The organism is Kingella bonacorsii, from assembly GCF_016623605.1.
Classification (GTDB): Bacteria; Pseudomonadota; Gammaproteobacteria; order Burkholderiales; family Neisseriaceae; genus Kingella_B; species Kingella_B oralis.
Map to the genome: position 1 here is coordinate 169,884 of NZ_JAEHNZ010000004.1, position 57,671 is coordinate 227,554.

The 57,671-nt window shown below is 54.8% G+C and carries 53 protein-coding genes (2 of these 53 cut by a window edge); 29 read left to right on the forward strand and 24 right to left on the reverse strand.

What is annotated here, in order from left to right; all coding sequences use genetic code 11:
• On the forward strand, positions 1 to 93 hold the 3' portion of the coding sequence (locus JDW22_RS11415; protein WP_200523155.1) for a hypothetical protein. It extends 48 nt beyond the left edge of the window; the window shows 93 of its 141 coding nt (coding positions 49-141); its start codon lies off the left edge, out of view; it ends in the stop codon at positions 91 to 93.
• Between the two features lie 288 nt (positions 94 to 381).
• Here the strand turns inward: JDW22_RS11415 and ribF are convergent, their stop codons facing one another.
• Positions 382 to 1,329, reverse strand: coding sequence for a bifunctional riboflavin kinase/FAD synthetase (gene ribF / locus JDW22_RS11420; protein ID WP_200523156.1), 948 nt, complete (start codon positions 1,327 to 1,329; stop codon positions 382 to 384).
• Positions 1,330 to 1,474: 145 nt separating this feature from the next.
• Here ribF and JDW22_RS11425 point away from each other — a divergent pair, with 145 nt between their 5' ends.
• From JDW22_RS11425 to JDW22_RS11465, 9 genes are all read left to right on the forward strand, one after another.
• Positions 1,475 to 2,224 carry an amino acid ABC transporter permease gene (locus JDW22_RS11425; protein ID WP_200523217.1) on the forward strand — a complete coding sequence of 250 codons (750 nt, stop codon included), beginning with the start codon at positions 1,475 to 1,477 and terminating at the stop codon, positions 2,222 to 2,224.
• Between the two features lie 287 nt (positions 2,225 to 2,511).
• Entirely contained in the window at positions 2,512 to 5,586 is a 3,075-nt protein-coding gene (gene fdnG / locus JDW22_RS11430) for a formate dehydrogenase-N subunit alpha (RefSeq protein WP_200523218.1), read from the forward strand.
• 11 nt (positions 5,587 to 5,597) lie between these two features.
• Entirely contained in the window at positions 5,598 to 6,512 is a 915-nt protein-coding gene (fdxH, locus tag JDW22_RS11435; RefSeq protein ID WP_200523157.1) for a formate dehydrogenase subunit beta, read from the forward strand.
• Complete coding sequence (locus JDW22_RS11440; protein ID WP_200523158.1) at positions 6,512 to 7,261, forward strand: formate dehydrogenase subunit gamma; 750 nt, start codon at positions 6,512 to 6,514, stop codon at positions 7,259 to 7,261. The genes fdxH and JDW22_RS11440 overlap by 1 nt, the downstream gene beginning before the upstream one ends.
• 979 nt (positions 7,262 to 8,240) lie before the next feature.
• The gene (gene fdhD, locus JDW22_RS11445; protein WP_200523159.1) at positions 8,241 to 9,038 is read left to right on the forward strand and encodes a formate dehydrogenase accessory sulfurtransferase FdhD; all 798 of its coding nucleotides are present in this window, start codon (positions 8,241 to 8,243) and stop codon (positions 9,036 to 9,038) included.
• Between the two features lie 44 nt (positions 9,039 to 9,082).
• Positions 9,083 to 9,955: a formate dehydrogenase accessory protein FdhE gene (locus JDW22_RS11450; RefSeq protein WP_200523160.1), complete on the forward strand. Its 873-nt coding sequence runs from the start codon at positions 9,083 to 9,085 to the stop codon at positions 9,953 to 9,955.
• A gap of 241 nt (positions 9,956 to 10,196) precedes the next feature.
• Positions 10,197 to 10,340, forward strand: coding sequence for a hypothetical protein (locus JDW22_RS11455; RefSeq protein ID WP_200523161.1), 144 nt, complete (start codon positions 10,197 to 10,199; stop codon positions 10,338 to 10,340).
• 19 nt (positions 10,341 to 10,359) lie between these two features.
• A complete protein-coding gene (locus JDW22_RS11460; RefSeq protein ID WP_200523162.1) occupies positions 10,360 to 13,101 on the forward strand; it encodes a S8 family serine peptidase in 2,742 nt (913 codons plus the stop codon).
• A 180-nt stretch (positions 13,102 to 13,281) separates the two neighbouring features.
• Positions 13,282 to 13,425: a hypothetical protein gene (locus JDW22_RS11465; RefSeq protein WP_200523163.1), complete on the forward strand. Its 144-nt coding sequence runs from the start codon at positions 13,282 to 13,284 to the stop codon at positions 13,423 to 13,425.
• Positions 13,426 to 13,582: 157 nt separating this feature from the next.
• Here JDW22_RS11465 and JDW22_RS11470 read toward each other — a convergent pair whose 3' ends face one another.
• From JDW22_RS11470 to JDW22_RS11480, 3 genes are all read right to left on the reverse strand, one after another.
• A complete protein-coding gene (locus tag JDW22_RS11470; RefSeq protein ID WP_235965497.1) occupies positions 13,583 to 15,103 on the reverse strand; it encodes a YfcC family protein in 1,521 nt (506 codons plus the stop codon).
• Positions 15,104 to 15,351: 248 nt separating this feature from the next.
• On the reverse strand, positions 15,352 to 16,407 hold the full coding sequence (locus JDW22_RS11475) for a DUF1176 domain-containing protein (RefSeq protein ID WP_200523164.1): 1,056 nt from the start codon (positions 16,405 to 16,407) through the stop codon (positions 15,352 to 15,354).
• A gap of 155 nt (positions 16,408 to 16,562) precedes the next feature.
• The gene (locus JDW22_RS11480) at positions 16,563 to 16,721 is read right to left on the reverse strand and encodes a hypothetical protein (RefSeq protein WP_200523165.1); all 159 of its coding nucleotides are present in this window, start codon (positions 16,719 to 16,721) and stop codon (positions 16,563 to 16,565) included.
• Between the two features lie 47 nt (positions 16,722 to 16,768).
• Here JDW22_RS11480 and nadE point away from each other — a divergent pair, with 47 nt between their 5' ends.
• From nadE to JDW22_RS11510, 6 genes are all read left to right on the forward strand, one after another.
• Complete coding sequence (gene nadE / locus JDW22_RS11485; protein WP_200523166.1) at positions 16,769 to 17,560, forward strand: NAD(+) synthase; 792 nt, start codon at positions 16,769 to 16,771, stop codon at positions 17,558 to 17,560.
• Complete coding sequence (locus JDW22_RS11490; protein ID WP_200523167.1) at positions 17,557 to 18,360, forward strand: Cof-type HAD-IIB family hydrolase; 804 nt, start codon at positions 17,557 to 17,559, stop codon at positions 18,358 to 18,360. Before nadE ends, JDW22_RS11490 begins: the two co-directional genes overlap by 4 nt.
• A 259-nt stretch (positions 18,361 to 18,619) precedes the next feature.
• Entirely contained in the window at positions 18,620 to 20,026 is a 1,407-nt protein-coding gene (locus JDW22_RS11495) for a dihydrolipoyl dehydrogenase (RefSeq protein WP_200523168.1), read from the forward strand.
• Between the two features lie 532 nt (positions 20,027 to 20,558).
• Entirely contained in the window at positions 20,559 to 20,825 is a 267-nt protein-coding gene (locus JDW22_RS11500) for a hypothetical protein (RefSeq protein ID WP_200523169.1), read from the forward strand.
• 73 nt (positions 20,826 to 20,898) lie between these two features.
• Complete coding sequence (locus JDW22_RS11505) at positions 20,899 to 21,966, forward strand: glycosyltransferase family 9 protein (RefSeq protein ID WP_200523170.1); 1,068 nt, start codon at positions 20,899 to 20,901, stop codon at positions 21,964 to 21,966.
• 12 nt (positions 21,967 to 21,978) lie between these two features.
• Positions 21,979 to 22,545, forward strand: coding sequence for a flavin reductase family protein (locus JDW22_RS11510; protein ID WP_200523171.1), 567 nt, complete (start codon positions 21,979 to 21,981; stop codon positions 22,543 to 22,545).
• A gap of 79 nt (positions 22,546 to 22,624) precedes the next feature.
• Here JDW22_RS11510 and JDW22_RS11515 read toward each other — a convergent pair whose 3' ends face one another.
• The 4 genes from JDW22_RS11515 to rimP are packed head-to-tail and all read right to left on the reverse strand — an operon-like array spanning position 22,625 to position 27,773.
• Positions 22,625 to 22,894 (reverse strand): hypothetical protein, encoded by a 270-nt coding sequence (locus JDW22_RS11515; RefSeq protein ID WP_040558084.1) that lies wholly within the window; start codon positions 22,892 to 22,894, stop codon positions 22,625 to 22,627.
• A 37-nt stretch (positions 22,895 to 22,931) separates the two neighbouring features.
• A complete protein-coding gene (gene infB / locus JDW22_RS11520; protein ID WP_200523172.1) occupies positions 22,932 to 25,805 on the reverse strand; it encodes a translation initiation factor IF-2 in 2,874 nt (957 codons plus the stop codon).
• Positions 25,806 to 25,815: 10 nt separating this feature from the next.
• The gene (gene nusA / locus JDW22_RS11525) at positions 25,816 to 27,318 is read right to left on the reverse strand and encodes a transcription termination factor NusA (RefSeq protein WP_200523173.1); all 1,503 of its coding nucleotides are present in this window, start codon (positions 27,316 to 27,318) and stop codon (positions 25,816 to 25,818) included.
• Positions 27,319 to 27,335: 17 nt separating this feature from the next.
• Positions 27,336 to 27,773 (reverse strand): ribosome maturation factor RimP, encoded by a 438-nt coding sequence (gene rimP / locus JDW22_RS11530; protein WP_200523174.1) that lies wholly within the window; start codon positions 27,771 to 27,773, stop codon positions 27,336 to 27,338.
• A gap of 284 nt (positions 27,774 to 28,057) precedes the next feature.
• On the opposite strand from rimP, the gene JDW22_RS11535 reads away from it, so the two are divergent.
• The 7 genes from JDW22_RS11535 to JDW22_RS11560 all read left to right on the forward strand — a co-directional run bounded on the left by JDW22_RS11535 (position 28,058) and on the right by JDW22_RS11560 (position 33,679).
• The gene (locus JDW22_RS11535; RefSeq protein WP_200523175.1) at positions 28,058 to 28,624 is read left to right on the forward strand and encodes a beta-class carbonic anhydrase; all 567 of its coding nucleotides are present in this window, start codon (positions 28,058 to 28,060) and stop codon (positions 28,622 to 28,624) included.
• The gene (nadD, locus tag JDW22_RS11540) at positions 28,617 to 29,237 is read left to right on the forward strand and encodes a nicotinate-nucleotide adenylyltransferase (RefSeq protein WP_200523176.1); all 621 of its coding nucleotides are present in this window, start codon (positions 28,617 to 28,619) and stop codon (positions 29,235 to 29,237) included. The genes JDW22_RS11535 and nadD overlap by 8 nt, the downstream gene beginning before the upstream one ends.
• A gap of 590 nt (positions 29,238 to 29,827) precedes the next feature.
• The gene (locus JDW22_RS11545) at positions 29,828 to 30,562 is read left to right on the forward strand and encodes a metal ABC transporter ATP-binding protein (RefSeq protein ID WP_200523177.1); all 735 of its coding nucleotides are present in this window, start codon (positions 29,828 to 29,830) and stop codon (positions 30,560 to 30,562) included.
• Between the two features lie 6 nt (positions 30,563 to 30,568).
• A complete protein-coding gene (locus JDW22_RS11550; RefSeq protein WP_200523178.1) occupies positions 30,569 to 30,811 on the forward strand; it encodes a hypothetical protein in 243 nt (80 codons plus the stop codon).
• A gap of 210 nt (positions 30,812 to 31,021) precedes the next feature.
• Complete coding sequence (locus JDW22_RS11555) at positions 31,022 to 31,903, forward strand: metal ABC transporter permease (RefSeq protein WP_200523179.1); 882 nt, start codon at positions 31,022 to 31,024, stop codon at positions 31,901 to 31,903.
• Between the two features lie 15 nt (positions 31,904 to 31,918).
• The gene (locus tag JDW22_RS14025; RefSeq protein WP_268884245.1) at positions 31,919 to 32,050 is read left to right on the forward strand and encodes a hypothetical protein; all 132 of its coding nucleotides are present in this window, start codon (positions 31,919 to 31,921) and stop codon (positions 32,048 to 32,050) included.
• 30 nt (positions 32,051 to 32,080) lie between these two features.
• Positions 32,081 to 33,679: a peptide chain release factor 3 gene (locus JDW22_RS11560; protein WP_200523180.1), complete on the forward strand. Its 1,599-nt coding sequence runs from the start codon at positions 32,081 to 32,083 to the stop codon at positions 33,677 to 33,679.
• A 226-nt stretch (positions 33,680 to 33,905) separates the two neighbouring features.
• Here JDW22_RS11560 and JDW22_RS11565 read toward each other — a convergent pair whose 3' ends face one another.
• The gene (locus JDW22_RS11565) at positions 33,906 to 34,775 is read right to left on the reverse strand and encodes an SEL1-like repeat protein (RefSeq protein WP_200523181.1); all 870 of its coding nucleotides are present in this window, start codon (positions 34,773 to 34,775) and stop codon (positions 33,906 to 33,908) included.
• Positions 34,776 to 35,105: 330 nt separating this feature from the next.
• On the opposite strand from JDW22_RS11565, the gene JDW22_RS11570 reads away from it, so the two are divergent.
• Positions 35,106 to 35,477: a helix-turn-helix domain-containing protein gene (locus JDW22_RS11570; protein WP_200523182.1), complete on the forward strand. Its 372-nt coding sequence runs from the start codon at positions 35,106 to 35,108 to the stop codon at positions 35,475 to 35,477.
• An 86-nt stretch (positions 35,478 to 35,563) separates the two neighbouring features.
• Here JDW22_RS11570 and JDW22_RS14030 read toward each other — a convergent pair whose 3' ends face one another.
• On the reverse strand, positions 35,564 to 35,689 hold the full coding sequence (locus JDW22_RS14030) for a hypothetical protein (protein WP_268884246.1): 126 nt from the start codon (positions 35,687 to 35,689) through the stop codon (positions 35,564 to 35,566).
• 121 nt (positions 35,690 to 35,810) lie between these two features.
• Between JDW22_RS14030 and JDW22_RS11575 the strand changes: the two genes are divergently transcribed.
• The gene (locus JDW22_RS11575; RefSeq protein ID WP_200523183.1) at positions 35,811 to 36,515 is read left to right on the forward strand and encodes an MOSC domain-containing protein; all 705 of its coding nucleotides are present in this window, start codon (positions 35,811 to 35,813) and stop codon (positions 36,513 to 36,515) included.
• A gap of 49 nt (positions 36,516 to 36,564) precedes the next feature.
• Here the strand turns inward: JDW22_RS11575 and JDW22_RS11580 are convergent, their stop codons facing one another.
• The 5 genes from JDW22_RS11580 to dnaE form a co-directional block, all read right to left on the reverse strand.
• Positions 36,565 to 36,783, reverse strand: a complete 219-nt coding sequence (locus JDW22_RS11580) for a hypothetical protein (RefSeq protein WP_200523184.1) — start codon at positions 36,781 to 36,783, stop codon at positions 36,565 to 36,567.
• 172 nt (positions 36,784 to 36,955) lie between these two features.
• A complete protein-coding gene (gene metF / locus JDW22_RS11585; RefSeq protein WP_200523185.1) occupies positions 36,956 to 37,807 on the reverse strand; it encodes a methylenetetrahydrofolate reductase [NAD(P)H] in 852 nt (283 codons plus the stop codon).
• Between the two features lie 179 nt (positions 37,808 to 37,986).
• A complete protein-coding gene (gene metE / locus JDW22_RS11590; RefSeq protein ID WP_200523186.1) occupies positions 37,987 to 40,266 on the reverse strand; it encodes a 5-methyltetrahydropteroyltriglutamate--homocysteine S-methyltransferase in 2,280 nt (759 codons plus the stop codon).
• 854 nt (positions 40,267 to 41,120) lie between these two features.
• A complete protein-coding gene (locus tag JDW22_RS11595) occupies positions 41,121 to 41,585 on the reverse strand; it encodes a Fur family transcriptional regulator (protein WP_200523187.1) in 465 nt (154 codons plus the stop codon).
• A gap of 120 nt (positions 41,586 to 41,705) precedes the next feature.
• Entirely contained in the window at positions 41,706 to 45,176 is a 3,471-nt protein-coding gene (dnaE, locus tag JDW22_RS11600) for a DNA polymerase III subunit alpha (protein ID WP_200523188.1), read from the reverse strand.
• Between the two features lie 14 nt (positions 45,177 to 45,190).
• On the opposite strand from dnaE, the gene JDW22_RS11605 reads away from it, so the two are divergent.
• On the forward strand, positions 45,191 to 45,352 hold the full coding sequence (locus JDW22_RS11605) for a hypothetical protein (protein ID WP_200523189.1): 162 nt from the start codon (positions 45,191 to 45,193) through the stop codon (positions 45,350 to 45,352).
• 59 nt (positions 45,353 to 45,411) lie between these two features.
• Here the strand turns inward: JDW22_RS11605 and JDW22_RS11610 are convergent, their stop codons facing one another.
• From JDW22_RS11610 to galU, 9 genes are all read right to left on the reverse strand, one after another.
• Positions 45,412 to 46,935 (reverse strand): surface lipoprotein assembly modifier, encoded by a 1,524-nt coding sequence (locus JDW22_RS11610; protein WP_200523190.1) that lies wholly within the window; start codon positions 46,933 to 46,935, stop codon positions 45,412 to 45,414.
• A gap of 83 nt (positions 46,936 to 47,018) precedes the next feature.
• Positions 47,019 to 47,849 carry a factor H binding protein domain-containing protein gene (locus tag JDW22_RS11615; RefSeq protein ID WP_200523191.1) on the reverse strand — a complete coding sequence of 277 codons (831 nt, stop codon included), beginning with the start codon at positions 47,847 to 47,849 and terminating at the stop codon, positions 47,019 to 47,021.
• Positions 47,850 to 47,872: 23 nt separating this feature from the next.
• The gene (locus JDW22_RS11620) at positions 47,873 to 48,115 is read right to left on the reverse strand and encodes a hypothetical protein (RefSeq protein WP_200523192.1); all 243 of its coding nucleotides are present in this window, start codon (positions 48,113 to 48,115) and stop codon (positions 47,873 to 47,875) included.
• A 510-nt stretch (positions 48,116 to 48,625) separates the two neighbouring features.
• The gene (locus JDW22_RS11625) at positions 48,626 to 49,537 is read right to left on the reverse strand and encodes a 23S rRNA (adenine(2030)-N(6))-methyltransferase RlmJ (protein ID WP_200523193.1); all 912 of its coding nucleotides are present in this window, start codon (positions 49,535 to 49,537) and stop codon (positions 48,626 to 48,628) included.
• A 369-nt stretch (positions 49,538 to 49,906) separates the two neighbouring features.
• Positions 49,907 to 51,847, reverse strand: a complete 1,941-nt coding sequence (locus JDW22_RS11630; RefSeq protein ID WP_200523194.1) for a MacB family efflux pump subunit — start codon at positions 51,845 to 51,847, stop codon at positions 49,907 to 49,909.
• 97 nt (positions 51,848 to 51,944) lie between these two features.
• The gene (locus JDW22_RS11635; protein ID WP_200523195.1) at positions 51,945 to 52,544 is read right to left on the reverse strand and encodes a GNAT family N-acetyltransferase; all 600 of its coding nucleotides are present in this window, start codon (positions 52,542 to 52,544) and stop codon (positions 51,945 to 51,947) included.
• 12 nt (positions 52,545 to 52,556) lie between these two features.
• Positions 52,557 to 52,898: a hypothetical protein gene (locus tag JDW22_RS11640; protein ID WP_200523196.1), complete on the reverse strand. Its 342-nt coding sequence runs from the start codon at positions 52,896 to 52,898 to the stop codon at positions 52,557 to 52,559.
• A 102-nt stretch (positions 52,899 to 53,000) separates the two neighbouring features.
• On the reverse strand, positions 53,001 to 53,708 hold the full coding sequence (ispD, locus tag JDW22_RS11645) for a 2-C-methyl-D-erythritol 4-phosphate cytidylyltransferase (RefSeq protein WP_200523197.1): 708 nt from the start codon (positions 53,706 to 53,708) through the stop codon (positions 53,001 to 53,003).
• Positions 53,709 to 53,857: 149 nt separating this feature from the next.
• A complete protein-coding gene (galU, locus tag JDW22_RS11650; protein WP_200523198.1) occupies positions 53,858 to 54,745 on the reverse strand; it encodes a UTP--glucose-1-phosphate uridylyltransferase GalU in 888 nt (295 codons plus the stop codon).
• Between the two features lie 135 nt (positions 54,746 to 54,880).
• Here galU and recJ point away from each other — a divergent pair, with 135 nt between their 5' ends.
• The 3 genes in view from recJ to JDW22_RS11665 are tightly spaced (at most 38 nt apart) and all read left to right on the forward strand, a layout consistent with a single transcriptional unit that may run on beyond the window.
• Positions 54,881 to 56,593, forward strand: coding sequence for a single-stranded-DNA-specific exonuclease RecJ (recJ, locus tag JDW22_RS11655; RefSeq protein ID WP_200523199.1), 1,713 nt, complete (start codon positions 54,881 to 54,883; stop codon positions 56,591 to 56,593).
• A 27-nt stretch (positions 56,594 to 56,620) separates the two neighbouring features.
• Positions 56,621 to 56,791, forward strand: coding sequence for a hypothetical protein (locus JDW22_RS11660; RefSeq protein ID WP_200523200.1), 171 nt, complete (start codon positions 56,621 to 56,623; stop codon positions 56,789 to 56,791).
• 38 nt (positions 56,792 to 56,829) lie between these two features.
• A protein-coding gene (locus tag JDW22_RS11665) for a LysR family transcriptional regulator (RefSeq protein ID WP_200523201.1) crosses the window boundary here: on the forward strand, positions 56,830 to 57,671 show its 5' portion. 43 nt of this gene lie beyond the right edge of the window; 842 of the gene's 885 nt are visible here — the first part of the coding sequence; the start codon lies at positions 56,830 to 56,832; its stop codon lies off the right edge, out of view.

Consider the following 57,671-nt stretch of genomic DNA (forward strand, 5'->3'; position numbering starts at 1 on the left):
CTTATCCGCGCTTCTTACGGCTTGCTGGCAAGCCGTGCGCTGGCATGGTGGATGGGGGGAATGGGGCGATACGCCATTGTTGCAGCACCGTGACGAACTTTGTTTTCAGGCTGCCTCTGTATTGTAAACAGGGTTAGGCAGCCTGAAACGGTGCAACGCTACACAAACCTATTTTCAGGCTGCCTTTGGCTGTAAATAGGATGAGGCAGCCTGAAACGGCTTACCGCTGCACAAACCCATTTTCAGGCTGCCTTTGCTTGCAAGCTAACCATTTGGCGACGAGCCGTCGCCGTTCCATCGCGTAATCTGTTTTCAGGCTGCCTCTGTATTGTAAGCAGGGTTAGGCAGCCTGAAACCATGTGTAGCCGTGTAACCCCATTTTCAGGCTGCCTCTGCATCCCGATGCGCCTGATGCCACGCCCTCGCCGTTTCAATATCCTGCGCAATTTGCGTTTGCAAGGCGGCAATACTGTCAAACTTGGCTTCATCGCGCAGTTTATGCAAAAAGGTTACTTGGATGCGCTCGCCGTAGAGGCAGCCTGAAAAGTCAAACAGATGCACTTCCAGCTTGGCTTCGGGCGTGTGCGACACGGTGGGGTTGGTGCCAAACGATGCCACGCCTGCGCATTCGCCAAAGCTGCCCTTGGCGCGCACCACAAACACGCCGCTCAATGGATAGCGGTGCAGCGGCAAATGCACGTTGGCGGTGGGGCAGCCGATGGTGCGCCCCAGCTTTTTGCCGTGTTTAACGTGGCCGCTTAATGTGTAAGGATGCCCGAGCATTTGGTTGGCGGCGGCAACATCGCCCAATTGCAAGGCTTGGCGGATGGCGGTGCTGCTGGCGCGTTCGCCCGCAATCAAAATGCTGGGCGTGCGCTCGGTTTCAAAATCGCGTTGCGCGGCAAGCAGGTTGAAATCGCCGCCGCGCCCTTTGCCAAAGCGAAAATCGTCGCCAATCAGCAAATAGCGCGTGTTGAGCTGCGCGCGCAAAATGGTTTGGATAAATTGCTCGGCAGTTTGCGCGGCAAATTGCGGGTTAAAGCGTTGCACCCACACGCTGTTTACGCTGCCCGTTTGCTGCAAAAGCTGGATTTTGTCGCGCAGCGGTGTGATGCGTTGCGGCAGCGGGCGGTTGGCTTGGCGGCTAAAAAATTCGTTGGGCTGGGGTTCAAAAATAATGGCGACGCTATGCAACTGGCGTGCTTGGGCTTCGCGGGCGAGGCGTTGCAAAATGTGGCGATGCCCTGTGTGCACGCCGTCAAAATTGCCAATGGTTACCGCGCTGGGCAGCAGCGGCGCGGGGAGTTGTTGTCCAAACCAAATGTTCATAGTTAATTTAGGTTAAAAAAAGAAAGAATTGTAAGGGAGTTGGTGGGTTTTGTGGATGCTTGCTTACAAGTTTTCAGGTAAAATCATCCGTTTTTACGTTGTTTGTATTGGCTGGTTTTTTATGATTGCAGATATTTGCGCTAACCTGAATTTTCGCTGCGATGTGATTTACGAATATCGCCATATGTTCTTAACGGGGGCGGTGGCCACCGTGGTCATTACGGTGATTGCTACGTTATTTGGCACAATTTTGGGCACGATTGGCGCGCTGATGCGGATTATGCGCTTTGAAAATGGCAATGTGTTTATGCGCGCGTTTGCGTGGCTTTGTCGCACGATTTCTTGGCTTTATATAACGTTTTTCCGCGGCACACCGATGTATGTGCAGATTTTTATTTGGTATTTCGTGTGGTTTGTGGCGTTGGTGCATCCGCAGCATGGCTTGATTGTGAGCGGGGCAGAAGCGGTGGCGTTGCGCCGAGAATATGGCGCATGGATTGCGGGCTGCTTGGCTTTAACGGCTAACACAGGCGCATACATCACCGAAATCTTCCGTGCAGGCATTCAATCCATTGACAAAGGGCAAATGGAAGCCGCCCGCTCATTGGGGCTCACTTATCCGCAAGCCATGCGCTTTATTATTCTGCCGCAAGCGTTGCGCCGTATGCTGCCACCTTTGGCAAACGAATTTATCACGCTGCTGAAAGACAGCTCGCTGCTGGCGATGATTGCCGTGCCCGAGTTGGCGTATGTGCAAAAAACCATTTCGGGGCGGTATTCCATTTACGAAGAACCGCTGTACACCGTGGCATTGGTGTATTTGGCGATGACGATTTGCTTATCCGCATTCTTCTCTTGGCTGGAAAAACGGTTTAGCACGGGGCATCGGAAATAGTTTGATAAACCATGTGAGGCAGCCTGAAAACGTGTTGAGTGCGTTTTCAGGCTGCCTTGCTTATCCACCCAAATAACTAGTTCACCACAATACAAAGAGTTAATAAGCGTAAAAACCGCACATATTCTTTTAACAAAAATCAACAATTCAAGTAAAATAACATCCAATTACACCAATAAGCCGAGTTTCACCAGCGGGGTTTGCTCAACTAAGCCAAAAGAACAACCCCAGTGATAAACCCGCCACAAAGGCAGCCTGAAAAAGCCGCCAACACAAGGAACTACACCATGAACGTAACCAGACGGCAGTTCTTCAAAGTAACTGCTGCGGGCGCAGGCGCAACCACCCTTGCCGCCGTGGGTTTACTGCCCACCAATGCGTTCGCAGAAGTTCGTCAATACAAGCTCACCGCCGCATCTCAGGCGCGCAACAACTGCACCTACTGTTCCGTAGGCTGCGGCACCATCCTATACAGCATGGGCGATGGCGCAAAAAACGCCAAGAGAAAAATCTTTCACATTGAAGGCGACCCCGACCATCCCGTGTCGCGCGGCTCGCTGTGCCCCAAAGGCGCATCGCTGGTAGATTTTGTCAACAGCCCCAACCGCATTCAATATCCCGAAGTGCGCGAGCCATTCAGCAACGAATGGAAACGCATCTCGTGGCAAGAAGCCCTAGACCGCATCGCCCGCCACATCAAAAACGAGCGCGACGCATCGTTCCAAGAAAAAACCGCTGATGGCGTAACCGTAAACCGCTTAGAAACCATCGGCATGCTGGCGGCATCGGCATCATCCAACGAAACAGGCATTCTCACCGTGAAATTTGCCCGCGCGCTCGGGCTGATTGCGCTGGACACCCAAGCGCGTGTGTGCCACGGTCCGACCGTATCTGCCTTGGCATCCACCTTTGGGCGCGGCGCGATGACCAACACCTTTGTGGACATCCAAAACGCCGATTTCATTATGGTGATGGGGGGCAACGCCGCCGAAGCGCATCCCGTGGGCTTCAAATGGGTGATTGAAGCGAAAAAACGCAAAGGCACCAAGCTGTTTGTGGTGGACCCGCGTTTTAACCGCACCGCATCGGTTGCCGATTTTTACGCACCCATCAGAGCAGGTTCAGACATCGCCTTTTTGGGTGCGCTGATTAACTGGCTGATTGAAAACGATAAAATCCAATGGGAATACGTTAAAAACTACACCAATGCTTCGTTTATCGTGGCAGATGGTTTTGATTTTAACGATGGCTTGTTCACAGGCGCAAAAGACCCCAATGGGCAGCCTGAAAACACCCACGGTACGTTCTACGACAAAGAAACATGGTTCTACGCGCTAGACGAAAACGGCTACGCCCAAACCGACCCCACGTTGCAACATCCGCGCTGCGTGTTCCAAATGATGAAAAAACATTATTCCCGCTACACGCTGGATATGATGACCACCATTTGCGGCACCAGCAAAGAAGATTTCCTAAAAGTTGCCCAAGCGTGGGGCGAAATGTCCGCGCCCAATAAAGCAGGCACTATTTTGTATGCCCTAGGCTGGACGCAGCATTCCTACGGCGCGCAAAACATCCGCACCATGGCGATGATTCAGCTTCTGCTGGGCAATATTGGGATGTCGGGCGGCGGCGTGAATGCCCTGCGCGGACACTCCAACATCCAAGGCTTGTCGGATTTGGGCTTGCTGTCCACTTCGCTGCCAGGCTATCTGAACCTGCCAAGCGAAAAACAAGCCACGCTGCAAGATTATCTCAACGCCAACACGCCCAAAGCCTTGCAGCCCAACCAATTGAACTATTGGAAAAACACGCCCGCATTTTTCGTGAGCTTCCTAAAATGGATGTATGGTGATAACGCCACCGCCGAAAACAACTGGGCGTATGACTGGCTGCCCAAATACCAAAAAATGTACGACATCTTGCAGATTACCGAAGATATGTATCAAGGCAAGATGAAAGGCTTGCTGGTGCAAGGCTTTAACGCGCAAGGCTCGTTCCCCGATGCCAGCCGCGTAACCGAAGCCTTCTCCAAGCTCAAATTTATGGTGGTAATGGACCCACTGAAAACCGAAACCGCATCATTCTGGGAAAACCACGGCGATGCCCACACCACCGACCCCAGCAAAATCGGCACAGAAGTTTTCAGGCTGCCTACCCCCTGCTTTGCCGAAGAAGAAGGTTCTATTGTGAACTCGTCTCGCTGGCTGCAATGGCACCACCCCGGCGCCGACCCGCAAGGCGAATCGCTGCCCGATTTGGACATCCTAGGCGAGCTGTATCAACGCATCAAAGCCTTGTATGAAAAAGAAGGCGGCAAATGCCCCGAGCCGATTACCAAGCTATCGTGGAAATACGCCAAAGCACACGCGCCCAGCCCTGTTGAAATGGCAAAAGAATCCAACGGCTATGCCTTGGCAGATTTAAAAGATGCCGATGGCAACATTATCCGCAAAAAAGGCGAATTGCTAGATGGCTTTGCCCAACTGCGCGATGATGGCACTACCGAATGCGCCACATGGATTTTCTCTGGCTCGTGGACGCAAGCGGGCAACCAAATGGATAGACGCGATAACACCGACAGCGGCTTGGGCAACACGCCCAAATGGGCATGGGCTTGGCCAGCCAACCGCCGCATTTTGTATAACCGCGCTTCATGCGACCCCAGCGGCAAGCCGTGGGACGAACATCGCCAGCTTATCCAATGGGATGGCGCAAAATGGACAGGCGCAGACGTTTCCGACTTCAAAGCCGATGCTGCCCCCGATAGCGGCATGAATCCGTTTATCATGAACGAAGAAGGCGTGGGGCGTTTGTTTGCCGCGCGTAAACTGGTGGACGGGCCGTTCCCCGAGCATTACGAGCCATTGGAATCGCCCATCGGCACCAACCCCCTGCACCCCAAAATTGTGCAAACGCCTGCCATGCGCGTGTTTGACAGCATCAAAGACCGCATCGGCAAAGCCGAAGAGTTCCCTTATGTCGCCACCACCTATCGCCTAACCGAGCATTTCCAATTTTGGACGAAATCCGTGAAATTGTTGATGATTGGGCAGCCTGAACAATTCTGCGAAATCAGCGAAGAATTGGCAAAAGAAAAAGGCATTGAAAAAGGCGATTGGGTGAAAATCAGCAGCAAACGCGCGTGGATTAAAGTGCGTGCTGTGGTTACCAAACGTGTGAAACCCTTAACCATCAACGGCAAAACCGTACATCAAATCGGCATTCCGTTGCATGGCGGTTGGGAAAACGTATCTGGGCAAAAACAGTTTATCGTGAACACGCTCTCGCCATTTGTGGGCGACTGCAACACGCAAACGCCTGAATACAAAGCATTCTTGGTAAACATTGAAAAAGCATAAGGAGCGGCACCATGGCACTGCAATCATTAGACATCAAACGCCGTTCCGCCACGGCAGAAATCACGCCGCCCCCAGGGGTGCGCAAACCGATTGAAATCGCCAAGCTGATTGACGTAACCACCTGCATCGGCTGCAAAGCCTGCCAAATGGCGTGCTCCGAGTGGAACGACATCCGCGATGAAATCGGCACCAACCACGGCGTGTACGACAACCCGATTGATTTGACTTCCAAATCGTGGACGGTGATGCGCTTTGCCGAACACGAGGAAAACGGCAAATTGGAATGGCTTATCCGCAAAGACGGCTGTATGCACTGCGCCGACCCTGGTTGCCTGAAAGCCTGCCCATCCCCAGGGGCGATTATTCAATACGAAAACGGCATTGTGGATTTTCATCAAGAAAACTGCATTGGCTGCGGCTATTGCATCGCAGGCTGCCCGTTCAACATCCCGCGCATGGATAAAAAGGAAAACAAGGTTTACAAATGCACCTTGTGTTCCGACCGCGTGGCGGTGGGGCAAGAGCCCGCTTGCGTGAAAACCTGCCCCACAGGCGCGATTCAGTTTGGCAGCAAGGAAGACATGAAACAGCTTGCCGCCGCGCGCATCAAAGATTTGAACCATCGCGGCTACAAAAACGCGGGGTTGTACGACCCGCAAGGTGTGGGCGGCACTCATGTGATGTATGTGTTGCACCATGCCGACCGCCCCAGCTTGTATAAAGGGCTGCCTGAAAATCCACACATCAGCGCAACCGTTAAGCTGTGGAAAGGCTTGCTCAAACCATTGGCAACCTTCGGCATCGCCGCCGCCGTAGCAACGGGCTGGCTGCACTACATCACAGTGGGCCCCAACAAAGCCGAAGAAGAAGCCCCCGAAGTTATCGGCAAAGAGGGCGACATCTTGAAACGTGAGGAGGACGCATAATGAAAAAAGAACGCTTAATCCAACGCTACAAACGCGCCGAACGCTTTAACCACTGGGTGGTGGCGGGCTGTTTCGTGTTGCTCGCCATTTCGGGCTTGGCGTTTTTCTACCCCGCGTTTTTCTGGCTCACGGGCGTTTTCGGCACGCCGCAGCTGGCGCGCATGGTGCATCCGATTATCGGCGTGGTGATGTTTCTCGGCTTTTTCCGCCAGTTTTTGCGCTATTGGAAACACAACTTCATCAACAAGGAAGACATCAAATGGATGATGGCGGTGCCGCAAGTGCTCAACGGGCATGAAGTGGGCGATGTAGGCAAATACAACGGCGGGCAAAAGGGGATGTTTTGGCTGATGACCGGCTGCATGCTGGTGCTCGGCGTTACCGGCATCATCGCTTGGCGGCAGTATTTTTCGGGCTATTTTGCCATCAACACCGTGCGCCTTGCCCTGCTGCTGCACGCATGGGCGGCGACGATTCTGATTGCGGGCATTATTGTGCACGTGTACGCCGCCATTTGGATACGCGGCACGATTCGCGCCATGACCGAGGGCGTGGTTACGCAAACTTGGGCGAAAAAACACCACCCCAAATGGTATCGCGAAGTGATGGCCAGCGCGCATGAAACGCCGAGCGGCAACGGCAACGGCGACAACACAGGCTCAGGCGGCAATGCGACCGACAAGATGCAGCCTGAAAACGCGAACGAGCTGCCTGCCGTGCCTGCGGCAGGCAATCCACCACAGGCGTGATGGAAGTTTATCGCGCAGCATAAAAGGCAGCCTGAAAACTGGTTTACGCGGGTTTCAGGCTGCCTTTGTTTGGTAAAATGGGGGCGGTTGTTTGGGCTGGGGTGGGTGGCGTTTCAGGCTGCCTTTATTGTGCTGCATTTAGTAAACAGTAGGCAGCCTGAAAATCAAATGGAACGGCGGCGGCTCGCCGTCCAAATGGCGCATCAGCGTAGAGTGTGTGGCTTTGCCACGCACCGTCTAGCAAGGTTCAAAAAGCATTGCTGCTGGCAAACATCAGCAAACCTTTAATACGCCATCGCTTGCCTTTTCAGGCTGCCTTTGCGCCTATCCAAGGCAGCCTGAAAATATAAACAATACAGGCTCTGCCACGCACGCCGTATTCCATACAACAACTCTTTTCAGGCTGCCTAATCATCACAACTGTTTAATGCTGCTGCCCCTCCCTTACGTCCAGCCGAACGCAGCATTCTTTTTTCGGAAACAAGCGTACGCTTGTCCGACGACGCGCAAAGCGCGGCTAGTTCGCACGCGCCGAAAAAAAGATGCAGCCTTCGGGAAGCCCTGCACGTCGGGGTCGCCTTTCTTTTGCTTTGAACCTGTATTCATTAGCCGCATGAATAGATTTTGCGTCATAAAAGCATGGATACAAGGCGCAAAGCACAGCAAGGTTGGATACCTTGCGAGCATTTGCAACGCCGTAGCCATGTTTTTAGGGCGCAAAAGCTGTCGCGCGGATGATGAATGCAGGTTCACACTTTGGCGAAGCAAAGAAAAGTAAGTGCCCCGTCGGCACGAGACGCATGGTTAAAGCTAAACGAATACTAACAACCACAAGGCACCAACCATTTTCAGGCTGCCTATCCACAACTATCCTGTAAACCATAGAGGCAGCCTGAAAACCCAAACCCACAAAACAAATCGCCCCAAAGCCCCAACCCCAACCCTCCCCCCATCAACCCCCTTTTCAGACTACCCACCCATGCCCACTCCCCCCATCCAAACCACCCTCATCATCCGCTACCACCAAGCCAGCTTCACCCCCACCCAAGACACCCTCGCGCAAGAAGCCCCCATCGCCCTGGTGTACAACGGCATCTCCCACGCCGTCATCATGGCAACGCCGCAAGACATTTCCCAGCTCGCGCTCGGGTTCAGCATCAGCGAACACATCCTGCAACGCCCCAGCCAGCTCTACGGCAGCGAAATCGTTTACACGCCGCACGGCATCGAAGCCCGCTTGGAAATCGCCAGCGAATGCTTTGCCCAGCTCAAACAACGCCGCCGCACGCTCAACGGGCGCACAGGCTGCGGACTGTGCGGCATAGACAGCCTCGCCGCCGCCCAGCCAAGCATCGCCCCCGTAACACGCAGCCTGAAAACCCAAGCCGCCCATATCAACCAAGCCCTCGCCCAGTTCAACCAACACCAGCCCCTGCGCCAGCAAACCGGCAGTCTGCACGCCGCCGCGTGGGTGGTTGGCGGGCAAATCCAAGCCAGCTACGAAGACATCGGGCGGCACAACGCGCTAGACAAACTCATCGGGCATCTCGTGCAACACCGCGCCGACACCCAGCAAGGCTGGCTGCTGCTGTCCAGCCGCGCCAGCTACGAAATGATAGCCAAAGCCGCCAGCATCGGCATCCACACCATTGTTGCCGTCTCCGCCGCCACCGCGCTCGCCGCCCAAATCGCCGAACAAGCCCACATCACCCTAATCGGCTTTGCCAAACCCGAAAAATTCACCATCTACACCCATCCGCAATACATCACAGCCTAGCTCATCCGTTTTCAGGCTGCCTCACACACCCCAAAGGAACCCCCATGACCCCCGAACAAATCCAAAACAAACCCTTCTTCTACAAACCCTTCTACATCCCCCCAAAAGCCGACCTCTTCGCCCAACGCGCCCTCCGCTTCCAAGAACTCGCCCGGCAAGACAACAGCTCATGGCACGACTATCTCAGCATCATGGCAAGCCTTGCACAAGCGCAACAACACGCCCTAGACCAACACCCAAGGCAGCCTGAAACCGCCTTGCCGCGCGTTCCAACCGTGCCGCCGCACACCATCGGCAGCCTGAAAACCATCATCCGCCACATCGCCCCCACCCTATCCGAGGCCACCCAAGCCACCCTGCAAATCCTGCTCAACACCCCCGAAGCCGAGCTCACCGCCCTTGCCGAACGCATCCTGCAAGGCGACATCCCCGAACACGAAAAACCCTACCAAATCTGGCTGCACGCCGCCCTACAAGTCGCCTACACCGCCCAAGCCCAACAACAAAGCGACGACACCATCCCCCCCCAAGACGACCGCGCCCACTGCCCAAACTGCGGCAACGAAGCCATCGCCTCAATCATCCTCAGCGGCGGCGACTGGGACGGCTTGCGCTACCAACACTGCCCCCTATGCAACAGCCAATGGAACGCCCTACGCGCCAAATGCACCTACTGCGGCGACCAATCCGCCATCTCCCACCAACAAATAGACAACCCCCAAGCCCCCGCCGTTTACCAAGGCGCACGCGCCGAATGCTGCGGAAAATGCCATCACTACCGCAAAGTTTTCCTGCACAGCCAACAACGCCACGCCGACCCCGTCGCCGACGACCTCGCCAGCCTCGCCCTAGACATCCTGCTTGCCGAGCAAAACGAATACACCCGCGGCGGGCACAACCCGTTCTGGCTGGACTAACCCCAAGCCCAAGCCGTTTTCAGGCTGCCCCAAGCAACAAAAGGCAGCCTGAAAACCGCTTCGCCAACAGCCAAACCGCCATTTCACCGCACCAAACAGGCCGACCCCTTTGCCCAAGCCTGGGAGCAGTCTGCGTAGCGAAACAGAGTGGCGACGTTTTTTTGCAAAGGTTTCAGGCTGCCTTCCCCAAAAAGGCAGCCTGAAAATCCATCAGCCCGCCCACCGCCGCCAAGCCCATCCCATGCAAAATAAAAAATTTCGGCGAATCACCCCATTAGCCCCGGCCGCCACCGCCAGCCAAAGCACGCCCCCCAAACGGGAACAAAAAATGCTGGAAAACAGGCTCCACACCCAAGCAGGCATCAGCCCCGCCCGCCCCCGATAACCCAACCCACGGAGTTCCCATGAAAAGCGCACCCTTCAAAACCATCACCCTAGCCGTGCTCGCCGCCCTGCTGTCAGCCTGCGGCGGCGGAGGCGGCGGCAGCGGTTCCGACATCCGCCCCGACTACAACGGCGGCGGCAACGGCAATAACCACACGGGCAACGGCAGCCGCCCCATTTCAGGCACATGGCAAGCCGCAGCCGCCAACGACAAAGCCGAAGCCCTGAGCGGCGACGGCGCCTACATCGGCATCGTGGACACCGGCATCAAAACCGACGGCATCGGCTTGCGCAACCGCAACGCCCGCATCAGCAAAAAAGTTATCGCCGTCTACGACAACGAACTGGTCGATTCCAACGACACCATCGGCCACGGCACCAAAATGACCGAAATCATCTTAGACCACGCCCCCCAAGCCGCCATCAATTCGGGCGTGAACAGCCCGAGCAGCGTGTATTCGTCCACCGGCCTGACCAACCTGCTGCTGGCGATGGAGCAAGGCACCAAAATCAGCATCCTCAACAACTCATACGGCGACGACACCACCTCCAACAACGTCGACATCGAATACGGCAAAAACTACGAAAAACTCAGCAACAGCTATTTGCTGCCGCTGTACCGCGAATTCGTCAACCGCAACGTGCTCGTGCTCAAAGCCGCCGGCAACGAAGACCGCACCATCACCAACGCCGGCGCCGCCCTGCCCCTTGTCGCCCCCGAGCTGGAAAAAGGCTTTCTCGCCATCAGCGCCTACGACCAAGCAAGCGGCGAGAAAACCCAAAACGCCTGCGGCGAGCTGACCAAAAACTGGTGCATCACCGCCCCCGAGCTCTTCTCCACCTACGGCATCGACACGCAAAAAACCGCCTATGTCGGCACGTCCAACGCCACCGCCTATGTTTCCGCTCTGTCTGCCCGCATCAAAAGCCGCTACGACTGGTTCAGCAACGAAGACATCAAAAACGCCCTGATTACCACCGCCACCGACAAAGGCGCGCCGGGCGTGGATGCCGTTTGGGGGCACGGCTTGGTAAACGAATCCGCCAGCCTCAACGGCTACGGACGCTTCGACAAAACCCACACCTTCAACGTGGAAGGCAACAAACGCGCCTATTTCTTCGACAACGACATTTCAGGCGCGGGCGGCATGATTAAAACGGGCGGCGACATCTTGGTGATGAACGGCAACAACACCTACACCGGCAACACCGAAATCCGCGCGGGCGAACTGGTTGCCAACGGCCATTCTGTGTCTAACCATATTGTGGGCAGCGGCGGCAAGCTCACCATCGGCGACAGCGCCGACACCATCCGCTTAGGCTCGGTCAGCAACCAAGGCACACTGGAAGTGAACCAAGCCAATCTGCAAATCAACGGCAGCCTGAATAACCGAAACGGCAACATCAACCAAGCCATCGGCACCCGCATCAACATCAGCGGCAACGCCGACTTAACCAACAGCAGCCTCACGCTCACCGGCGTGAAAAACGGCTATGTAACCCGCCAAGGCAACACCGAAGTGCTGCTCGATGCAGAGCAAGGCATCAGCAGCGCAGCAGGCTTTGCCGTGCGCTACGGCACGCAACTGGGCGAACTGATTAACAACAGCTACAACGTAACCGGCAAGCAAGTGAGCGTAACCACCTCGCGCCAACAAATCGGCGACGTGCTGCGCAACCAAGCCAACTACACGGGGCGCGACAAAACCATCTCCATCCTTGACGGCTTGCTGGACAAGCTGGATGCGAGCAAGCTGGGCAACAGCATCACCTACGGCTACATAATGCCCACCAACGACGAACCCGTGGCGGGCGCAGGCATCGCCCAAGCCCTGCTCACCAGCCGCGCGCTCAACAAAACCGTGTTCGGACTCAGCACCGAAACCGCCCGCCACGCGCAAGAACACGCTGTGAACGAAAAAATCGCCCGCAGCGACAAAACCATGCGGCAAGCCCTGATGTCCAACGCAGGAGGCACGATGTGGGTGGACACGGGCTACGGCACCTCACACGCCCGCAACATGGCAAGCACCCACGGCGAAAGTAAGGATTACAGCCAATCGCTCGGCTTGGCGCGCCACTTAGGCGCAGATGGCAAACACGGGCTTGCCGTGCAACTGAGCAACCTGTCGCACAAATGGACGGAAAGCTACGCCGGCTTGGACAAGAAAATCACCACGCGCGGCGCAGGCTTGGAAGGCGCGTACACCTTTAGCCAAGGCAGCTACTGGCTTTCCGCCATGCTGGGCGTGGATTTCCTGAAAGCCAAAACCGACTTCGGCTCAGACCATGGCAACCAATACCTTTTCGGCATCGCCGCAGGCAAAGCGTTCAACTTTGACCGTTTCAGCATCATGCCCAGCATCAGCCTGCAACACGCCCGCATCAACGGCTTGGACTACGCCCTCAACCGCTACGGCGCGGATTTGGTTTCCGCCGACAACGTGAAAACCCACGAAACCAGCGCCACCCTCGGCGTGGATGGCTTGTGGAAAATCGACGAAAAAGGCAAATGGACGCTCAACGCAGGCTTGAAGCTGCGCGAAATCCTCAACGGCAAAACCCGCTACACCGCCAACTACGGCGGCATCAAAACCAACGTGCGCGAATCGTATTCAGGGCACCGCCCCAACATCGCCTTAACCGTGGGCACGAACTACCACATCACCGACAGCCTGAACGTGTACCTCAACGGCGCGTATGAAAACGGCCGATACCGCAACAAACGCGCGGCAAACGTGGGCTTGGGTTGGAAGTTCTGAACCATCGTTCTCGCAAAGCCGAACGGCAGCCTGAAAACGACTGCTGACAAAAATCCGCATTTTGCTTCCACCCAAGCAAAGTGCGGATGATTGTTTTCAGGCTGCCTTAGCGTTTTCAGGCTGCCTCAACTGTTTACCAAGTCCCCTGAGGCAGCCTGAAACCTTTGCCAAGCCTAATCTATGGCGCGTCGGCGGCTCGCCGACATTTTGCCAATCAGCAAAGCCATGTTGAAGCAACTATTTGGCGACGAGCCGTCGCCGCTCCATTTTAGATTTCAGGCTGCCTCAACCCCTCAACTGTTTGCAAACCATAAGGCAGCCTGAAAACAGCAAAGCCGCTTGGCACAATGCCCAACGGTTTTTACCGGATAGCTTGAGATTGGATTTCAGGCTGCCTCACTTCCCTATCCCAACAAATAAACCAGCCCACCGGAACCCCAAGTTCCAATGGGCTGATTTCTATCTATCCGCTGACAAACAGCTAACTCAACGCCACTTCCGTCAGCAGCATCACCGTGGCAATTGCCAGCAACGCGCCAATCATCGGCAGCACAAATTTCACCCATTTGTTAAACGGAATATTCAGCATTTGCAGGGTAACCAGCACCAAACCGGTCGGCGCAAGGAACAGCATCGCATATTGCCCCCACATATACGCGCTCACCACAATATGGCGCGGCACGCCCACCGTATCCGCCAACGGCGCCATAATCGGCATAGACAGCACCGCCAAGCCGGAAGAAGACGGCACAATCAAACCTAGGAAGAAGAACACCACCAGTTGCGCCATAATAAACAAAGCGGGCGGCATACCTGTTACCAAATGGGTAGAAAAATCCAAAATGGTATCGGAAATCAAGCCTTCTTCCAGCACCATGTTCACACCGCGCGCCAAGCCGATAATCAGCGACACGCCCACCAATTCAGATGCACCTTTGGTAAACGAGTTCACAATATCCTGCTCGCTCAGCCCCGACAAAATCATCACAAAAAACGCAATGGTTAAGAACGAAGCCGCCATTTGCGGGAACCACCAGCCGCGCGACATCACGCCCCACACCAAAATGGGGAACGCGGCAACAAACAGCACCAAAATCACTTTTTTGCGCCAGTCAAACGCCACTTCGCCTTCGGCTTTCACATCTTGCATATACAATTTGTAAAATTCTTCGCGGTCTTCATAGGTGTACGAGAAGCTGGGGTCGGCTTTGATTTTGTTGGTGTACCAGCGCAGGTAGGCAATCACGCAGCCCACGCCCAGCACCAAACCGATCGCACGCGGCACAATGCCTTGCGTGAACACAATCCCCGCCGCATTAGACGCAATCACCACCGAGAAGGGATTGATGGTGGAAAACGCCGTCCCCATCGACGAAGCCAAGAAAATCGCGCCCACGCACACAATGGAGTCATAGCCCAGCGATAAGAACACGGGCACCAGAATCGGATAGAACGCCACCGCTTCTTCTTCCATGCCGCAGGTTGTGCCGCCCAGCGCCATCAACACGCAGACCATGAACACAATCATAAATTCATTGCCTTTGCTGCGTTTGGACAGCGCGGTTAAGCCCGCGTTGAATGCGCCAGTTTTGTTAATCACGCCGATTAAGCCACCAAGCACAAAGATAAACGCCATCACGTCTGCGCCTTCAATGGTGCCACGCACCATGCTTTCGGCAATGTCGCCCAAGCCTTTGGGGTGTTGCGGCACGCGCTGATAGCTGTTGGGAATGGCGATGGGCTTGCGAATCACGCCGTCGGTAAAGTTTTTCAGCTCAATTTTGATGTTGAGTTTGTCCAACGTTTCTTTGGTGGCGGGCATGGTGGTATCTGCTTCGCCGTGTTTTTTGATGACAAACACTTTCTCGGTTGAGTTGTAAGTCAGTTTTGAATAAGTACCAGAGGGGACGATCCAAGTTGCGCCCACGGCAATCACCATGATGATGAGCAAAATGGTGAACGCGGAGGGGAAATGGAACGGTTTTTTTACTTTCTTCTCCATCATAAGCTCCTTAAAATCGCAGCGCACGCTTTCAAACAACCAAAACGCTGCTGCATCTTGTTCAAACGTTACAAAAAGATACAAGTAGAAAACAGCTTGAAATTGGCAAATTACACGATTTTTATTGCTTAGTTTTTCCGAATTCTAGACCTATTCGCCCAATCTGTCTTAATTTAGGTCAATTTGTTTTAACTTATTTTCATTGTTTGTTGATATAAATTTACACGGATTTCTGTTAAGCAGCCCGCTTATTTTTCGCGGCGGATTTCCGATGTGGTGCGATAAAAATCCCATGCGCCGCCGGGGAAGCCTCGGCACAGCCCGGTATCTTTTTCTTCGGCAAGCACAAATTCCGTGCCGTTCCATGCGTAGGTTTCGGTGGATAAGCAATCGCCCAAGCCGCGCCCTTTCAAACCCGCGTTGAGCAAGCCGTTTTGGTAGCCCTCGCCCATATTGCCAAGCAAGCCGATATATTTTTTCACCGTTTTGCCTTTGCCGTCGGTAAGGAAATAGTCATCCATGCCTTGATACGCGCCACGTCCGCAGAAAACGGATAACAGCGCGTTGTCTTTATCAATCGGGTACAGCGCCATGTCTTCTTTTTCGTCATCCGCACAGCCGTAGGTATCGCTTTGCAACTCTTTGGGCGAGGCGGCGTTGCGCGCGGCAAGCAGTTGCGCCAGCAGGTTTTTGTAGCCTTTGCTGCCGTATTTGATGATAACGGGCTTGGCGGACAACACGCTCGGCACGGTGATAACGGGCTTGGGCTGGGCGGCAAGCACGGTTTTCTGCTCGTTGCCGATGTGGATAAACGCGCTGGGCGTGCCTTCGCGCTGTTGGAAAGTGTCCGCGTGCAGCAGGGTTACGTTCGCGCCCTCGTTGGATAACATCCACGTTTCGTTTTGGTGTCGGAAGGCAACGCTTTGCCCGCGTTTTACGGCGGTGAGCAGGGCTTGGGTTTGGCTGCCGCTTAATTTGCCGTATCCCGAATTTTTATCCAAGGCAACTTGCCCGTGCGCTTTGCCGTCAATCAACAATTCCGCATTGGGCAATGCTTTTTCGCTCATCAGATAAACTTCGCCCTCAATCGGCGTGTTTTCGCCTGCGGCGCGGGTAAACAGCACGCTCGCCGGCTTGTCGCTGCCTGATTCCGAGTAGCCTGCGATGCGGCAAGTGCCTGTGTTGTCACATTGCATTTCCCAGTCTTTTTCAATTTGCCCCACGCCTTGGATGGGTGCGGCGTGCAGCGTTGCGGCGGCGGCAAAAGCGGCGGCGAGGATGCTCAGGCGGATGGTGTGTTTCATGATAATTCCTTTCATGGTGAACAATCGGCTAAAACCCTGTATTCGCAATCATTATAGATATTTTACGGCTTGTTGCGCCGATGTTTTCGCTGTGCGGACACGCGGGGGCATTTTCAGGCTGCCTTTGCCCATTGCGGCGGCCTGCTCAGCGTCATTTAAAACCCTTGCCCCGCCATAATGCCCGCTTGTTGCCGCCCGCTTTGCCCGCCGAAGCAAAGCGCATGGGCGCGGCTTGCTATAATGCGGTTTTCAGGCTGCCTCAAACCACCGCTCATCCAATCGGCAGCCTGAAAACCAATAGAAGCAGCCTGCAAAGCGTAGCGGCGTTGCGAAGCGAAAACCCGTTCACAAAGGAAACCCCATGCAAACGCAAAAAATCATCCAACACATCGTCAACTGGCTGCGCGATTACGCCGCGCAAGCCCGCGCCCAAGGCTTTGTGGTGGGCGTGTCGGGCGGCATTGATTCTGCCGTGGTGTCCACGCTCTGCGCGCAAACCGCGCTGCCCACGCTGCTGCTCAATATGCCCATCCGCCAAAAGGTTGACCAATTTGACCGCGCCGCCGAACACATCGCCGCGCTGGTTGCCCAATATGCCAACGCACACGGCGAAACCGTGGATTTAACGCCCACCTTTGAGCAATTTGAACGCACCGTGCTTACAGGCAGCCTGAAAAGCCCCAACCAAGATTTAGCGATGGCAAACACCCGCTCGCGTCTGCGCATGACCGCGCTGTATTACTACGGGCAAATCAACGGTCTGCTGGTGGCTGGCACGGGCAACAAAGTGGAAGACTTCGGCGTGGGCTTTTTCACCAAATACGGCGATGGCGGTGTGGACATCAGCCCGATTGCCGATTTGCTCAAAACGCAAGTGTATGCAATCGCCAAAGAACTGGGCATCGCCCAAGCCATCCAAACCGCCGCGCCCACCGATGGGCTGTGGGATGGCGAGCGCACCGACGAGCAACAAATCGGCGCAACCTATCCCGAACTGGAACGCGCGATGGCGCAATTTGAACGCGGCATCACGCGCAACGCGCTATCAGGACGCGAGCAAGAAGTGTTTGACATCTTTGTGAAACTCAACCGCGCCACCCAGCACAAAATCCAACCCATCCCCGTTTGCACCATCCCCAAAGAATATTTATGAAACCCCAGCCCAAAATCATCTTTTTTGACATCGACGAAACGCTGTACATCAATCGCGGTAAAAAATATGTGCCCGAAAGTGCCAAAACCGCGCTGAAATTGCTGAAACAAAAAGGCATTATTACCGCCATCGCCACGGGGCGCACCATCCCCGTTATTCCACCCAAAATCGTTGAATTGATTGAAGAATGCGGCATCGACATGATTGTCTCGCTCAACGGGCAATATGTGGAATACCAAGGAAAAGCCCTTGCCAAGTTCCCGCTAGATAACGCCATGCTCACCAGGTTTTCAGGCTGCCTCAAAGCGCGCGGCATCGCCCACATGCTTGCCACGCGCGAAGGCTTGTTTGCCATTGTGGAAAACCGCTATCTGCAAGACGCGCTCGGTTCGCTGGGCATCAGCTACCAATCCGACCCCGCCGCCTGCGGCAAATACGACACCTACCAACTGCTCGGCTTTTACCCCGCCGAACAAGATGGCGAAATCGCCCCGCTGCTGCCGCCCTCGCTGCAAATCATCCGCTGGCATCCCAGCGGCGTGGACATGCTGGACAAAGCCGGCTCAAAAGCGCGCGGCATCGCCGCCGCGTTGGACAAATTGGGCATCAGCATCGCCGACAGCATGGCGTTTGGCGACGGGCCGAACGATTTGGAAATGATTGCCGGCGTGGGCTTCGGCGTGGCGATGGGCAACGCCGTGCCCGAGTTGAAAGCCGTTGCCGATTACGTTTGCCCCGCCATCGACGAAGACGGCATTTATCGCGGCTTGGTGGATTTGGGCGTGATTGAAGCAGCATAGCGGCAGCAAGAACATGGTTTCAGGCTGCCTATTCTCATCCTCAAAGGCAGCCTGAAAACAACATGCAACGGCAACGGCTCATCGCCCAATGCGGCATTGAGACAAGGCTTGGTGATGGAAACCATATCGGCGCGCCGCCAACGCGCCATTTTGAATTTCAGGCTGCCTAAACGCCCAAATTAAATCTTTTAATTAAAATAAACCGCTATCTAAAATATAATAGCGAAACTTTATTATCAAAACCCCGAAAGGAATCAACATGAAACAAATCAAAGCAGACGTCGCCGTTATCGGCGCAGGCACCGCAGGCATGGGCGCATTTCGCAACGCGCTGCGTTTTACCGACAACGTGTATCTGATTGAAAACAACGTGTATGGCACAACCTGCGCGCGCGTGGGCTGCATGCCCTCCAAGCTGATGATTGCCGCCGCCGAAGCGCGGCACCACGCGCTGCACACCGACCCGTTCGGCGTGCATTTGGACAAATCGTCCGTGCGCGTGGACGGCGCGGAAGTGATGAACCGCGTGAAATCCGAGCGCGACCGTTTCGTCGGCTTTGTGGTGGAAGACGTGATGGCGTGGGACGAAAGCAAACGCATCATGGGACACGCCAAATTTATCGACGAACACACCGTCCAAGTGGACGACCACACGCAAATCCGCGCCGATCGCATCGTAATCGCCACAGGTTCTCGCCCCGTGGTGTTCCCACAATGGCAGGTTTTGGGCGACAAATTGATTGTAAACGACGACGTGTTCTCTTGGGACACGCTGCCTGAAAGCGTTGCCGTGTTCGGGCCGGGTGTGATTGGTTTGGAGTTGGGGCAAGCATTATCCCGCTTGGGCGTGCGCGTGGAAATCTTCGGCTTGGGCGGCTTACTCGGCGGTATTTCCGACCCCGTGGTGCTGCAAGAAGCCGTTGAAATTTTTAGCGCGGAGATGACGCTGCATCTGGATGCCCAAACCGAAACGCAATTAACCGCCGAGGGCAAAGTGCAGGTGCGCTGGACGCAAGAGGGCGAGCGCGGCACGTTCACGGCGGATTATCTGCTGGCGGCAACAGGCCGCCGCCCGAATGTGGACAATTTGGGCTTGGAAAACCTGCCCATTGAGCTGGACGCGCGCGGCGTGCCCGTTGCCGACCCGCACACCATGCAAACCAGCATCCCGCATATTTTCATCGCGGGCGACGCGTCCAACCAACTGCCGCTGCTGCACGAAGCCGCCGACCAAGGCAAAATCGCGGGCGACAACGCGGGACGTTTCCCCAACGTGCAAGCAGGCTTGCGCCGCAGCCTGCTGGGCGTGGTGTTCACCCATCCGCAAATCGCAACGGTGGGCGCGCGTTTTGCCACGTTGCAAGCGCAGTATGGCGAGCGTTTTGAGCGCGATGTGGTTATCGGGCAAGTGTCGTTCTGCAACCAAGGGCGCAGCCGCGTGATGCTGGTGAACAAAGGGGTGTTGCGCGTGTATGCCGACAAGGCGACGGGGCGGCTGCTGGGCGCGGAAGCGATTGGACCTGCGGTGGAACACTTGGCGCACCTGCTGGCTTGGGCGCACCAAATGCACATGACCATTCCGCAAATGCTGGAAATGCCGTTCTATCATCCCGTGATTGAAGAGGGTTTGCGCACGGCGTTGCGCGATGCGGCGGCGAAGCTGTAACACGCCGCACCCAACCCCTGAGGCAGCCTGAAACGCGCGGCGGAATGGAGAAACCGAACCGGCAAACCGTTTTCAGGCTGCCCTTTTTCGCGGGCAACAGCGGGCGGTTATCAACATGCAATGCAAAGGCAGCCTGAAACCTTTACCTCCCAAAGGCAGCCTGAAAAACCAAACCGTTTGGTGTGCCGTTCATCGCGCCAAACGGTTTTTTGCCGGGCAGGCGGGTTTCAGTTTCGCAACACCGCATCGCGGACTGAACCCTTTGTCCAATCCAAAGGCAGCCTGAAACGCCCCCTTATCCGCCCAAAACCTGCCATTGTTGGTATGATTGCGTTTACACAATCCTAACCTAACCCATTAGAGTTTTAACATGAAACCCAACTGGCTACTGATTACCCAAAACGACGACCACAGCTATCTCGACCATTTTGCCCCAACCCTGCAAGAACACCCCGCCGATGTGGGCGTGGCGTAGGGCAGCCCTGACACGGTTCACTATCTGCCCAACCTCGCCGACGCCCATTACGACACCGTGCTGGTTGCGCATGCCGTGCTGCAAAACGCCCCCGTGGAAGCCTATGCCCACTGGCTGCGCGTGCTCAAACCCGAAGGCAGCCTGTGCCTGCGATGCAACAGTTTTGACGCAATCAAATCCGCGCTGGTGCATCTGAACGCCCTCATCGCCGACATCCGCACGCTCGATAACCATTCGTTTGTGCTGGTGAAAAAACCCTATGACGCCGGCGACCCCAGCTTTTTGCTCACCTTGGGCACGGAAAAAGAAGCCCGGCAAGCCTGACGAAGCAATTGAGCTATACCGCCAAGCCGCGCTGTGGCATGCCGCCAACGAGCAAACCTACTACCGCTAATTCATGCTCTACCAACGGCTAGGCTGGCACGCGCCGGCAGAAAAAGCCGCGCAACAGTTTTACCTGTGCCGGCAAACGCCCGCGCTCAAATTCCAGCAAGCCCAGCTTGTTTTGCAAATGCAAGACTACCCGCGCGGTTTCCGCCAGCGCGAAAAAGCGGTGGCAAACGTGGCGCTGCATCATCGCAGCCCTTTCCCGCCCGAAGGCGACGACATTTTGGCAAAACGCTGGCAACGCCAATCGCCCAAAGGCAAGACTTTTGTGATTTGGAGCGAGCTGGGGCTGAGCGACGAAATCATGTTTGCCCAACTGGCGCATCTGTTCAAACGCCAGCTGGGCGTGGCGAAACTGATTGTGCTGGCGCACGCCGATGCCGCCGCCCTGCTCCAAACCCATCCCGATATCGACGAAGCGTTTGACGTGGCAACATGGCACGAGCATTTAACCGAATTTGATTTTTGGGAATTTCCCTACGCGCTGCTCACGCGGTTTGACCGCCCGTTTGAAACGCTGCCCAAACGCCATCCCTATCTGTTTGCCGAGAAAGCGCAAAAACGCCGTTTCATCGGCGTGTTCCCGCTGAACCGCAGCCGCGCGCGCATCGGCTTGGCGTGGCGCAACGCCGACATCCCCGAGGACGACATCCGCTCCGTATACGATGTGCAAGACTTGGACGCGCTGGTTGCCGCCGCGCCCGACGCGCATTGGGTGTGCCTGCAACAAAACCTCACCGCCGCAGAAAAACAATGGCTGGAAAAACACCGCATCGCGCAGTTTTCCGATGACATCGGCGGCTTGGCGGATTTGGCGGGCTTGATGGCGCATTTGGATTTCGTGGTCAGCACCGATACGCCCGTTATCCATTTGGCGGGGGCGATGGGCATTGAGGACGCGGTGATGCTGTCTGCGCCTGCTTACGCTTGGAACTGGGGGATAGCGGGCAGCAAACGCAATATGTGGTATCCCACCGTGGAAAATTGGCACGCGCCCCACCCGCTGGCAAGCTGGCGCGAAATCATCAGCGAGGTGGCGCAACACCTGCACGCGCATCTGCACAACCGAACGTTTTAAGGCAAACACACGATGACCATCCAATCTATTCCTTTACCCAAAGCCTTTCGCCTGCTCAACCACGGGCCCGTTTTGCTGGTTTCAGGCTGCCACAACGGCACGGACAACGCGATGGCGGCGGCATGGGGCTGCCCGCTGGATTACAACCCCTGCCGCTTAACGGTGGTGCTGGACAAATCGGCGTTTACGCGCAATCTGATTGAGCAAAGCGGGCGTTTTGCCGTGCAGATTCCCGTGCAAACGCAGGCAGAATTGGTGCTAGCCATGGGGCGCAGCAGCCGCAACGCCAATCCGCGCAAAATGGATAATGTGCCGCTGTTTCGCCAAGCGGGGTTTGATGTGCCGCTGGTGGCGGGCTGTGCGGCGTGGCTGGCGTGCCGCGTGTTGCCCGAGCCGCACAATCAGCAGGCGTATGATTTGTTTATCGGCGAAGTGGAAGCGGCGTGGGCAGACGATGCGGTGTTCCGCGACGGGCATTGGCGGTTTGACGAGGCGGGCGACGATTGGCGCACATTGCATTATGTGTCGGGCGGGCAGTTTTACGCGATTGGGCGGGGGCTGGATTTAGGGGAGCGGTAAGACACAACAAAGGCAGCCTGAAAACGGGTTTTCCCATTTTCAGGCTGCCTTTTTGTCTTCATATTGAGCTAGGCGGCAATCACCAAAACGGCGCAGGCAGTTTGCGCGCGCAAAAATGCGCCGCCGCCGATTGGAAACAGGTATAACGCGCCCGCTTGGCGTTGCCGGTTTGCTTAAACGCGCCGTTGCGATGGTACACCGCCAGCGGCGCATCGCCGTGCCGGTAACGCCACGTTTGCGTATCGGCTTGGTATTCGGCGGTAAAGTCATACTGCTTTTGCCCGATTTGATAGCTCGCCGATTGCACATCGGGCAGATTGGGGCGCGGCGCGGAAGACACCACTTGCACGCGGCAGCGTTACGCTTTTTCAGGCTGCCTTTGGCGTTTACAGCGTGCGCGCCACTTCAATCACATCAAAGCATTCCAACACGTCGCCCTCGGCGATGTCGTCGTAGCCTTTAATCATCAGGCCGCACTCGAAGCCCATGCGGACTTCTTTCACATCGTCTTTGAAGCGTTTGAGCGAAGACAACTCGCCCGTATGGATGACTACATTATTGCGGATGATGCGCACATGGCTGTCGCGTTTGACCACGCCATCGGTAACCATGCAGCCTGCAATGTTGCCCACTTTGGACACGGTGATGACTTGGCGGATTTCCACCGTGCCCGTTTGCTGTTCCTTTTCTTCGGGCGCGAGCATCCCGCTCATCGCGGCTTTCACATCGTCAATCGCGTCGTAAATAATGTTGTAGTAGCGGATTTCCACGTCTTCGGCTTCGGCGAGCTTGCGGGCAGAGCCATCGGCGCGCACGTTAAAGCCGATAATCAATGCGCCCGAAGCAATCGCCAAGTTCACATCGCTCTCGGAAATACCACCCACGCCGCTGTGCAACACGCTCACTTTCACCTCGTCGGTGGACAGTTTTTGCAGGCTGCCCGCCAAGGCTTCGTAAGAACCCTGCACGTCTGCCTTGATGATGACCGACAGATTTTGCGCCGCGCCTTCGCCCATGTTGTTGAACATATTTTCCAGCTTGGCGGCTTGTTGCTTGGCAAGGCGCACATCGCGGTATTTGCCTTGGCGGAACAGCGCCACTTCACGCGCTTTTTTCTCGTCTGCCAACACCAGCGCGTCTTCGCCTGCGTTGGGCACGTCCGACAAACCTAAGATTTCCACGGGGATAGACGGCGTAGCGGCTTCAATCGGCTTGCCGTTTTCGTCTAACATGGCGCGGACTTTGCCATACGCCGTGCCCGCCAGCAGCATATCGCCTTTGCGCAGCGTGCCGCTTTGCACCAACAGCGTTGCCACCGCGCCGCGGCCTTTGTCTAACCGCGCTTCCACGATAAGCCCTTTGGCAGGCGCGTCCACAGGGGCTTTCAGCTCCAACACTTCGGCTTCCAGCAACACCGCTTCCAGCAATTTGTCAATATTCGTGCCTTGTTTTGCCGAAACATCAATAAACTGCACATCGCCGCCCCATTCGTCGCTCACGACTTCATATTGCGTCAATTCTTGGCGGATGCGCTCGGGGTTCGCCGCTTCCTTGTCAATTTTGTTCACGGCCACCACCAGCGGCACACCGGCGGCTTTGGCGTGGGCAATCGCTTCCACCGTTTGCGGCATCACGCCGTCATCGGCGGCCACCACCAGAATCACGATGTCGGTTGCCTGCGCACCGCGCGCACGCATCGCGGTAAACGCTTCGTGCCCCGGAGTATCCAAGAACGTCACCACGCCGCGCGGTGTTTCGACGTGATACGCGCCGATGTGTTGCGTGATGCCGCCCGCTTCGCCTGCCACCACTTTACTGCGGCGGATGTAGTCCAACAGCGAAGTTTTACCGTGGTCCACGTGCCCCATCACCGTTACCACAGGTGGGCGCGGCAGCAATTCTGCTGTGCTGGCGGATTCTTCGCCCAAGAAAGCATCGGGGTCGTCAATCGCAGCAGGTTTGCCGATGTGTCCCATTTCTTCCACCACAATTAACGCGGTTTCTTGGTCAAGCGATTGGTTGATGGTAACCATCATGCCCATTTTCATCAGCGTTTTTACCACTTCCACGCCTTTAACCGCCATTTTGTGCGCCAAATCGGCAACGGTAATGGTTTCGGGTACTAATACTTCATGCACCACAGGCTCGGTAGGTGCTTGGAAGCCGTGTTGATTGGGTTCCAGTTTCAGTTTTTTGCCTTTTTTGCCGCCACGCACGCGCTCGTCATCGCCACTGCGACCGCTGCGCGCGTCTTTGCCGCCTTTGCCTTTGCCGCCACGGCTGCCGCGCATTTCATCATCATCGCGGCTGTTGCGGCGGTCGTCTTTTTTGCGGCTGCCGCTGCTGGGGTTTTCAGGCTGCCCTTGTTGCTGGGCGGGCGCAGCGGTTTTCAGGCTGCCTGATGCGTTGCCTGATTTGCCGCCCGCTTTTTGTTCCGCTTTTTGGCGTTTGGCTTCTTCGGCTTTTTTCTCTAATTTTTCTTCGCTGGGCTTGGCGATGCGCTGCCCTTTGCCGTCTTTGCCTTCTTTTTTGGCGGCGGCGGCTAAACGCGCTTCTTCTGCCGCTTGCAACTTGGCTTCTTCGCGGCGTTTGCGGCGTTCTTCGCGCTCGGCTTTTTCGCGGGCAAGCTGCTCTTGCGCTTCGCGCAATTTGGCGGCGCGGTCGGCTTCTTCGCTGCGGCGTTCCGCTTCGGCGGCGTTCACCACTTCAACAGGCGTGGGCAACGGCTCGGGCGCGGCGTCTTTTTTCTTGTTGCGGCTGCGTTTTTTCTTGTCGCCTTCGCCGGCGGCTTTTTCAGGCTGCCCTTGTTTGTCGGCTGATGGTTTGTCAGATGCTTTTTCAGGCTGCGCTTGCGCGGCAGATTGTTCAACAGCAGGCTCGGCAGATTGCGCCGCAACTTCTGTTTCCGCTGCTTCGGTTTTTTCAGGCTGCTTATCGGCTTTGGCGGCTTTGCCCGCGCGGATATGCTCGGCTTCGGCTTGCGCGGCGCGGCGTTTGGCTTCGCGCTCGGTGGTTTCTTGCTCGGCAGCGGCAGCGTTTTCAGGCTGCGTTTGCTCGGCAGCTTGCGCTACGGCATTGCTTTCGCTGTTCAGGCTGCCTGAAACTTCGGCGGCGGTATTTTCTGCGCTGGCAGCGTTTTCAGGCTGCCCTTCTTGTTCCGCTTTGAGCTGCGCCAGCAATTCTTCTTTGGAAACTTTGTTGCGGCGTTTTTTTACAACCACTTCGGTGTCGGTTGTGGACACGGTTTTTCGGTTAGTCATCTGTTATTCCTTATGCGTTGTCTTCTTCGGCGAACCAATGCGCACGCGCCGCCAAAATGGCTTTTTCGGCTTCTTCGTGGCTCACGCCTGTGATTTCAATCAGTTCGGCGATGGAAAGTTCCGCCAAATCATCGCGGCTGGTGATGTTGGCTTCTGCCAAATCGCGCAGCATGTCTTCGTCCACGCCGTCCAAAGTGCGCAAATCTTCGTCAATTTCGTTGAGCTTGGCTTCGGCTTCTTCGGCGGCTTTGAGCACCACTTCGCGGGCTTTGGCGCGCAGGCTTTCCGCCAGCTCGGCATCAAAGCCTTCCACTTCCAGCAATTCGCTGGCGGGCACATAAGCCACCTCTTCCACGCTTTCAAAGCCTTCGTTCACCAGCGCATCGGCAATTTCTTCCGACACATCAAGCTGTTCCACGAATAATTGACGCGCCGCCGCGCTTTCGGCTGCGGTGCGCTCTTCGGCTTCTTGCAGCGTCATGATGTTCAGTTGCAAGCCGGTTAATTCGGCCGCCAAGCGCACGTTTTGCCCGCCGCGCCCAATTGCCAAGGCAAGCTGGTCTTCGGCAACAATCACGTCCACCGAGTTCAACTCATCGTCAATCACAATGCGGCTCACTTGCGCGGGCGAAAGCGCGTTGATCACAAATTGCGCCGTATCATCAGACCACAGCACCACATCAATGCGCTCGCCGCCAATTTCGTTAGACACCGCGTTCACACGCGAACCGCGCACGCCAATGCACGTGCCTTGCGGATCAATGCGCTGGTCGCGCGCCAACACGGCGATTTTGGCGCGTTGCCCGGGGTCGCGCGCCACTTCTTTGATTTCCAGCAGACCGTCGGCGATTTCGGGCACTTCCTGCGCAAACAATTCGCGCACAAAATCGGGCGCGGAACGGCTCAGCAACACTTGCTTGCGCCCGCCGTTAAATTCTTCCAGCTTCCAAAACAGCGCGCGGATGCGGTCGCCGCCGCGATAGTTTTCGCGGGGCAGCATTTGCTCGCGCGGAATCAGCGCATCCAGCTTGGGCGCAAGTTCCACCACAATGCCGTGGCGTTCCATGCGTTTAACCGTGCCTGTTACGATGTTTTCATGCGTTTCCAAAAAATGATTCAAAATTTGCTCGCGCTCGGCATCGCGGATGCGTTGCAGGATGATTTGCTTGGCGGTTTGCGCGGCTTGCCGTCCGAAGGCTTCGTTGGGCAGCTCTTCTTCGTAGTAATCGCCCACGCTGATTTGGATTTCAGGCTGCTCTTCTTGGATTTGCTCAATGGTTTTTTCCAGCTCGGGATAGGTGTAGTCCAAATCTTCCACGATGAGCCATTTGCGGATGGTTTTGTAGTCGCCTGTTTCGCGGTCGATGCGGATTTCCAAATCCATTTGCTCGCGATCGGCTTTTTTCTTGGCGGCGATGCCCAGCGCGACTTCCAGCGCTTCAAATACGATTTCGTTGCTGACGTTTTTTTCGCTTGCCAAGGCTTCGGCAAGCAGCAATATCTCTTTGCTCACGTTGTGTCTCCTAATGGTTAAAATTTGAATTCGGGTTTCAGGCGGGCTTTGTCGATGTTGCCCAGTTCGATTTCGGCGGTTTTGCCGTCAAACGACAGGGTGAGCGTTTGCGTGTTGTCGTTAAAGGTTTCGATGCGCCCGATGAAGTTTTTTTGCCCGTCCACCGGCAGGCGGGTTTTGAGCTTGATTTGGCTGCCTGCAAAGCGGATGAAATCGGCGGCTTTTTTCAGCGGTCTATCTAAACCAGGGCTGGAAATTTCTAGGTTTTTGTAGTCTATGTTTTCCACCATAAACACGCGGCTTAGGTGGTTGCTGACGGCGGCGCAGTCGTCCACGGTGATGCCGCCTGCTTTGTCAATAAACACGCGCAAGGTGCCTTGCGCGGTGAGTTCGTGGTCCACCAGCTCGTAGCCGAGGCCGGGGAGGGTGGTGTCTAAAATGCTTTGAATGTCCATGTTTTCTTTGTTTGCAAGGGGTATAAATACAAAAAAATGACCGCGCGGGTCATTTTTCGTGTGGGGGTGAAAAATTGGCGCGATTATACGGCTTTTTGCTTGAAATGAAAAGGATGTTTTGCGCAAGGCAGCCTGAAACGGGGGGATGGAGGCAGCCTGAAAGGTAAAAAATAGGGCAAGAGGGATTTGGCGAAAATGGTTTTGCTCTCGCGCGTATGATTTTCAGGCTGCCTAAATGGCTGCATAATGCGCGTTTTGTGTTTTTTAGTTTGAGGGAAGAAGCAATGTCTGAATTGGATAAAATTTTGGCGTACAACGCCTCGTTTGTGGATGCTGAGCAGTATGCGGCGTATCAAACCAACAAATACCCCGAGCGCAAGCTGGCGATTTTGTCGTGCATGGACACGCGGATTGTGGAGCTGATTTATGCGGCGCTGGGCGTGAAAAACGGCGATGTGAAGATGATTCGCAACGCGGGGGCAGTGGTGTCGCATCCTTGGGGTTCGGTGATGCGCTCGCTGCTGGTGGCGGTGCTGGAATTGCGCGTGGAGGAGATTATGGTGATTGCGCATTTTGACTGCGGGATGCGCGGGCTGACGGCGCAGGCGATGCTGGACGCGGCGCAGGCGCGGGGCATTCCCGCCGACCGCATTGAAACGCTGCGCCATGCGGGGATTGATTTGGATGGCTGGTTTACGGGGTTTGATAATGTGGAACAGAGCGTGCGCCATACGGTGAACATGATTCGCCATCATCCGCTGATGCCGAGCAATGTGGTGGTGCATGGGCTGGTGATTCATCCGAGCACGGGCAAATTGACGTTGATTGAAAAGGGCGCGCGCGATGAATAAGCTGGGCTTGTTCGGCGGCAGCTTTGACCCGATTCACAATGGGCATCTGCATATTGCGCACGCGTTTGCGGATGAATTGGCGTTGGACAGCGTGATTTTTTTGCCTGCGGGCGATCCGTATCACAAAAATGCAACGTCGGCTTCTGCGGCGCAGCGTTTGGCGATGGTGGAAGCGGCGATAGAAGGCGATAGCCGTTTTGCCGCCAGCGATGTGGACATGGTGCGCGATGGGGCGACGTATAGCGTGGATACGGTGCAGATTTTTCGCCAGCATTTTGCCGGTGCCGAGCTTTGGTGGCTGATGGGAATGGACAGCCTACTGCAATTGCACACTTGGAAAAACTGGCGCACCTTTGCGCGGCTAACTCATATCGCAGTGGCAGCGCGCGCAGGGCAGTCGCTCAACCATGCGCCGCCGGAGCTGCGCGATTGGCTGGGCGAGGCGTTGCAACAGGGCAGCCTGAAAATCTTGTCTGCGCCGCTGTTAGACATCAGTTCCAGCGCGATTCGGCGGCGGGCGGCGGCGGGGCAAAGCATTGCGGACGACGTACCCGAGGCGGTGGCGCGGTTGATTGGGCAATGGGGGCTGTATCGCGGCATTGAGGCAGCCTGAAATCCGAATGGAACGGCGACGGTTTGCCGCCAAATGGCGTGTTAGACGACGCGCCATCATGTATTGCGTTTCAGGCTGCCTTAAATCATCACATCAAAGGCAGCCTGAAAACATAACAATCGTTTGGTGTTGCGCCAAACGATTTTTTGCCGAATAGATGGGTTTTCAGGCTGCCTTTGTTCGCCATGATTAGGCAGCCTGAAATCTAAGCCTGAAAACTAAAATGAAACGACAACGGCTCATCATCAAACCGATCCAACCTAACAGCGCTTTGCTGATGAGCCGCCGACGCGCCATTTGGTTTTCAGGCTGCCGCAGAAGATGCAAAGGCTCCAATCCAAACCGCGTTTGCCAAACAAGCGGGGCAAAACCGCCTGATTTTTACGCCGCCGGCAAGCCCGCGCATTCACATCGCTTAACGCGCGCGCCGCTCCTGTTATACAATATCACCCTTTTTTGCTCAGACAGCCTGAAAGTGTGCTTATGAAACCTCCCTTTTCCCTGTTGCTCGCCAGCCTGTCCCAACGCCTTGCCATCGCCGCCGCCGTGCTGCTGATTGTGTGGTGCGTGTATTACTGGGCGGTGTCGGCATGAGTATTGTTATCCACAATTTAACCGTGAGCTATCAATCACGCCCTGCTGTGCACCATGTGAACATGACGTTTGCCGATGGCTGTATGTATGCCATTTTTGGGCCCAACGGCGCGGGCAAGTCCACGCTGCTTAAAGCGATTATGGGGCTGCTCAAACACACGGGCAGCGTGCAATGGCAAAACCTGTCGCGCCGCGACATTGCTTATTTGCCGCAGCAGTCGGACATTGACCGCAGCCAGCCGCTGACGGTGTTTGAGCTGACGGCGATGGGCTTGTGGTATGAAATCGGCTTTTTTGGGCGGCTGTCGGCGGCGCAGCGCGAACGGGTGCATCATGCGCTGGCGCGCGTGGAGATGGCGGATTTTGCCCACCGCCACATCAGCGACCTGTCCAACGGGCAGTTCCAGCGCGTGCTGTTTGCCCGCATGCTGGTGCAAAACGCGCAATTTTTGCTGCTGGACGAGCCGTTTAACGCGGTGGATGCCAAAACCACTTATGCCTTGCTGGATTTGCTGCGCCAAGAAAACCAAGCGGGGCGGGCCGTCATCGCCGTGCTGCATGATTACGAGCAAGTGCGCGCTTATTTTCCGCATACGTTTTTGCTGGCGCGGGAAAAGGTGGCGGAGGGCAAGACCGAAGCGGTGCTGACCGATGAGCTGTTGCTGCGTGCCAATGCGTTGGCGCAAAAGGCGGAAGATGAAGCGCAATGGTGCGAGGTTGAGGTAGCCTGAAATGCTTTGCCTGCGTTTGCAAATGGCAGCCTGAAAGGGCGTTTTCCCATTTTCAGGCTGCCTCCTTTGCCTAATCTGCAACCGATGGCGTGGCGGCTTGCCGATGTTGCCAACCAACGCAGTTTAATCAACGTTCCATTTGGCGACGAGCCGTCGCCGCGCCATGCGTTGCTTGGTTGGCATGGTTTTCAGGCTGCCTACCGCGTGGCACAATCAATGGCAGCCTTGCCCCTTTGTCCAAATCTTTGATTTGAGTATTAAGTAAGCATCTAAATCTTTGATTTAGCCATGCGAACTTATGCAAAGCTCAGGGGGTATGCCGCAGCGCAGCGAAGGTTGAAAACCCTATTCCCTCGCTTTATCAACACTCTATAAGGCAGCCTGAAACCGCGTCCCCCCCACCACGCCGCCCGCCCCTTTTTCAGGCTGCCTCAACACAACCCAATCCCACCCACCACCATGTACGACTTATTCATCGCCCCCTTTACCGAATTTTCCTTTATGCGCTACGCCCTCGCGTCGGTTGTCTTTCTTGCCCTCTCCGCCGCGCCTGTGGGCGTGTTTTTGGTGATGCGCCGCATGAGCCTGATTGGCGACGCGCTCAGCCACGCCGTGCTCCCCGGGGCGGCGATTGGCTACATGATTGCGGGGCTGAGCCTGCCCGCGATGGGCTTGGGCGGCTTTATCGCGGGGATGCTGATGGCGTTTTTCGCGGGCATTGTGAGCCGCTTCACCGAGCTTAAAGAAGATGCCAACTTTGCCGCGTTCTACCTCACCAGCCTTGCCATCGGCGTGCTGCTGGTGAGCCTCGGCAACAACAGCGTAGAGCTTTTGCATTTGCTGTTTGGCTCGGTGCTGGCGGTGGATTTGGGCTCGTTGCGGCTGATGGGCGGCGTGGCAAGCTGCACCATCATCGCGCTGGCGGTGATGTTTCGTCCGCTGCTGCTGGAAAGCATAGACCCGCTGTTTCTGCGCTCGGTAAACGGGCGCGGCGGCTTGTGGCATGTCGCCTTTTTGATTTTGGTGGTGATGAATTTGGTGGCGGGCTTTCAGGCATTAGGCACGCTGATGTCGGTGGGCTTGATGATGCTGCCCGCCATCGCCGCGCGACTGTGGGTGAAAAGCATCGGCGCGTTGATGCTGGTTTCCGCCATCAGCGCGTTGCTGTGTGGCTACGCGGGGCTGCTGCTGTCGTACCACCATCCCGCCAACTTGCCATCGGGCCCGACTATTATTCTATTTTGCGGCGGCTGGTATTTTGTCTCCGTGCTGTTTGGCGCGCAAAGCGGCATTGTGGTGAAGCTGCTGCGCAAGCGGCATCGGGCGATTTATGTGAAGTGAGTTTCAGGCTGCCTAATGGTTCGCAATAGGCAGCCTGAAACGCAAAAAACCAAGCAAAAACTAAAAAACGTTTACAATACGCCCTTTTCATTTTTCCCCTTTTCAGGCTGCCCGAAACGCCAAAGGCAGCCTGAAAACGGTTTTTAACTACCCAACCATTGCCACAAAAGAGTTCCCATGTCCGAAATCCTAGACCAAGTCCGCCGCCGCCGCACCTTTGCCATCATCTCCCACCCCGACGCGGGTAAAACCACGCTCACCGAAAAGCTCTTGCTGTTTTCGGGCGCCATCCAAAGCGCGGGCACGGTAAAGGGCAAGAAAACCGGCAAATTCGCCACATCCGACTGGATGGAAATCGAAAAGCAGCGCGGCATTTCGGTGGCGTCGTCGGTGATGCAGTTTGACTACAAAGACCACACCGTCAACCTTTTGGACACCCCCGGCCACCAAGACTTCTCGGAAGACACCTACCGCGTGCTCACCGCCGTGGACAGCGCGCTGATGGTCATCGACGCCGCCAAAGGCGTGGAAGCGCAAACCATCAAACTGCTCAATGTCTGCCGCCTGCGTAATACTCCGATTGTTACCTTTATGAACAAATACGACCGCGAAGTGCGCGATTCGCTGGAACTGCTGGACGAAGTGGAAAATATCCTGCAAATCCGCTGCGCGCCCGTAACTTGGCCGATCGGCATGGGCAAAAACTTCAAGGGCGTGTACCACATTCTGAATGACGAAGTATATTTGTTTGAAGCGGGCGGCGAGCGTTTACCGCACGAGTTTGACGTGATTAAAGGCATTGACAATCCCGAGTTGGCGCAGCGTTTTCCGCTGGAAATCCAGCAGCTGCGCGATGAGATTGAGCTGGTTCAGGCGGCGTCCAATGAGTTTGATTTGGCAGAATTTTTGGCGGGCGAACTCACGCCCGTGTTCTTCGGCTCGGCAATCAACAATTTCGGCATTCAGGAAATTTTGAACTCGCTGATTGACTGGGCGCCCGCGCCGCAGCCGCGCGATGCCACCGTGCGCCAAGTTGCGCCCGACGAAGCCAAATTCTCGGGATTTGTGTTTAAAATCCAAGCCAATATGGACCCGAAACACCGCGACCGCATCGCCTTTTTGCGCGTCTGCTCGGGCAAGTTTGAGCGCGGCATGAAAATGAAACACCTGCGCATCAACCGCGAAATCGCCGCCTCCAGCGTGGTAACATTCATGTCGCACGACCGCGAGCTGGTGGAAGAAGCCTACGCGGGCGACATCATCGGCATCCCCAACCACGGCAATATCCAAATCGGCGACAGCTTCTCCGAAGGCGAACAACTGGCGTTCACCGGCATCCCGTTTTTCGCGCCCGAGCTGTTCCGCAGCGTGCGCATTAAAAATCCGCTGAAAATCAAACAACTGCAAAAAGGCTTGCAGCAGCTGGGCGAAGAAGGCGCAGTGCAGGTGTTCAAGCCGATGAGCGGCGCGGATTTGATTTTGGGCGCGGTGGGCGTGTTGCAGTTTGAAGTGGTAACGTCGCGGCTGGCGAATGAATACGGCGTGGAAGCGGTGTTTGACAACGCATCCATCTGGTCGGCGCGCTGGGTGTCGTGCGACGACAAGAAAAAGCTGGCGGAGTTTGAAAAGGCGAACGCGGGCAATCTGGCGGTGGACGCGGGCAGCAATCTGGCGTACCTCGCGCCCAATCGGGTGAATTTGAATTTAACGCAGGAGCGCTGGCCAGACATCGTGTTCCACGAAACGCGCGAGCATTCGGTGAAGTTGAACGGCTGATACGACCGATAAACAAAGTGCAGGCTGCTTTTGAAGGTTTAAAAACCCGAAAAGCAGCCTGCACTTTGTTTGCCCTTTATTCCGCAAACGTTTTGCCACGAAACACGCGCACCGCGTTGCCGCATGTCGAGCCAATATTGTGCAAAATTGTCTTGCAGGCTGCCTGAAAAAGAAAAGTGGATTAGCCATTTTTTACTAATCCAAATTTTATTTAAATTTGAAATGATTAAAAAGGCGATTCATCGTCAGAATTATCGTCTTCATCAATATCAAAAAAATCTTTTCCAAATTTATTTATACAATACTCATAAACATAATTTACGACCATTAACCGCAATACACCAAAATCTTCTAATTTTAGATTTTTCTTATGAAATTGTTTTGCTATGCCTAATAACATTGGTACAGCATTCAAATTAAAATATTCTGATAATTTAGCTTCGGTATTTTGTTTTAAAAACATATTTAAAGGGTAAAAATGTTCCCAATCTGCATTTACATGAGTCAGCGATGATACTTGATAAAATTGATTAATTTCCTTATTAGAAAAATTCCGAATACAATAAACTTCATAAGTGATAAATTCAGTAATCAATTCTTTAAATTTTTCTTTATCTAGAAATACGCGCGGGTAAGAATACGATGTAAAATTTTCATTCCATAAAATAAACATATGAGCCAAGATGTAAGCTAAATTACCATATTGCCCACCTTCAAAAAATTGCAATGACGACTTAATAAACCTTTCTTGCAAAACTTCATTATTTGGATTTGGAATTAAACTATAAAATACTTCTTCATTCAGTCCAATAATTTCAGCAGATTGTTTTGCTTTCTTATGCCCCATTTTATCGGCTTGTTGGAAATATTGACGTGCTTTTTCATAATTAGGAACAAGGCAGCCTGCACCGTCCAAATAGATTAGTCCAAGATTATAAGCAGCAGAAGGGTGTTCATAATTGACGCGTTCAAAATAATTAATGGCTTGCTTTATATTTCCTTTGGACAAAGCAATTACGCCTTTATTGTAAATTTCCTTTGTCTCTGGCGAATAATTGGTATCTATCGGATTAAATAATCTACTGAAAAAACCCATTTCTGTGTTATCCTTTTTTTGACATTAAATGTTCTTTAAAATATATTATTAAAAATAATATCCAATGAAGTGGCCACAATACTGAAAGAAGTATCTGTGTAAACAATAGTTGCTTTTCAGTAGTTTTTGTGCTTGTCCAAAAAATAAAGCAATATGTAACCACTATTCCAATAATGTAAATTCCCATTTCCTATATATGCGTAAAATTTTTAAAATTGTATGCTATGCTTCATAACAACTTTTAACAACCAACCAAAAATGATAGAATCAACACTTTAAATATCGAAAACCACTCTTTCAGGCAACCTGAAAGAAATTAAAGGATAAAAAATGGAAGTCCACGACAAAATTCGCGTGATGAGAGAAATTAACCAATGGTCGCAAGAAGAAATGGCGGAAAAATTGGCTATGTCCGCCAATGGTTATGCGAAAATCGAACGTGGGCAAACTAACATAAGTATTGATAAACTAAAACAAATTGCACAAATTTTTAACATTGATATGGTAGATTTAATTACCAACCAAGATAAAACGTTTTTCTTTTCCATCGGCGACAATAATGTAAATAGCCATAATTTAAATTCAATGGATAAATTCCAATTATTGCTTGATGCAAAGGATGAATTATTAAAACAAAAAGACAAAGAGATTGAAGCGTTAAAAGAAATCATTGCGTTATTAAAATCCAATGTAGAAAAATAAAAAGGTTGGGATTCGTTCCCAATCTTTTTATTTTTCAGGCAGCCTGAAAACGCGTAGGCAACGAGTGCCCACTCTGTATAAACTCTTTATTCCGCAAACGTCTTACCGCGAAACACGCGCACCGCGTTGCCGCGTTCCAAACGGTAGAGCTGCGCGTGCGCGTCGGCGGCGTGTTGATCCAGCCGTTCTGCGTGCTGTGCGGCGAGTTTCACCGTCAAAAGTTCCAGTACTGTAGGTTGGGTCGAGACCCAACAAAGCCTTGAAATCATCGGAAACGTTGGGTTTGGCAACCCAACCTACAAGACTGCCTCCAAACAAATAAAAGGAAACACCATGCACCCCATCGCCCAAATCCGACAAATCCGCATCGGGCAGCCTGAAAACTTTGCCCGCAACCAACAAAGCGCGATTAACAAGCAGCCTGTCAGCAGCAAAATCGCCGTTACGCCCAGCGGTTTGGCGGGCGATAGCGTGGGCGATCCGCGTTTTCACGGCGGCGCAGACAAGGCGGTGCACGTTTACGCGCTGTACCATTACGACACTTGGCGGCGCGAGCTGCCTGCGGCGCAAAACATGCACGCAGGCGGCTTTGGCGAGAATTTTTGCCTTGATGGCGCGGATGAACACTCGGTGTGCATCGGCGACGAATGGCAGATCGGCACGGCGCGTTTTGCCGTGAGCCAGGGGCGGCAGCCGTGTTGGAAGCTGAACGAGCGTTTCGGCGTGGCGGATATGGCGTTGCGTGTGCAGCAGAGTTTGCGCTGCGGCTGGTATCTGCGCGTGTTGGCGGCAGGCGAAGTGGCGGCAGGCGATGAAGTGTTTTTGCTCTCGCGTCCGTTTCCCGAATGGACGGTGGCGCGGGTGTTGGCGCTGATTGACAGCCGCTGCTGCGATGCAGACGAAATGCGCGCCGTATTGCGCCTGCCGCTGCCCGAATCGTGGGCGCGGCTGTTTGCGCGGCGGCTGGAAACGGGCGGGTGCGAATATTGGGACAGCCGTTTGTTCGGCGACGGCAGCGACGGCAAAAAGGCAGCCTGAAAACGAGCAAAGCGAGTTTCAGCGAAGCTATAGTCGTTCCAATTAAGTCTTATACAAGGCGGCGAGTCGCAGATAGTACAAATAGTACAGCAAGACGAGCCAACGCTGTATAAGGCTTAATTGGAGCGACTATAAAAACGGAAAACGGGTTTTCAGGCTGCCTTTGTTGGTTTTCTATGCTGCTTGTTTTGCTGATAATCTGATTACCAACGCTCGCGCACAAATCGGCGCGACACTCCAAGCTGTAAACCACAAGCCATTCGCTCATTCAACCCAACTCAATTCATCAAACAAAGCATAAGGCAGCCTGAAAAACGGAAAACTCGTTTTCAGGCTGCCTTTGAATTGGCTGGGAACGATGAAATGATGCCGTTGCTTGATGGCTTGGCTGCCGCCGTTTTAGCTTCGCTGAAACTCGCTTTGCTCGTTTTCAGGCTGCCTCACTTCGCAGGCTCGCCGTAAAGGCGTTTGCAAATCTCTGCCGATAAATCGGCGCGGTTAAGCGTGTAAAAATGCAGCCCCGGTGCACCGCCTTGCAGCAGGCGTTCGCACATGTGCGTTACCACGTCCAGCGCAAAGGCGCGGATGGATTCGGCATCGTCGGCGTAGGAATACAGTTTGAGCCGCAGCCAGCGCGGGATTTCCGCGCCGCACATATCGGAAAAGCGCACCAGCTTGGTAAAGCTGTCCACGGGGATGATGCCGGGGATGATGGGGATGTCCACGCCTGCGCGTTGGGCATCGTCCACAAAGTTAAAATAGGCATCGGCGTTGAAAAAATATTGCGTGATGGCGCTGTCCGCGCCTGCGTTCACTTTTTGCACGAAGTAGCGCAAATCGTCGGCGGCGTTTTGCGATTGGGGATGGTATTCGGGATAGGCGGCGACAATGGTGTGAAAGTGGTCGCCAAATTTTTGTTTGACTAGGGCAACGAGTTCGTTGGCGTAGCGCAAGCCTTCCATGCCAAAGCCTGTGCCCGATGGGATGTCGCCGCGCAGGGCAATCAGGCGGTTTACGCCGATGTCTTTGTATTGTTGCAGCAATTCAACAATTTCGTTTTCCAGCATGCCGATGCACGGCAGATGCGGGGCGGCGGGGGTTTGCTCGTTTAGAATATCGCGCACGGTTTGCAGCGTGCCCTCGCGCGTTGAGCCGCCTGCGCCCGAGGTGCAGGAGAAAAATTGCGGGTTGAACTGTTTGAGCTCTTGGCGCACAAGAATTTGCTTGGCGCGCCCTTCGGGGGTGCGGGTGGGGAAAAATTCAAAGCTGAGACTGCGGGAAATGGAGGTCATGTTGATTCCTTTGTGGGTGGCTTTGCTAAGGCGTTTTCAGGCTGCCTTTGTGTTGAGCCAGTAGCCATAATGATTTGCGATGGTAATGAGGCAGCCTGAAACGGGGTAAAACCATTTTCAGGCTGCCTTTTGCGCGAGCAGAAAGGTGGGCAGCCAATGCCCGCCCTATTCTGCGCGGATTACTTCGCGGCAAACTCGCTGCGCAGCTTGTTGGTTACAGCCATCATCACGCGCAGTTGCTCAATAGTTTCTGTCCAGCCGCGTGTTTTCAAGCCACAGTCGGGGTTCACCCACAGGCGTTCCAGCGGCACTACGCTGATGGCTTTGCGCAACAAATGCTCCACTTCGGCTTCAGTGGGCACGCGCGGGCTGTGGATGTCGTACACGCCCGGGCCGATGTCGTTCGGGTATTTGAATTCGCCGAACGCAGTCAGCAAATCCATGTCGGAGCGCGAAGTTTCAATGGTAATCACATCCGCATCCATGCTGGCGATGGCGGGCAGGATGTCGTTGAACTCGCTGTAACACATGTGGGTGTGGATTTGCGTGCTGTTTGCCGTGCCTGTGCTGGTTAAACGGAAGCTCTCGCAAGCCCATGCAAGATATTCATCCCATTGGTTTTTCTTCAACGGCATCGCTTCGCGGATGGCAGGTTCGTCAATTTGGATAACGGTGATGCCTGCGCGTTCCAAATCCAGCACTTCATCGTTCAACGCCAACGCGATTTGTTTGCACACTTGCGAGAGCGGCACATCGTCGCGCACAAACGACCATTTGAACATGGTAACCGGCCCTGTGAGCATGCCTTTCATCGGGCGTTTGGTCAGGCTTTGCGCGTAGCTGGACCAATAAACCGTCATCGGATTGGGGCGCGATACGTCGCCGTAGATGATGGGCGGTTTCACGCAGCGGCTGCCGTAGCTTTGCACCCAGCCAAATTGGCTGAAACAATAGCCCGCCAGCTGTTCGCCAAAATATTCCACCATATCGTTGCGCTCGGCTTCGCCATGCACCAACACGTCAATGCCCAATTTTTCTTGCTCGGCAACGCAGTAGGCGATTTCTTTTTTCATCGCGGCATCGTAATCGGCAGCGGAAAGCTCGCCTTTTTTGAACGCGGCGCGGGCTTGGCGGATTTCGGTGGTTTGCGGGAACGAGCCGATGGTGGTGGTGGGCAGCAGGGGCAGGTGAAGCTGGGCTTGCTGCGCTTTGATGCGCTCGGCAAACGGTGCACCGCGTTGGTCTGCGCCTTTGGGCAGATTGGCAATGCGCGCCTGCACGGCGGCGTTGTGGATTTTGCTGTTGCTGGCGCGGTCGGCTTGGGCGGCATCGGATGCGGCTAAGACAGCCTGAATGCTGTCTAAACCGTTTTGCAAGGCTTGTTTGATGTTGCCCAGTTCCACCAATTTTTGCGCGGCAAACGCCATCCAAGATTTGATTTCGGCATCCAGTTTTTCTTCCAGCGCAAGATCTTGCGGGCTGTGCAACAAGGAGCAGCTTGGGGCAACCCACAGGTTGTCGCCAAATTTGGCTTTGGCATCTTGCAAGTTGGCAACGATTTGGCGCAAGTTGGCACGCCACACGTTGCGCCCATCCACCACGCCTGCGGATAGGATTTTGCTGCTGTCTAGTTGCGCTACAAACGTTGCCAACTGCTCGGACGCGCGCACGCAATCAATGTGCACACCGCTAATCGGCAAGCTGTTTAACAACGCCGCGTGTTCGGCAACGCTGGCAAAATAAGTGCCCAAGATAATGCGCACAGGTGTTTGCGCGAGGGCTTGGTAAACCTCGGGGAAGGCTTCCAGCCAAGGTTTGCCCGCATCAGCCGCCAAAATCGGCTCGTCGATTTGCACATATTCCACGCCTGCATCGGCGATGGTTTGCAATAATTGTTGGTAAACGGGCAGCAGTTTGGGCATCAGCGTTTTGATGCGACAGCCGAAGTCTTCTTTTTTCTTGCCCAGCCACAGCAAGGTGAGCGGGCCCACCAGCGTGGGTTTCACGGCGTAGCCTTGCGCTTGGGCTTCGCGGATTTGGGCAATGATGCGCTCGGGGTGGGCGGAGAATTGGGTGTCGGCATGCCATTCGGGCACGATGTAGTGATAGTTGGTGTCAAACCATTTCGTCATTTCCATCGCAAATTGGGTGGCGTTGCCGCGTGCCAGTTCAAAGTATTGCGGCAGGGTCAGATTGGCAGCCTGAAAACCGAAACGCGCGGGAATCGCGCCCACGGCGCACAGCAAATCCAACACATGGTCGTAAAACGAAAAATCGCCCACGGGCAGCAAATCCGCGCCTGCGGCGTGTTGCGCTGCCCAGTTGGCGCGGCGGATGTCGGCGGCTACGGTTTGCAGCTCGGCTTCGCTGGTTGCGCCTTTCCAGAAGGATTCGGTGGCGAATTTGAGCTCGCGTTTGCCGCCGATGCGGGGGTAGCCTGATAGGTGGAAGGTGGTCATAGGGGTCTCCTAGTGGACGTTTTGGGTTGAAAGATTACAGAACGGGGGATATTGCGCTTAATCTTGCATGAATACAAATGAAAAATTTCCAGCGGCAATATGAATAATTTTAATGTCTAGGCAGCCTGAAAATGGGATTTGTGCTTTGTGGCTGGCTTTGAGTGTCGCTTTAACCATGCGTCTCGTGCCGACGGGGCACTTCCTTTTCTTTGCTTCGCCAAAGTGTGAACCTGCATTCATCATCCGCGCGACAGCTTTTTCGCCCTAAAAACATGGCTACGGCGTTGCAAATGCTCGCAAGGTATCCAACCTTGCTGTGCTTTGCGCCTTGTATCCATGCTTTTATGCCACAAAATCTATTCACGCGGCTAATGAATACAGGTTCAAAGCAAAAGAAAGGCGACCCCGACGTACAGGTCTGCTTCGCAGACTTCCCTCACCTCCGCATCCTTTTTTCGGCGCGTGCGAACTAGCCGCGCTTTGCGCGTCGTCGGACAAGCGCACGCTTGTTCCCGAAAAAAGCATGCTCCGTTCGGCTGGACGTAGGGGAGGGGCTGGCAGTAGTAAACGGATGTGATGAATTAGGCAGCCTGCGGAGCGCGGCGGAGTTGCGAAGCTAAAACCAATCTATCCCGTAAAAAAACCGTTTGGCTCTACACCAAACGGTTTTTCTATTTTCAGGCTGCCTTTGATGATGATTTAAGGCAGCCTGAAACCTTTGCAAAACCAACACCAGTGCTTGCCGACATTTTAATCAACCAGCGCAGCCGATTTAATACGCCATTTGACGACGAGCCGTCGCCGCTCCATTCCATTGAGGCAGCCTGAAAACGGGTTAGGCATTACACAAGCCCTTACGCGCGGCATTTGCCGCACACGCCTGTAAGCACCACGTGTTCTTCGTTGAGCGCGAAGCCTGTTTGTTCTACGGCTTGGTGCAGGGCTTGCCATTCGCGGTTTAGGCTTTGTTCGTCCACCGTGCCGCATTGGGTGCACACAAGGATGAAGCTGCTGTTGTGGCTGTGGGCATCGCTGTGGCAATGGCTGTTGCATTCGTGTTGCACATGGCTGCATAGGATGTAGCCGTTTACGGCGGGGATTTTGTGCAACACGCCCTGCTCCGCCCAAAAATCCAGCGCGCGGTAGGCAGTAGGCGGGGCGAGCACGTTTTGGCTTTCGCGCTGCATTTGCGCCAGCACGGTGTAGGCTTTAATCACGCCGTCCAGCTGCAATACGATGTCTAAAACGTGTTCGCGCAGCGGGGTTACTTGAACATTTTGCGCGCGGCATTGGGCGAGGATGTTTTGTTTGATGTCCATGGCTGTCCTTGTGTGATGAAGTGGGCGCGGGGGTACGCTACAAATAAATGGGATTTTCAGGCTGCCTATGGGCGCATTCTGCCCGTAAGGCAGCCTGAAAACGGAGTGTGCCGCCCTGTGCTACCTAAACCGTGTTGATACGGCGCGTTCGCCCAGTATTGCCACCAAGCCATCCAGCAATTCGTTGCTCAACACCAGCCGCCATTTGGCGTTGGGCAGCAGCGTGCCGTGGGCGCGGTCGTTGGCGTAGGTGAAAAACAGGGGGATTTTGTTGCCGTTGGCTTGGGTGTGCGGGCGCAGCAGTTTAGCGAGGGCTTCGATGTCGTGCTCGGGGCGCAGGTTGAGCGTGAGGCTGATGGCAAAGCGGGAGCGGGCTTCGTTGAGCCGGTGGATGCCGGCTTGCTTTTGCTCGTCGCTGCCGATGTTGGCCACGTTCACGCGCAAGCCGCCATCGGGGTTGAAGCGGTCTTCGCGCACGCTGCAATCGCAAATCAAGATTTGGTCGGCTTTCAGCGTTTCTTTGGGGATACCGTCCAGCAAATCGCCGCGGATGATGACTTCTTGCTTGGCGGTGTCGTCTTCCAGCAGCAGGGCAATCATTTTGCCGTTTTTGGTCATGATGCTGCGGATGGAGGTGGCAAAGCCTGCCAGCCGTTGTGTGCCGTCTTTGGCTTTCAGGCTGCCTAATGGCGTGGGCGCAAAGGCGCGCACTTCGCTGGCATAGGGCGCAAACGGATGCCCGCTCAAATAAAAACCAATGGCTTGCTTTTCTTCGGCGAGCTTGGTGGCTTCGTTCCACGGCTCAATGTATTGTAGCGGCACATCTGCCAGCGCGTCTTCCACCATATCAAACAAGCCGCCTTGGTTGGCGTTATCGGCTTTTTGTTCGGCTTGGGCGATGGCAAGGTCAATATTGCCCAGCAGCATAGCGCGGTTGGGTTCTATGCTGTCAAACGCGCCGCCGCGAATCAGCGCTTCCAGCACGCGGCGATTGGCGTGTTGCTTGCCCACGCGTTCGCAAAAATCAAACAAATCTTTGAATTTGCCGCCGCTTTCGCGCGCCGCCACAATGGCGTTCACCGCCGCTTCGCCTGTGCCTTTGATGGCGCCCAGCGCATAGCGGATTTGTTTTTGCGCATTGGGGATAAAGCGGTAAAACGATTCGTTTACATCGGGCGGCAAAAAGCGGATGCCGTTGAGCTTGCTTTGCGCGTCATCAAAAAACACTTTGAGCTGGTCGGTGTTGTCCAATTCGGACGACATCGTCGCCGCCATAAATTCGGCGGGGTAATGCGCTTTGAGCCACGCGGTTTGATACGACACATAGGCATACGCCGCCGCGTGCGATTTGTTGAAGCCGTAGCCCGCAAATTTTTCCATGTAGTCAAAAATTTCATCGGCTTTTTCGCGGCTGATGCCTTGTTTTGCTGCGCCTTCGGCAAAAATTTCGCGGTGTTTCACCATCTCTTCGGGCTTTTTCTTGCCCATCGCGCGGCGCAGCAAATCCGCACCGCCCAGCGAATAGCCGCCGATGACTTGCGCCGCCTGCATCACCTGCTCTTGGTACACCATGATGCCGTAGGTCGGCTCTAACACGGGTTCCAGCAGCGGGTGCATATATTCAAACTTCGCGCCTTTCATCCGTTCGATAAAGTCGGGAATCAAGTCCATCGGGCCGGGGCGATACAGCGACACAAAGGCGATGATTTCTTCCAAATTGGTGGTGTTGGCTTGCGCCAGCATTTTTTTCATGCCGCTGGATTCAAACTGGAACACGGCGGTGGTGTTGGCATCGCGGAAAATTTTGTAGGCAACTTGGTCGTCCAGCGGGATATGGCTCACATCCACTTGCTCGCCTGTGGTTTGGCGGATGAAGTTTTGCGCCATTTCAATGATGGTGAGGTTGCGCAGCCCCAAAAAGTCAAACTTCACCAGCCCAATTTCTTCCACATCGCCCTTATCAAACATAGACACAGGCGAGGCATTTTCATCGGCTTGATACACGCCGCAAAAATCGGAAATTTTGCTCGGCGCAATCAACACGCCGCCCGCGTGCATCCCCAGATTGCGGGTTAAATCTTCCAGCTTCATGGCAAGGTTGAGCAGCTCGTCGGCTTCTTCTTCGCGGATGATTTGTTCAATTTCGGGCTCGGCGGCGAGCGCGTCTTTTAAATGCAGCGGCTTGTTGGCTTCCAGCGGGATAAGTTTGGACAAACGGTCGCACAGGGCAAACGGCAGTTGCAGCACGCGCCCCACATCGCGGATTACGGCTTTGGACGACATCGCGCCGAAGGTTACGATTTGGCTCACGGCTTGTTTGCCATATTTTTCGCGCACATATTCAATCACGCGCCCGCGATTGGCTTGGCAGAAGTCAATATCAAAGTCAGGCATGGACACGCGCTCGGGGTTGAGAAATCGCTCAAACAACAGCGCGTATTTAAGCGGGTCTAGGTCGGTGATTTTGAGCGAATACGCCACCAGCGAGCCTGCGCCCGAGCCGCGCCCCGGCCCCACCGGGCAGCCGTTGTTTTTCGCCCAGTTGATGAAGTCTTGCACGATGAGGAAATAACCTGGGAACTGCATTTTGATGATGATGTCTAGCTCAAAATCCAGCCGCGCTTGGTATTCAGGCTGCCTTTTGGCGCGCTCAGCTTCGTTGGGATACAGCACGGCTAGGCGTTCTTGCAGCCCTTCGTTGGCAAGATGGCGCAGGTAGTCGTTTAAACCCATGCCATCGGGCGTGGGGAACAGCGGCAGGAAGTTTTTGCCCAGCGTGAGCGTGAGATTGCAGCGTTTGGCGATTTCTTGGCTGTTGTGCAGGGCTTCGGGGATGTCGGCAAAGCGCGCGGCAAAATCGGCGGTGGAGAGGAAGTGTTGGCTGGGGGTAAAGTCGTGCGGGCGTTTGGGGTCGATGAGCGTCCAGCCGCCTGCGATGCACACGCGCGCGTCGTGGGCTTTGTAGTCGCCTTGTTGCAAAAATTGGGTGGGATGGGTGGCAACCACGGGCAGTTGCAGGGCTTGGGCGATTTTCAGGCTGCCTGAAACGCTGGTTTCCCAGTCGGGCTTTTCGGGCAGGCGTTGCAGTTCCAAATAAAAGGCGTTGGGAAACCATGCTGCGTATTTTTGCGCGGCGGCGTGGGCTTTGTCTTCGTTGCCCAGCATTAAATGGCTGCCGACTTCGCCCATGTGCGCGCCTGATAGGCAGATTAAGCCGCTGTTGTCGCCTTGGGCAAGCCATGCTTGGTTGATTTGCGGGGTGTGTTTGTTGCGGTCGTCGGCTTCAAAGGCGGCGGTGAGCAGTTCGTTGAGGCGGATGTAGCCTTGCTCGTTGCGGATGAGCAGCACGGCGCGATAGGGCTTTTCAGACTGCTCGGGGTTTTCTATGCGCACGTCTGCGCCACAAATGGGCTTGATGCCTGCTTTGCGGCAGGCTTTGTAGAATTTGAGCAGCCCAAAGGTGTTCATCAGGTCGGTGAGCGCGAGGGCGGGATAGTTTGCGGCGCGGGCGGCGGCAACGTAGTCACCAATGCGGATGATGCTGTCGGTGATGGAAAATTCGGAATGGGCGCGTAGGGGGATGGGGGGCATGGTGGGGGGATTTGATGGGGTTGCGATGGGTGGGATTTTATCATGTGAACAAAGGCAGCCTGAAACGGATGATGGGGTTTCAGGCTGCTTTTGGGAGATGGGATAGGATTGCAAAATATTTGAGGCAGCCTGAAAACGCTAAAATCCATTTTCAGGCCGCCTATCCGCACAGATAACAAAGGCAGCCTGAAAACGCATTCCCCCATTTTCAGGCTGCCTCAACGCATCCCACCCCTCAAAACTGCTTATCCACCGTCATAAACCATTGCCCACTCTTACGCGAATACAGCGCGGGGATATTGCTGTCAATTTCCACATGGCGATAGTTCAGCTTCGGCGTTAAGCCATGCCATGTGAGTTTGGGCGACCACAGCGAGCCTTGCCATTGGCGTTCTATGTCGCGCCGTGTGGTGCGGGTGAAGAAATAGTGTGGCGCGTTAAACTGGCGTGTGCCGATGCGGTAATCTACTCGTGCGCCCACCCAGTCTTTAAACGTGCCTGCTGCGCCGATGCGCACGCCTTTGCGCCGCGAGGCTTGGCTGGTTAGGCGGGTTTTGTCGTTCAGCCAATCTATGCCTGTAAACAGCATGATGTTGGGCTTGGGGATAAACGCCAGCGTTGCCGAGCCGCTGTTGAGCACGCTGTTGAAATTTTTGGCGATGGCATGGTTGCGGTAATAGCGTTTGGCATGGCTGGCAGATAAACTAGCTTGCCAGCGGTTGCCGAGCCATTGGCTGTAATTCAACTGGATGCCTCGGCGGTTGCTGTACCGATGCCCGCCTAGCCAATCGTAGCCAAAAAAGGGCTGCGCGCTGAATGTGCGGCGGATGTCTTGGTATTGATAGCCGCCTTGAATGGTGCTGTTGATTTCGTTGTAGTCGTGGTTGTCCCAATAATAGATGCCGCCGATGTTGCTGCTGAATACTAAATTGTGGTTGCCGCCAATGTTGTGGCTTTTGCTGGCGGATACGCCGTAGCGAATGCCGTGCGCTTTTTTCGGCAAACTGCTGGGGTCGCGCACAAAGGTGTAGCCGCCGATGCGCAGTTCGCGCACATAAGAGGCATCGTTTACGTTGTCGGTTTGTTCGTATTGCAGATAGCCGTCAAATTTCCATTTTTGCTGCTTGTCCACCGCCGTTTTGGCTTGCTCGGCAAGCTGGCGGATTGGTTCGGGCGTGTTGCTGTCGTTGAGCAAAATATCGGCTTGCTGCTTAGCTTGGCGGTATTGCTTGTTTTCAAACAACATAGCCATGTAATCCAGCCGCACATAAGGCAGATTGGGCTCGTTTTGCAAAATCTCGCCAAAATCGCGCACGGCTTGGCGATGCTTGGCTTTCATTCGTGCTGCTGCGCCGTGTGCGTATTTATAGAGCGTGGGGTTATGCTCAGGGAGGCTTTGGTAAATGGGCAGTAAGGCGGCGAGAAAATCCCATTGCCGCTCCAATAGGGCTTGATTGACCAACTGCTCGGTGAGCTGGGGATTGGCGCGTAAGTCGTCTTCGTTTAGGCGGGGCTTGGTTTGTGTTGATTGGGCTGGGGTTGATGGGTTTTCAGGCTGCCCTTGCGATGCGGATGATGGGGATGAAGCGGATTCAGACGCGCTGTTGATGGGCGAGCCAATCGGTTTGCCAATCGGCGTTTGCGCTTGGGGTTGATAGATGTAATTTTCTTGGTCGGATAAAGTTTGCGCCCACAGCGTTTTCAGGCTGCCTGAAAACAAGGTGAGCAGGATTAGGGTGGGGAGATGGTGTTTTTTCATGGGATTGGTGCAGATGTGGGAAAAGTAAGGCAGCCTGAAATTCGGGTGGGGATTTTCAGGCTGCCTGATGGGGTTAGTGGGGGTTAGCGGGCACCGCTGAAACCGAATTGGGTTGGGGTAACTCCATCCTCATTTATAACAGCTCCCGTACCCGCTACTTCTTCAGCGTTTGGACCGAAGAAATTAAGTAAGTAGGAACCCTTTCTACCACCATTGCTTGCTGTTGCAAGACCATTGATTACGCCTGCGTGCTCCAAATCATTAGTATAGTGCGATATCATGCTAAGTTTACCTTCGCCCAAAGTAACCGTACCTAGACTATTGATGCCTGTGATACTGCCTGAGCCTTTTGCGGTGAGTACGTCATCATCAAGACCAAAGGCAACTTGATAATTGAATGCACCTTTTTCGGGTACAGCACCCTCTGTAAATGCCTCTCCTGTGTAGATAAATTTTTGGTTGCCTTTTGCGAAATTCTCAAAAGCACTCCATGGCGTTTGATAACCTGCGGTGTACATTTTTGAAATTTTGAGACAGTCTTTATTAGCAAGATTTGCCTTACACTCAGGATTAAAAGAGAATTCAGGCACACCAGCTACCCTGTAACTTGGAAGCGTCTCAGAAAAAACAATAGAATAAGGACGTTGATACGCATTTAATACACCAGTAGCGGTATCTTTTTTAGATGGGTCAAGGTCAATCGTGCCATCAGGCGCAGTTGCTGGCGTAACCGAATAAACCACTTGGCGAGAAGAATATCCCATGCCTAAATCTGCAAGATTAACGGGGTCATTTTCTACTGAAGCGTGTTTATTGTGATAGTGATAGGTTTTGCCATCAATGGTTAATTCATAGAGCGGGTTGTGGCTCAGAATAAAATCTACATTCGCAGTAAGATCCTTAGCTGTTACCATTTTTGCTCTCTCAACTTCGGCTTTTATGTCTGCGGGAACAGGGTCATTAGGTTGAGGCTGCGGATTTGGTTGTGGGTTAGGCTGCGGAGTGGGTTGGGGTTGAGGGGTTGGCTGTGGTTGCGGATTAGGTTGGGGTTGTGGGGTTGGTTGAGGATTGGGCTGTGGTTGAGGGTTAGGTTGAGGTTGTGGATTAGGCTGTGGTTGTGGATTGGGCTGAGGCTGTGGGTTTGGTTGCGGTTGTGGATTAGGCTGCGGCTGCGGATCATTCTTTTTCGGGAACACGCTGCCGTTTGAATCCGAGCCATTGTTGTTATTGCCGTTGTTATTATTGTTGTTGCCGTTGTTGTTGCCATTGTTATTGGTTTGACCTGCGCCAATCACGTTTGCGCCTGTGTCCAAACGGCTGCTGGGCGAGCCACCGCTGCTGCTACAAGCCGATAATACGGCTACGGCGATTAAAGTTAAACTTAAATTTTTTAACATAGTTCTCTCCAAAAAGAAGGGTTGTGTGAAAGTCTGTAATGCTACCCCCCCCCCCGCGTAAAATTAGGTTGATTTTTTGTTAATATTTGTAAATAAATAGGCTTTTGGATTGAATTTTGTTAGTTAGATATTAAGCAATGGTTTGCGTTTAGTGGAATAACATAGGCAGCCTGAAATGCGTTTTATGCGTTTCAGGCTGCCTTGATTGTTTCATCATCATTCTGTGAATTGCCAACCATTTGCCAGTATCTTGGCAACCAGCCTCGCCGCGCCATGTTGCGTTTTCAGGCTGCCTAACGGATTTGGCTGTTTAGGATAAATTTTGCGCCGTTGTCTTGCGCCAATAGCCGCACCAGTTCGGGCAGGGCTTCGCGCAACACGCGATCTAAAATATAGGGCGGGTTGAGGATAAACATTCCGCTGCCGTGCATACCAAAGCCGTCGGCGCGGGGGGCGTGGACGTGCAGTTCGGCGCGAAGGTGGTTGTCGGGCAGCAGTTTGGCGAGTTTTTCGGGCAGGGTGTGGCTTTCTTCGCGGCTTAAACAGGGATACCAAACCATGTAGCAGCCTTGTTCAAAGCGTTTGAGCGCGTCGCGCAGGGTGTGGACGACTTGGGCGTAATCTTGTTTGCGCTCATACGGTGGGTCAATCAACACGACGGCGCGGCGCGTGGCGGGGGGCAGTAGGCTAATCAGTCCTGCGAAGCCGTCTTCTTGTTTGGCGATGGCGCGTTTGCCAAGGCGCAGCGCGTGGAGGTTGTTTTGCAGCAGAGCGAAATCGGCGGGGTGCAGCTCAAACAGGCGCAGTTTGTCGGCGGGGCGCAGCAGTTTGGCTGCCCATAATGGCGAGCCTGCGTAGAGTTGGGCGGCGGGTTCGGCTTCGTGCGCGGCAAGGGTTTGGGCAAATTGGGCGAAGGCGGTTAGGGCTTCGGACGGTTGGGGGTTTTCAGGCTGCCTTGGGGCGGCGGCATCTTGGTTTTCAGGCTGCCCATAAACTGCCCATAGCCGTGCGATGCCTTGTTGGTATTCGCCCACTTTGTTGGCTTCGCTGCTGTGTAGGTCGTATAAACCTGCGCCTGCGTGGGTGTCTATATACCAATAGGGTTTGTCTTTTTGGTTGTAGTAGTTGAGGATGGTGTAGAGCGTGAAGTGTTTGAGCACGTCGGCGTGATTGCCTGCGTGGTAGGCGTGGCGGTAGCTGAGCATGGGTTTCCTTTTGCAGCGGGCTGGGGCGGCGGAATATAGCAAAGGTGGGGCGGGTGGGTCAAAGGGCGGCGGGTTGCGCGATAAGGCAGCCTGAAATCAGGCAAGGAATGGTTGATACTGCGTGGGGTGCAGGGGCTTGCCCCTGCTCGTGGTAGGCGGCGAAACGCCTGCGCGGGCAAAAGACAAGCAAAAGGCAGCCTGAAAACGATATTTTCCATTTTCAGGCTGCCTCTGGGGCGACAAACTGCACAATGCACCCAAGCATAATTTGCGACATAAAGGCAGCCTGAAACGCTTATTTTTCCATTTTCAGGCTGCCTTTCAAGCTGCGTGCGCAGCAAAGCTGCACACCCTACCTATGTTTTTTCATCAATCATGCGCCAGCGCATCAATCGGGTTGAGCTTAGACGCATTCTTGGCGGGCATATAGCCAAACAGCACGCCAATTGCCGATGAGCACAGCACCGCGCCGATAATGGAAGCTGTGGAAAACGACATAGCAAAATCGGTTACCACGCTGTTAAACAGCGAAGCCAAGCCAAACGAAATCAGCACGCCTGCCAGCCCGCCAATCAAACACAGCAAAATCGCTTCAATCAAAAACTGCTGCAAAATGCTGTTTTGCCGCGCGCCAATCGCCATGCGCACGCCGATTTCTTTGGTGCGCTCGGTAACGGACACCAGCATAATATTCATCACGCCAATGCCGCCTACCACCAGCGAAATCACAGCGATAGACGAAATCAGCAACGCCATGGTGCCCGTGGTTTTTTCCACCATTTTCTTAATGCTGTCGCTGTTTTGCGTAAAGAAATCTTCCGTGCCATGCCGCGCGCGCAACAGCTCGGTGATGCCTTTTTCTGCCGTTTGCGTGTCCACATCGGGCTTAACTTTCACCGTGATATTGCTGATGTATTTATTGCCGCTGATTTGGCTCATCAGCGTGGTGTAGGGCGTGTAAATCTGCAAGCTGTCGGACGGGGCTTCAAATTGGTTGTCGTCTTTTTTCAACACGCCGATGACGGTGAGCGGGCGTTTTTTCAGCAGCACCACTTTGCCCAGCGGGTTTTCGCCATCGGGGAACAGTTTTTTCTGCGTGTTTTCATCAATCACCACCACTTGCGCGTTGTCTTTCACGTCTTCCGCGTTAAACAATCGCCCCAGCCCGATTTTTTCCCCGCGCACATCAAAATATTGCTCGCCCACACCCGCCACGCTGGCGGTTAAGTCAATGTTTTTGTAGGTTAATGTGCCGCTGCTGTAACTGCCTGGGGTGGTACTTTCCACATAGCTTAGCCCTGCAATCGCTTGGCTGTCGGCAACGGTGAGCGTTTTCACCTTGCCCGAGCGGCGGTCGCCGAAGCCTTTGCCGGGGTAGATGCTGATCATGTTGGTGCCCATGGAGCTGATATCTTTCAGGATTTTTTCCTGCGTGCCGTTGCCCAATGCCACCACGGACACCACGGCGGCGATGCCGATGATGATGCCCAACATGGTGAGCAGGGAGCGCATTTTGTGCGCCACAATCGCCTGCACCGACATTTTGCAGGCTTCGTTAAACTGGTCTTTATAAAACGCCAAGCCGCGTTTTTCTTGAATGGCTTGCACGTTGCTGGGGTGGATTTCTTCGCTTTTGCTGCTGTCGGCGATGATTTCGCCGTCGCGGATTTCAATCACGCGGTTGGCTTGGGCGGCGATTTTGGGGTCGTGGGTTACCATGATGATGGTGTGCCCGTCGTTGTAGAGCTGGTGGATAATTTCCATCACGTTTTCGCCGCTGTGCGAATCCAGCGCGCCTGTGGGCTCGTCGGCAAAGATGATTTCGCCGCCGTTCATCAGGGCGCGGGCGATGGATACGCGCTGTTGTTGCCCGCCTGAGAGTTCGCTGGGCTTGTTTTTTTCTTTGCCTTGCAAGCCCAGTTTGTCCAGCAGCATATCGGCGCGTTGGCTGCGCTCGGCGTAGCCGATGCCTGCGTACACGGAGGGCAAGGCAACGTTATCGCGCGCGGTAAGCGAGCTGAGCAGGTTGTAGCGTTGGAAGATGAAGCCGAAGCGTTTGCGGCGCATGGCGGCAAGTTCGTCTGCGCTCATTTTGGAGGTTTCGGTGCCTGCGATGCTGTATGTGCCGCTGGTGGGTGTGTCTAGCAAGCCGAGAATGTTCATCAGCGTGGATTTGCCCGAGCCTGATTGCCCGATGATGGCGACAAAATCGCCTTTTTCTATGGTGAGATTGATGTCTTTGAGCACGTGCACACGGTTTTCGCCTGTGCCGAAATAGCGGTTGATGTTTTTGCATTCTATGAGCGACATGGTTTTGCCTTTTATTTGCTTTTTAGGCTGCCTTTGACTTTTCAGGCTGCCTGAATACGAACACGGTGGGAAGTTGAAAACGGGGTTTCAGGCTGCCTTATGCGTTTGCGGCAGCCTGAAAAATAAATTGATGCTGCGGTTTCATCCATTTTTCAAAGCGGAAAAATTCATCGCTGCCGTCAAATGCCGTATCGGTTTGATGCGGGTCGGGGTGTTTGGCGTGGAAGAATTCGACGATTTGGAAGCCGCATTTGTTCACATAAAAATGGATGTTGCGCTTTTCCATATAGGGCGTGTGCGTTTCCCAAACGATGGTTTCGGGGAACATCTGTTCCACCGCCTGCCACACGCGAAAGCCAAGTTGCTGCCCATGCGCGGCGCGGTCAATGTAAAACAAATCCAGCGCGTTGAAGTGATTGGGGCGGATGGACAGCACCACGCCGCCCGATAATTTGCCCGCCACCCACACGCCAAACGCTTGCGCGTGTTCGGTATCCAGCGATTCGGTGATTTCGCGCTCGGAAATCACGAATTCTTGGGGGGCGTTGGGTTGATGCTCAAAGGCAGCCTGAAAGGCGTGTTGCAGTTGGCGGATGAAGGTGGGGCGGTCGTGGGGGGATAGGGGTTGCAGGGTGAAATTTAGCATGCTGGTTGAATGTGGGATAAGGCAGCCTGAAAACTGTTTTGGCGTTTTCAAGCTGCCTTTGCGTTATTCGTTTGCTTGGAATACACGGAAGCCGCGTTGTTCGGCGGCAGCTTGGTCGGCTTGTTGAATGGTGTACACGTTGATGCTGCCCGTTGCGCCGCCGCACACGCTGGGGAAGGCAACGCCGCGCAGCTCGTCTTTGCGCGCGGCGAAGACTTGGATGCCGCTCAATTCGCGTTGCATGGCTTCGGGGCTGATGCCGCCGCCTTGGCATTGAATGGCGTTGTCGCTGCGATAAACTTCTATGCGCGTGGCGGCGCGGGATGCGGCTTTCAGGCTGCCTGAATGGCTGGCGCAGGCGGTGAGCAAGAAGCTGGCGGCAAGGAAAAGGACGGTTTTTTGCATGATGCGCGGGGCGGTTTGTTAAAGGGCGTTATTGTAAATTTTTTTGCGCGGGGGGTTTGTTATGATTGCGTAAAGTTAGCAAAAGGCGCGCGACGGGGCGTTTCAGGCTGCCTGTTGCAGGAAGTATTCGGCAAGGGCGGCATCGTCGGGGCGGGTGAGTTTGATGTTGCGGCTGTCGCCTGTTACCAGCGCAGGTTGTAAGCCGAGTTGCTCTACGGCGGAAGCGTCGTCGGTGATTTGGCTTAAATCGCTTTGGCTCAGGGCGCGGTGCAATAAGGCAGCCTGAAAGGCTTGCGGGGTTTGCGCTTGCCAGATGCCTGCGCGCGGGATGGTTTGTGCGCTGTGCACCAGATGCGGGGCGGCTTGGCGTTTGAGCGTATCGGCAACGGGGATGGCGAGCAATGCGCCGTGTTGCTGGGCGTGTGGGTCGTTATCTAGCGCATCCAGCAGGCGGTTGAGCGCGCTTTGCGGCAGGCAGCAGCGGGCGGCATCGTGCACCAGCAAGGTGTCGCTGGGCTGGATGAGCTGTTGGTTCAGCAGATGGGCGATGCCGTTGGCGATGCTGTGGGCGCGGGTGTCGCCGCCTTGTGGGTGGACGCTGGCGTTGGCAGGCAGCGTGATGCAGTTGGCAAACCATGTATCGCTGGGAGAGATGATGACGGCGATGTGGGCAATGCGCGGATTGGCGGCAAAGCGGTTGAGCGTGTGTTGCAGCATGGGGATGCCGAGCAGGGGGGCGTATTGTTTGGGGGTGGCGGCGCCATAGCGGCTGCCGATGCCTGCGGCGGGGATAAGGGCGATGTGGGGCATGGGAATCTTTCGGGATGGGTTTGCGGCTTTCAGGCTGCCTTAATGCGGACGGGTTGGGCGTAAACACAGGCGCTGTCATACAACAAAGGCAGCCTGAAAACTGTATTGTTACGTTTTCAGGCTGCCTATTGCTTTGCTAAACGCTCGCGCTATGCCAGCTTGGCGGCATATTGTTGCAACAATTCTTTAAACGCCTCGCCTGTTTCGGGATGTTTTAAACCATAAGCCAGCGTGGCTTCTAGATAACCGATTTTGCTGCCGCAATCGTAGCGCTGTCCTTCAAACGCATGGGCAAGCACGGGTTCATATTCCACCAGCTTGGCGATGGCATCGGTGAGCTGGATTTCGCCGCCCGCACCGCGCCCGATGGTTTGCAGCAATTGGAAAATGCGCGGGGTTAAAACATAGCGCCCCACCACGGCGAGATTGGATTCGGTGTCCTCGGGCTTGGGTTTTTCTACAATGCTGTGGATGCGTTGGTATTGCTGCCATGCGTTGGTTTCCACCATGCCGTAGGATTGGGTTTGCGAATGGTCAATCGTTTGCACGCCGATGACGCTGCTGCCTGTTTGGTTGTACACATCAATCATTTGTGCGATGGTGCCGCGTGGTGCGTCAATTAAATCGTCCGCCAAAATCACGGCAAATGGCTCATTGCCCACCGCAGGCAAGGCGCACAACACCGCGTGTCCCAGCCCCAAGGCTTCGGCTTGGCGCGTGTAAAAACAGCTCACGCCTGCGGGCAAAATATTTTGCACTTGGGTGAGCATGGCTTTTTTATCGCGCAATGCCAACTCGTTTTCCAGCTCGTAGGCTTTGTCAAAATGGTCTTCGATGCTGCGCTTGCTGCGCCCTGTTACAAAAATAATTTCATCGCAGCCCGCTTCAATCGCTTCTTCCACCGCGTATTGAATCAAGGGCTTATCCACAATCGGCAGCATTTCTTTGGGGTTGGCTTTGGTGGCGGGCAAAAAGCGCGTGCCCATGCCTGCCACGGGGAATACAACCTTGCGGATACGAGGAAATGGCGTGGTCATTGATGCTCCTTTTTCTTTACACAAAATAACGCGGGCAATTATAACGACACGCCTTTGTTCTGTCAGGTAAAATAACGGCAACGATTATTCCTCCCTTTCAGGCAGCCTCGGCTGCTTCTTTATTGATTGCCCACCATGTCCCACACCAAACGCATCGCCACCCGTCCCATCAATCGCCAGCTTCAATCTGCCCTGCAAGCCGCAGGCGCAAACCCGCTCATCGCCCAGCTTTACGCCGCGCGCAACGTTGCCAACAGCAGCGAACTCAACGACAGCCTGAAACAGCTTATCCCCTACACCCAGCTCACCAACTGCACCGCCGCCGCCAGCCGCCTAGCCGATGCCATCCAATCGCAGCAAAAAATCCTGATTATTGCCGACTACGATGCCGATGGCGCAACCGCGTGCAGCGTTGCCATGAAAGGGCTGGCGAGCATGGGCGCGGCGGTAGATTTTTTTGTGCCCAACCGTTTTGAACACGGCTACGGGCTTACCCCCGAGCTGGCGAATATCGCCCACGCCAAAGGCGCAGATTTGATTGTTACCGTGGACAACGGCATCAGCAGCGCAGAAGGCGTGGCCCGCGCCCAATCGCTGGGGCTGGACGTTATCGTTACCGACCACCACATCGCAGGCAGCGTGATTCCCGATTGCATTATTGTGAACCCCAACCAGCGCGGCTGCGCCTTTCCCAGCAAAAGCATGGCAGGCGTGGGCGTGATTTTTTATGTGTTGATTGCGCTGCGTGCCGAATTGCGTGCGCGGAATTACTTTTCAGGCTGCCCTGCCATCGCCGAGCCCAAATTAGACGAATTATTAGACCTTGTGGCACTCGGCACAGTCGCCGATGTCGTGCCGCTGGACCACAACAACCGCATTCTCGTATCGCAAGGCTTAAAACGCATCCGCGCAGGCAAAATGAGCCACGGCATCCGCGCCCTATTCCAAACCGCCCGATGCAGCGCGCAAAAAGCGCAGCCGTTTGACTTTGGCTACAAAATCGCCCCGCGCATCAACGCCGCAGGACGGCTGGACGATATGTCCATCGGCATCGCCTGCCTGCTTTCAGGCAGCCTGAACGAAGCCGAAAACATGGCCAGCGAACTCAACGAACTCAACCAAACGCGCCAAGAAATTGAACAAGAAATGCTCACCGACATTCTCGCCGAATGCCCCAGCGCGTTGCCCCGCGAGCAAACCACGCTGTGCATGTACCGCGACAGCTTTCATCAAGGCGTGGTGGGCATTGTTGCCAGCCGTTTGAAAGAAAAATTTTACCGTCCCGTGTTTGTGTTCGCCCCCGACGACGGCGGCAACTATCGCGGCTCGGGGCGCAGCATCGCAGGCGTGCATCTGCGCGACGTGCTGGATGCCATCTCCAAACGCGCCCCCGACATCATCATCAAATTTGGCGGACACGCGATGGCGGCGGGGCTCACGCTGCGTTCAGGCAGCCTGAAAACCTTTGGCGATTTGTTTGAAGACATCGTGCGCAGCCAAGTCAACGAAGACACGCTCTCGCAAACCTATCTCACCGACGGCAGCCTGAAAGCCAGCGACATCACGCTTGCCAACGCCCAGCTCATCAACGCGCAAATTTGGGGGCAAGGCTTCCCGCCGCCCAGCTTCGCCGACACGTTTCAAGTGCTCCGCCAGCAAAGCATGGGCGCAGACAAAAAACACACCAAAGCATGGCTCACCAAAGAAGGGCAAGAGTTCGAAGCCATGTTTTGGCGCTGCGAAGACACCCTGCCGCGCGACATCCGCGTGGTGTATCGCCCCACGGTAAACGAATGGCGCGGCAACACCGAATTGCAGCTTTATGTGGATTATTGGGAAGCGGCGTAGGCAGCCTGAAAACGAGTTGGCACGCCTTTGCAAAATCCAAACGGCAGCCTGAAAACACGGCTGCGCCAAGCGCGCATCGCCAGCACAAGCGCAAGCGTTCGCCATCCCGCCGCCCTACCCCATTTTCAGGCTGCCCCAAGCGCGCACGATTGCCCCGCGCCGCGCCAACCCCATTCCCCGCCCCCAAAGGCAGCCTGAAACATCCAACCAACCGCATCACAACCGGAAAGCCCACCATGGACACCCTACTGAGCATGAAAGTCTTCTGCCAAGTCGTGCAAAGCGGCAGCTTCACCCGCGCCGCCGACCTGCTCAACATCTCCATCCCCATGGCAAGCAAACACGTCTCCCACCTAGAAAAAACCATCGGCGCACAACTGCTCTACCGCAACAACCGCAGTCTGAAACTCACCGAGCAAGGCGATGCCTACTACCGCGACTGCCAAAGCGCGCTGGAACTGCTCGCCCAAGCCGCCGAACACGCCAGCGCAGGCGCCAACCACCCCCAAGGCACGCTGCGCATCGCCGCCCCCGTTTGGTTTGCCTGCGACAAATTCGCCCGCATGCTCGCCGCCTACCAAAGCCGCTACCCCGATGTAGAAATAGAACTCACCCTCTCCAACCGCCATGTCGATTTAAACAGCGACGGCGAAGACCTCGCCCTGCGCCTATCCGATAGCCTCGCCGAAAACATCATCGCCAAACGGCTGGGCAACATCCCCTTCTACCTCGTCGCCACCCCCACCCACCTCGACCGGCACGGCATGCCCCGCGCCCCGCAAGACCTTACCCGGCACCCTGCCATCCTCCCCACCTATGTGGATTTGTCCCGCATGATGACCGAATACCAAGGCAAAACCGTGCCGCTCGAATTCCAAGGCAGCAAAATGCGCAGCAACCACACCCAAATGGTCGCCGCGCTCATCCGCGCCCATATTGGCATCGGCTATATGCCCGCATGGCTGGCCGACGACGACATCACCACCGGCAGGCTCATCCGCCTCCTGCCCGAATGCCCGATGAGCAGCCCGCCGTTCTACGCCGTGTATGCCAACCGCCAATACATGAAAGCCAAAGT

Bases quoted from the DNA above. Each gene is read 5' to 3' on its own strand.
- JDW22_RS11620 (WP_200523192.1), bottom strand. From the start codon at position 48,115: ATGATCCGCAGCCGCAGCCTAATCCACAACCGCAACCAAACCCACAGC.
- nadD (WP_200523176.1), top strand. From the start codon at position 28,617: ATGAATAAGCTGGGCTTGTTCGGCGGCAGCTTTGACCCGATTCACAAT.
- JDW22_RS11570 (WP_200523182.1), top strand. From the start codon at position 35,106: ATGGAAGTCCACGACAAAATTCGCGTGATGAGAGAAATTAACCAATGG.
- JDW22_RS11505 (WP_200523170.1), top strand. From the start codon at position 20,899: ATGCTCTACCAACGGCTAGGCTGGCACGCGCCGGCAGAAAAAGCCGCG.
- fdnG (WP_200523218.1), top strand. From the start codon at position 2,512: ATGAACGTAACCAGACGGCAGTTCTTCAAAGTAACTGCTGCGGGCGCA.
- JDW22_RS11560 (WP_200523180.1), top strand. From the start codon at position 32,081: ATGTCCGAAATCCTAGACCAAGTCCGCCGCCGCCGCACCTTTGCCATC.
- JDW22_RS11575 (WP_200523183.1), top strand. From the start codon at position 35,811: ATGCACCCCATCGCCCAAATCCGACAAATCCGCATCGGGCAGCCTGAA.
- JDW22_RS11510 (WP_200523171.1), top strand. From the start codon at position 21,979: ATGACCATCCAATCTATTCCTTTACCCAAAGCCTTTCGCCTGCTCAAC.
- JDW22_RS11495 (WP_200523168.1), top strand. From the start codon at position 18,620: ATGAAACAAATCAAAGCAGACGTCGCCGTTATCGGCGCAGGCACCGCA.
- metE (WP_200523186.1), bottom strand. From the start codon at position 40,266: ATGACCACCTTCCACCTATCAGGCTACCCCCGCATCGGCGGCAAACGC.
- JDW22_RS14025 (WP_268884245.1), top strand. From the start codon at position 31,919: ATGGTTCGCAATAGGCAGCCTGAAACGCAAAAAACCAAGCAAAAACTA.
- galU (WP_200523198.1), bottom strand. From the start codon at position 54,745: ATGACCACGCCATTTCCTCGTATCCGCAAGGTTGTATTCCCCGTGGCA.
- ispD (WP_200523197.1), bottom strand. From the start codon at position 53,708: ATGCCCCACATCGCCCTTATCCCCGCCGCAGGCATCGGCAGCCGCTAT.
- JDW22_RS11580 (WP_200523184.1), bottom strand. From the start codon at position 36,783: ATGAGCGAATGGCTTGTGGTTTACAGCTTGGAGTGTCGCGCCGATTTG.
- rimP (WP_200523174.1), bottom strand. From the start codon at position 27,773: ATGGACATTCAAAGCATTTTAGACACCACCCTCCCCGGCCTCGGCTAC.
- JDW22_RS11630 (WP_200523194.1), bottom strand. From the start codon at position 51,847: ATGTCGCTCATAGAATGCAAAAACATCAACCGCTATTTCGGCACAGGC.
- fdxH (WP_200523157.1), top strand. From the start codon at position 5,598: ATGGCACTGCAATCATTAGACATCAAACGCCGTTCCGCCACGGCAGAA.
- JDW22_RS11460 (WP_200523162.1), top strand. From the start codon at position 10,360: ATGAAAAGCGCACCCTTCAAAACCATCACCCTAGCCGTGCTCGCCGCC.
- JDW22_RS11625 (WP_200523193.1), bottom strand. From the start codon at position 49,537: ATGCTCAGCTACCGCCACGCCTACCACGCAGGCAATCACGCCGACGTG.
- JDW22_RS11470 (WP_235965497.1), bottom strand. From the start codon at position 15,103: ATGGAGAAGAAAGTAAAAAAACCGTTCCATTTCCCCTCCGCGTTCACC.
- JDW22_RS11455 (WP_200523161.1), top strand. From the start codon at position 10,197: ATGCAAAATAAAAAATTTCGGCGAATCACCCCATTAGCCCCGGCCGCC.
- JDW22_RS11440 (WP_200523158.1), top strand. From the start codon at position 6,512: ATGAAAAAAGAACGCTTAATCCAACGCTACAAACGCGCCGAACGCTTT.
- dnaE (WP_200523188.1), bottom strand. From the start codon at position 45,176: ATGCCCCCCATCCCCCTACGCGCCCATTCCGAATTTTCCATCACCGAC.
- metF (WP_200523185.1), bottom strand. From the start codon at position 37,807: ATGACCTCCATTTCCCGCAGTCTCAGCTTTGAATTTTTCCCCACCCGC.
- JDW22_RS11450 (WP_200523160.1), top strand. From the start codon at position 9,083: ATGACCCCCGAACAAATCCAAAACAAACCCTTCTTCTACAAACCCTTC.
- JDW22_RS11565 (WP_200523181.1), bottom strand. From the start codon at position 34,775: ATGGGTTTTTTCAGTAGATTATTTAATCCGATAGATACCAATTATTCG.
- JDW22_RS11555 (WP_200523179.1), top strand. From the start codon at position 31,022: ATGTACGACTTATTCATCGCCCCCTTTACCGAATTTTCCTTTATGCGC.
- ribF (WP_200523156.1), bottom strand. From the start codon at position 1,329: ATGAACATTTGGTTTGGACAACAACTCCCCGCGCCGCTGCTGCCCAGC.
- JDW22_RS11640 (WP_200523196.1), bottom strand. From the start codon at position 52,898: ATGCAAAAAACCGTCCTTTTCCTTGCCGCCAGCTTCTTGCTCACCGCC.
- nadE (WP_200523166.1), top strand. From the start codon at position 16,769: ATGCAAACGCAAAAAATCATCCAACACATCGTCAACTGGCTGCGCGAT.
- JDW22_RS11610 (WP_200523190.1), bottom strand. From the start codon at position 46,935: ATGAAAAAACACCATCTCCCCACCCTAATCCTGCTCACCTTGTTTTCA.
- JDW22_RS11595 (WP_200523187.1), bottom strand. From the start codon at position 41,585: ATGGACATCAAACAAAACATCCTCGCCCAATGCCGCGCGCAAAATGTT.
- JDW22_RS11615 (WP_200523191.1), bottom strand. From the start codon at position 47,849: ATGGTAACAGCTAAGGATCTTACTGCGAATGTAGATTTTATTCTGAGC.
- JDW22_RS11465 (WP_200523163.1), top strand. From the start codon at position 13,282: ATGGCGCGTCGGCGGCTCGCCGACATTTTGCCAATCAGCAAAGCCATG.
- fdhD (WP_200523159.1), top strand. From the start codon at position 8,241: ATGCCCACTCCCCCCATCCAAACCACCCTCATCATCCGCTACCACCAA.
- JDW22_RS11475 (WP_200523164.1), bottom strand. From the start codon at position 16,407: ATGAAACACACCATCCGCCTGAGCATCCTCGCCGCCGCTTTTGCCGCC.
- JDW22_RS11545 (WP_200523177.1), top strand. From the start codon at position 29,828: ATGAGTATTGTTATCCACAATTTAACCGTGAGCTATCAATCACGCCCT.
- recJ (WP_200523199.1), top strand. From the start codon at position 54,881: ATGTCCCACACCAAACGCATCGCCACCCGTCCCATCAATCGCCAGCTT.
- JDW22_RS11490 (WP_200523167.1), top strand. From the start codon at position 17,557: ATGAAACCCCAGCCCAAAATCATCTTTTTTGACATCGACGAAACGCTG.
- JDW22_RS11605 (WP_200523189.1), top strand. From the start codon at position 45,191: ATGGGGTTGCGATGGGTGGGATTTTATCATGTGAACAAAGGCAGCCTG.
- infB (WP_200523172.1), bottom strand. From the start codon at position 25,805: ATGACTAACCGAAAAACCGTGTCCACAACCGACACCGAAGTGGTTGTA.
- JDW22_RS11535 (WP_200523175.1), top strand. From the start codon at position 28,058: ATGTCTGAATTGGATAAAATTTTGGCGTACAACGCCTCGTTTGTGGAT.